This is a genomic window from Kribbella sp. NPDC004536 (genome assembly GCF_042873835.1).
GTDB lineage: Bacteria > Actinomycetota > Actinomycetes > Propionibacteriales > Kribbellaceae > Kribbella.
Genome location: NZ_JBIALY010000001.1, coordinates 1,961,411 through 2,014,603, shown reverse-complemented (window position 1 = coordinate 2,014,603; position 53,193 = coordinate 1,961,411). Strand labels below are relative to the sequence as shown.

At 68.5% G+C, this 53,193-nt stretch carries 63 protein-coding genes and 1 riboswitch (1 of these 64 running past the window's edge); of the genes, 33 read left to right on the top strand and 30 right to left on the bottom strand.

Translation table 11 applies throughout. From position 1 onward, the window contains the following. The first annotated feature begins 74 nt into the window (after positions 1-74). The 3 genes from ACFYRU_RS09985 to ACFYRU_RS09975 all read left to right on the top strand — a co-directional run bounded on the left by ACFYRU_RS09985 (position 75) and on the right by ACFYRU_RS09975 (position 2,088). Positions 75-1,220 (top strand): trans-sulfuration enzyme family protein, encoded by a 1,146-nt coding sequence (locus tag ACFYRU_RS09985; RefSeq protein ID WP_387655427.1) that lies wholly within the window; start codon positions 75-77, stop codon positions 1,218-1,220. A 103-nt stretch (positions 1,221-1,323) separates the two neighbouring features. Continuing rightward, positions 1,324-1,677: a helix-turn-helix domain-containing protein gene (locus ACFYRU_RS09980; protein ID WP_387655424.1), complete on the top strand. Its 354-nt coding sequence runs from the start codon at positions 1,324-1,326 to the stop codon at positions 1,675-1,677. Positions 1,678-1,686: 9 nt separating this feature from the next. Beyond that, positions 1,687-2,088, top strand: coding sequence for a GNAT family N-acetyltransferase (locus ACFYRU_RS09975; RefSeq protein WP_387655423.1), 402 nt, complete (start codon positions 1,687-1,689; stop codon positions 2,086-2,088). Here ACFYRU_RS09975 and ACFYRU_RS09970 read toward each other — a convergent pair. After that, positions 2,075-2,941, bottom strand: a complete 867-nt coding sequence (locus ACFYRU_RS09970; RefSeq protein WP_387655420.1) for a hypothetical protein — start codon at positions 2,939-2,941, stop codon at positions 2,075-2,077. The two genes, ACFYRU_RS09975 and ACFYRU_RS09970, sit on opposite strands and share 14 nt — an antisense overlap. Before the next feature lie 91 nt (positions 2,942-3,032). On the opposite strand from ACFYRU_RS09970, the gene ACFYRU_RS09965 reads away from it, so the two are divergent. Together ACFYRU_RS09965 and ACFYRU_RS09960 are read left to right on the top strand one after the other, a co-directional pair. Beyond that, positions 3,033-4,235 carry an MFS transporter gene (locus tag ACFYRU_RS09965; RefSeq protein WP_387658072.1) on the top strand — a complete coding sequence of 401 codons (1,203 nt, stop codon included), beginning with the start codon at positions 3,033-3,035 and terminating at the stop codon, positions 4,233-4,235. 35 nt (positions 4,236-4,270) lie between these two features. Then, complete coding sequence (locus ACFYRU_RS09960; protein ID WP_387655417.1) at positions 4,271-5,176, top strand: DMT family transporter; 906 nt, start codon at positions 4,271-4,273, stop codon at positions 5,174-5,176. Here ACFYRU_RS09960 and ACFYRU_RS09955 read toward each other — a convergent pair. Then, positions 5,113-5,790 carry a TetR/AcrR family transcriptional regulator gene (locus ACFYRU_RS09955; RefSeq protein ID WP_387655414.1) on the bottom strand — a complete coding sequence of 226 codons (678 nt, stop codon included), beginning with the start codon at positions 5,788-5,790 and terminating at the stop codon, positions 5,113-5,115. The two genes, ACFYRU_RS09960 and ACFYRU_RS09955, sit on opposite strands and share 64 nt — an antisense overlap. A 47-nt stretch (positions 5,791-5,837) precedes the next feature. Here ACFYRU_RS09955 and ACFYRU_RS09950 point away from each other — a divergent pair, with 47 nt between their 5' ends. After that, positions 5,838-6,749 carry an SDR family oxidoreductase gene (locus ACFYRU_RS09950; protein ID WP_387655412.1) on the top strand — a complete coding sequence of 304 codons (912 nt, stop codon included), beginning with the start codon at positions 5,838-5,840 and terminating at the stop codon, positions 6,747-6,749. Here ACFYRU_RS09950 and ACFYRU_RS09945 read toward each other — a convergent pair. Continuing rightward, complete coding sequence (locus ACFYRU_RS09945) at positions 6,746-7,684, bottom strand: MBL fold metallo-hydrolase (RefSeq protein ID WP_387658070.1); 939 nt, start codon at positions 7,682-7,684, stop codon at positions 6,746-6,748. The two genes, ACFYRU_RS09950 and ACFYRU_RS09945, sit on opposite strands and share 4 nt — an antisense overlap. A 188-nt stretch (positions 7,685-7,872) precedes the next feature. Continuing rightward, complete coding sequence (locus ACFYRU_RS09940) at positions 7,873-8,469, bottom strand: LysE/ArgO family amino acid transporter (RefSeq protein ID WP_387655409.1); 597 nt, start codon at positions 8,467-8,469, stop codon at positions 7,873-7,875. A 73-nt stretch (positions 8,470-8,542) separates the two neighbouring features. Between ACFYRU_RS09940 and ACFYRU_RS09935 the strand changes: the two genes are divergently transcribed. Beyond that, entirely contained in the window at positions 8,543-9,454 is a 912-nt protein-coding gene (locus tag ACFYRU_RS09935) for a LysR family transcriptional regulator ArgP (protein WP_387655406.1), read from the top strand. On the opposite strand, the gene ACFYRU_RS09930 is transcribed toward ACFYRU_RS09935, so the two are convergent. Continuing rightward, on the bottom strand, positions 9,381-10,586 hold the full coding sequence (locus tag ACFYRU_RS09930) for an FAD-dependent monooxygenase (RefSeq protein WP_387655403.1): 1,206 nt from the start codon (positions 10,584-10,586) through the stop codon (positions 9,381-9,383). The two genes, ACFYRU_RS09935 and ACFYRU_RS09930, sit on opposite strands and share 74 nt — an antisense overlap. Before the next feature lie 100 nt (positions 10,587-10,686). Between ACFYRU_RS09930 and ACFYRU_RS09925 the strand changes: the two genes are divergently transcribed. Beyond that, positions 10,687-11,292, top strand: coding sequence for a TetR/AcrR family transcriptional regulator (locus ACFYRU_RS09925; protein ID WP_387655400.1), 606 nt, complete (start codon positions 10,687-10,689; stop codon positions 11,290-11,292). Here the strand turns inward: ACFYRU_RS09925 and ACFYRU_RS09920 are convergent. Next, on the bottom strand, positions 11,276-12,142 hold the full coding sequence (locus ACFYRU_RS09920) for a hypothetical protein (protein WP_387655398.1): 867 nt from the start codon (positions 12,140-12,142) through the stop codon (positions 11,276-11,278). The genes ACFYRU_RS09925 and ACFYRU_RS09920 overlap by 17 nt on opposite strands. Then, on the bottom strand, positions 12,139-12,645 hold the full coding sequence (locus ACFYRU_RS09915; RefSeq protein ID WP_387655395.1) for a GNAT family N-acetyltransferase: 507 nt from the start codon (positions 12,643-12,645) through the stop codon (positions 12,139-12,141). The genes ACFYRU_RS09920 and ACFYRU_RS09915 overlap by 4 nt, the downstream gene beginning before the upstream one ends. A gap of 64 nt (positions 12,646-12,709) precedes the next feature. Between ACFYRU_RS09915 and ACFYRU_RS09910 the strand changes: the two genes are divergently transcribed. Further along, positions 12,710-13,813, top strand: a complete 1,104-nt coding sequence (locus ACFYRU_RS09910; protein ID WP_387655393.1) for a calcium:proton antiporter — start codon at positions 12,710-12,712, stop codon at positions 13,811-13,813. Here the strand turns inward: ACFYRU_RS09910 and ACFYRU_RS09905 are convergent. From ACFYRU_RS09905 to ACFYRU_RS09895, 3 genes are all read right to left on the bottom strand, one after another. Further along, positions 13,788-15,212, bottom strand: coding sequence for an ankyrin repeat domain-containing protein (locus ACFYRU_RS09905; RefSeq protein WP_387655390.1), 1,425 nt, complete (start codon positions 15,210-15,212; stop codon positions 13,788-13,790). The genes ACFYRU_RS09910 and ACFYRU_RS09905 overlap by 26 nt on opposite strands. A gap of 143 nt (positions 15,213-15,355) precedes the next feature. Beyond that, on the bottom strand, positions 15,356-15,715 hold the full coding sequence (locus ACFYRU_RS09900; protein WP_387655388.1) for a YybH family protein: 360 nt from the start codon (positions 15,713-15,715) through the stop codon (positions 15,356-15,358). Then, positions 15,712-16,749, bottom strand: a complete 1,038-nt coding sequence (locus ACFYRU_RS09895) for an amidohydrolase family protein (protein WP_387655385.1) — start codon at positions 16,747-16,749, stop codon at positions 15,712-15,714. The genes ACFYRU_RS09900 and ACFYRU_RS09895 overlap by 4 nt, the downstream gene beginning before the upstream one ends. Positions 16,750-16,856: 107 nt before the next feature. Here ACFYRU_RS09895 and ACFYRU_RS09890 point away from each other — a divergent pair, with 107 nt between their 5' ends. From ACFYRU_RS09890 to ACFYRU_RS09880, 3 genes are read left to right on the top strand one after another with little or no spacing between them, the layout of a single operon-like run. Then, the gene (locus tag ACFYRU_RS09890; protein WP_387655383.1) at positions 16,857-17,291 is read left to right on the top strand and encodes a hypothetical protein; all 435 of its coding nucleotides are present in this window, start codon (positions 16,857-16,859) and stop codon (positions 17,289-17,291) included. A gap of 2 nt (positions 17,292-17,293) precedes the next feature. Then, positions 17,294-17,716, top strand: a complete 423-nt coding sequence (locus ACFYRU_RS09885) for a thiol-disulfide oxidoreductase DCC family protein (protein WP_387655380.1) — start codon at positions 17,294-17,296, stop codon at positions 17,714-17,716. Continuing rightward, positions 17,676-18,344 (top strand): TetR family transcriptional regulator, encoded by a 669-nt coding sequence (locus ACFYRU_RS09880; RefSeq protein WP_387655377.1) that lies wholly within the window; start codon positions 17,676-17,678, stop codon positions 18,342-18,344. Before ACFYRU_RS09885 ends, ACFYRU_RS09880 begins: the two co-directional genes overlap by 41 nt. A gap of 3 nt (positions 18,345-18,347) precedes the next feature. On the opposite strand, the gene ACFYRU_RS09875 is transcribed toward ACFYRU_RS09880, so the two are convergent. Next, on the bottom strand, positions 18,348-18,857 hold the full coding sequence (locus ACFYRU_RS09875; RefSeq protein ID WP_387655374.1) for a DinB family protein: 510 nt from the start codon (positions 18,855-18,857) through the stop codon (positions 18,348-18,350). Positions 18,858-19,177: 320 nt separating this feature from the next. Here ACFYRU_RS09875 and ACFYRU_RS09870 point away from each other — a divergent pair, with 320 nt between their 5' ends. From ACFYRU_RS09870 to ACFYRU_RS09855, 4 genes are read left to right on the top strand one after another with little or no spacing between them, the layout of a single operon-like run. Beyond that, on the top strand, positions 19,178-20,626 hold the full coding sequence (locus ACFYRU_RS09870) for a DEAD/DEAH box helicase (protein WP_387655372.1): 1,449 nt from the start codon (positions 19,178-19,180) through the stop codon (positions 20,624-20,626). Between the two features lie 17 nt (positions 20,627-20,643). Beyond that, on the top strand, positions 20,644-21,558 hold the full coding sequence (locus ACFYRU_RS09865; RefSeq protein WP_387655370.1) for a phosphotriesterase: 915 nt from the start codon (positions 20,644-20,646) through the stop codon (positions 21,556-21,558). Positions 21,559-21,573: 15 nt separating this feature from the next. Continuing rightward, complete coding sequence (locus ACFYRU_RS09860) at positions 21,574-21,939, top strand: DUF1304 domain-containing protein (protein ID WP_387655367.1); 366 nt, start codon at positions 21,574-21,576, stop codon at positions 21,937-21,939. Between the two features lie 38 nt (positions 21,940-21,977). Then, entirely contained in the window at positions 21,978-23,342 is a 1,365-nt protein-coding gene (locus ACFYRU_RS09855; protein WP_387655365.1) for an MFS transporter, read from the top strand. Here ACFYRU_RS09855 and ACFYRU_RS09850 read toward each other — a convergent pair. Continuing rightward, a complete protein-coding gene (locus ACFYRU_RS09850) occupies positions 23,339-23,923 on the bottom strand; it encodes a LysE family translocator (RefSeq protein ID WP_387655362.1) in 585 nt (194 codons plus the stop codon). The two genes, ACFYRU_RS09855 and ACFYRU_RS09850, sit on opposite strands and share 4 nt — an antisense overlap. A 372-nt stretch (positions 23,924-24,295) precedes the next feature. Then, positions 24,296-24,362: riboswitch (cobalamin riboswitch) on the top strand. Positions 24,363-24,418: 56 nt separating this feature from the next. On the opposite strand from ACFYRU_RS09850, the gene ACFYRU_RS09845 reads away from it, so the two are divergent. Genes ACFYRU_RS09845 through ACFYRU_RS09820 form a run of 6 tightly spaced genes read left to right on the top strand, consistent with a single transcriptional unit; the run spans position 24,419 to position 27,874 of the window. Then, positions 24,419-24,616 carry a CbtB domain-containing protein gene (locus ACFYRU_RS09845; RefSeq protein ID WP_387655359.1) on the top strand — a complete coding sequence of 66 codons (198 nt, stop codon included), beginning with the start codon at positions 24,419-24,421 and terminating at the stop codon, positions 24,614-24,616. A gap of 5 nt (positions 24,617-24,621) precedes the next feature. Then, positions 24,622-25,344 (top strand): CbtA family protein, encoded by a 723-nt coding sequence (locus tag ACFYRU_RS09840; RefSeq protein ID WP_387655357.1) that lies wholly within the window; start codon positions 24,622-24,624, stop codon positions 25,342-25,344. Beyond that, entirely contained in the window at positions 25,341-25,904 is a 564-nt protein-coding gene (locus ACFYRU_RS09835) for a histidine phosphatase family protein (RefSeq protein ID WP_387655354.1), read from the top strand. Before ACFYRU_RS09840 ends, ACFYRU_RS09835 begins: the two co-directional genes overlap by 4 nt. A gap of 58 nt (positions 25,905-25,962) precedes the next feature. Then, positions 25,963-27,060, top strand: a complete 1,098-nt coding sequence (locus tag ACFYRU_RS09830; RefSeq protein WP_387655351.1) for an alpha/beta hydrolase — start codon at positions 25,963-25,965, stop codon at positions 27,058-27,060. Then, positions 27,060-27,431, top strand: coding sequence for a hypothetical protein (locus ACFYRU_RS09825; RefSeq protein WP_387655350.1), 372 nt, complete (start codon positions 27,060-27,062; stop codon positions 27,429-27,431). The genes ACFYRU_RS09830 and ACFYRU_RS09825 overlap by 1 nt, the downstream gene beginning before the upstream one ends. 56 nt (positions 27,432-27,487) lie before the next feature. After that, positions 27,488-27,874 carry a hypothetical protein gene (locus ACFYRU_RS09820; protein ID WP_387655347.1) on the top strand — a complete coding sequence of 129 codons (387 nt, stop codon included), beginning with the start codon at positions 27,488-27,490 and terminating at the stop codon, positions 27,872-27,874. Here the strand turns inward: ACFYRU_RS09820 and ACFYRU_RS09815 are convergent. The 4 genes from ACFYRU_RS09815 to ACFYRU_RS09800 are packed head-to-tail and all read right to left on the bottom strand — an operon-like array spanning position 27,871 to position 30,447. After that, complete coding sequence (locus ACFYRU_RS09815) at positions 27,871-28,248, bottom strand: VOC family protein (RefSeq protein ID WP_387655345.1); 378 nt, start codon at positions 28,246-28,248, stop codon at positions 27,871-27,873. The two genes, ACFYRU_RS09820 and ACFYRU_RS09815, sit on opposite strands and share 4 nt — an antisense overlap. Before the next feature lie 9 nt (positions 28,249-28,257). Beyond that, positions 28,258-28,857 carry a class I SAM-dependent methyltransferase gene (locus ACFYRU_RS09810; RefSeq protein WP_387655342.1) on the bottom strand — a complete coding sequence of 200 codons (600 nt, stop codon included), beginning with the start codon at positions 28,855-28,857 and terminating at the stop codon, positions 28,258-28,260. A gap of 36 nt (positions 28,858-28,893) precedes the next feature. Then, a complete protein-coding gene (locus tag ACFYRU_RS09805) occupies positions 28,894-29,742 on the bottom strand; it encodes a fumarylacetoacetate hydrolase family protein (protein WP_387655339.1) in 849 nt (282 codons plus the stop codon). Positions 29,743-29,751: 9 nt separating this feature from the next. After that, positions 29,752-30,447: a GntR family transcriptional regulator gene (locus ACFYRU_RS09800; protein WP_387655336.1), complete on the bottom strand. Its 696-nt coding sequence runs from the start codon at positions 30,445-30,447 to the stop codon at positions 29,752-29,754. Between the two features lie 111 nt (positions 30,448-30,558). Between ACFYRU_RS09800 and ACFYRU_RS09795 the strand changes: the two genes are divergently transcribed. From ACFYRU_RS09795 to ACFYRU_RS09785, 3 genes are read left to right on the top strand one after another with little or no spacing between them, the layout of a single operon-like run. Continuing rightward, the gene (locus tag ACFYRU_RS09795) at positions 30,559-31,644 is read left to right on the top strand and encodes a mandelate racemase/muconate lactonizing enzyme family protein (protein WP_387655333.1); all 1,086 of its coding nucleotides are present in this window, start codon (positions 30,559-30,561) and stop codon (positions 31,642-31,644) included. A 13-nt stretch (positions 31,645-31,657) separates the two neighbouring features. After that, positions 31,658-32,506, top strand: coding sequence for an amidohydrolase family protein (locus ACFYRU_RS09790; protein ID WP_387655331.1), 849 nt, complete (start codon positions 31,658-31,660; stop codon positions 32,504-32,506). Continuing rightward, complete coding sequence (locus ACFYRU_RS09785; RefSeq protein WP_387655328.1) at positions 32,503-32,769, top strand: hypothetical protein; 267 nt, start codon at positions 32,503-32,505, stop codon at positions 32,767-32,769. The genes ACFYRU_RS09790 and ACFYRU_RS09785 overlap by 4 nt, the downstream gene beginning before the upstream one ends. Positions 32,770-32,794: 25 nt before the next feature. Here the strand turns inward: ACFYRU_RS09785 and ACFYRU_RS09780 are convergent, their stop codons facing one another. Genes ACFYRU_RS09780 through ACFYRU_RS09760 form a run of 5 tightly spaced genes read right to left on the bottom strand, consistent with a single transcriptional unit; the run spans position 32,795 to position 37,677 of the window. Beyond that, positions 32,795-33,985 carry a Fic family protein gene (locus tag ACFYRU_RS09780; RefSeq protein WP_387655327.1) on the bottom strand — a complete coding sequence of 397 codons (1,191 nt, stop codon included), beginning with the start codon at positions 33,983-33,985 and terminating at the stop codon, positions 32,795-32,797. A gap of 43 nt (positions 33,986-34,028) precedes the next feature. Continuing rightward, entirely contained in the window at positions 34,029-35,072 is a 1,044-nt protein-coding gene (locus ACFYRU_RS09775) for a DNA polymerase IV (protein WP_387655324.1), read from the bottom strand. Between the two features lie 18 nt (positions 35,073-35,090). Then, a complete protein-coding gene (locus tag ACFYRU_RS09770) occupies positions 35,091-35,876 on the bottom strand; it encodes an ABC transporter permease (RefSeq protein ID WP_387655322.1) in 786 nt (261 codons plus the stop codon). Further along, positions 35,873-36,685, bottom strand: a complete 813-nt coding sequence (locus ACFYRU_RS09765; RefSeq protein ID WP_387655319.1) for an ABC transporter permease — start codon at positions 36,683-36,685, stop codon at positions 35,873-35,875. Before ACFYRU_RS09765 ends, ACFYRU_RS09770 begins: the two co-directional genes overlap by 4 nt. Beyond that, entirely contained in the window at positions 36,682-37,677 is a 996-nt protein-coding gene (locus ACFYRU_RS09760; RefSeq protein WP_387655316.1) for an ATP-binding cassette domain-containing protein, read from the bottom strand. Before ACFYRU_RS09760 ends, ACFYRU_RS09765 begins: the two co-directional genes overlap by 4 nt. Before the next feature lie 304 nt (positions 37,678-37,981). Here ACFYRU_RS09760 and ACFYRU_RS09755 point away from each other — a divergent pair, with 304 nt between their 5' ends. Together ACFYRU_RS09755 and ACFYRU_RS09750 are read left to right on the top strand one after the other, a co-directional pair. After that, positions 37,982-38,821 (top strand): alpha/beta fold hydrolase, encoded by an 840-nt coding sequence (locus tag ACFYRU_RS09755; protein ID WP_387655314.1) that lies wholly within the window; start codon positions 37,982-37,984, stop codon positions 38,819-38,821. Then, a complete protein-coding gene (locus ACFYRU_RS09750; RefSeq protein ID WP_387655311.1) occupies positions 38,822-39,244 on the top strand; it encodes a PaaI family thioesterase in 423 nt (140 codons plus the stop codon). It abuts the gene before it with no gap. Here ACFYRU_RS09750 and ACFYRU_RS09745 read toward each other — a convergent pair. After that, on the bottom strand, positions 39,237-41,138 hold the full coding sequence (locus tag ACFYRU_RS09745; protein ID WP_387655308.1) for a penicillin-binding transpeptidase domain-containing protein: 1,902 nt from the start codon (positions 41,136-41,138) through the stop codon (positions 39,237-39,239). The genes ACFYRU_RS09750 and ACFYRU_RS09745 overlap by 8 nt on opposite strands. Before the next feature lie 222 nt (positions 41,139-41,360). On the opposite strand from ACFYRU_RS09745, the gene ACFYRU_RS09740 reads away from it, so the two are divergent. After that, complete coding sequence (locus ACFYRU_RS09740; protein WP_387655306.1) at positions 41,361-41,690, top strand: L-rhamnose mutarotase; 330 nt, start codon at positions 41,361-41,363, stop codon at positions 41,688-41,690. Here ACFYRU_RS09740 and ACFYRU_RS09735 read toward each other — a convergent pair. The 5 genes from ACFYRU_RS09735 to ACFYRU_RS09715 form a co-directional block, all read right to left on the bottom strand. Then, complete coding sequence (locus tag ACFYRU_RS09735; RefSeq protein WP_387655304.1) at positions 41,687-42,379, bottom strand: pirin family protein; 693 nt, start codon at positions 42,377-42,379, stop codon at positions 41,687-41,689. The two genes, ACFYRU_RS09740 and ACFYRU_RS09735, sit on opposite strands and share 4 nt — an antisense overlap. Positions 42,380-42,384: 5 nt before the next feature. Beyond that, positions 42,385-42,891, bottom strand: a complete 507-nt coding sequence (locus tag ACFYRU_RS09730) for a DinB family protein (RefSeq protein ID WP_387655303.1) — start codon at positions 42,889-42,891, stop codon at positions 42,385-42,387. Positions 42,892-42,967: 76 nt separating this feature from the next. Then, the gene (locus ACFYRU_RS09725; RefSeq protein WP_387655300.1) at positions 42,968-44,371 is read right to left on the bottom strand and encodes a S1C family serine protease; all 1,404 of its coding nucleotides are present in this window, start codon (positions 44,369-44,371) and stop codon (positions 42,968-42,970) included. Between the two features lie 113 nt (positions 44,372-44,484). Continuing rightward, positions 44,485-46,086 (bottom strand): sensor histidine kinase, encoded by a 1,602-nt coding sequence (locus ACFYRU_RS09720; protein ID WP_387655297.1) that lies wholly within the window; start codon positions 46,084-46,086, stop codon positions 44,485-44,487. Then, positions 46,083-46,775: a response regulator transcription factor gene (locus ACFYRU_RS09715; RefSeq protein ID WP_325036129.1), complete on the bottom strand. Its 693-nt coding sequence runs from the start codon at positions 46,773-46,775 to the stop codon at positions 46,083-46,085. The genes ACFYRU_RS09720 and ACFYRU_RS09715 overlap by 4 nt, the downstream gene beginning before the upstream one ends. Before the next feature lie 103 nt (positions 46,776-46,878). Between ACFYRU_RS09715 and ACFYRU_RS09710 the strand changes: the two genes are divergently transcribed. Beyond that, a complete protein-coding gene (locus tag ACFYRU_RS09710; RefSeq protein ID WP_387655294.1) occupies positions 46,879-47,874 on the top strand; it encodes an acetamidase/formamidase family protein in 996 nt (331 codons plus the stop codon). On the opposite strand, the gene ACFYRU_RS09705 is transcribed toward ACFYRU_RS09710, so the two are convergent. Continuing rightward, entirely contained in the window at positions 47,852-48,736 is an 885-nt protein-coding gene (locus ACFYRU_RS09705; protein WP_387655291.1) for a DMT family transporter, read from the bottom strand. The genes ACFYRU_RS09710 and ACFYRU_RS09705 overlap by 23 nt on opposite strands. 63 nt (positions 48,737-48,799) lie before the next feature. On the opposite strand from ACFYRU_RS09705, the gene ACFYRU_RS09700 reads away from it, so the two are divergent. Both ACFYRU_RS09700 and ACFYRU_RS09695 read left to right on the top strand, forming a co-directional pair. Next, complete coding sequence (locus tag ACFYRU_RS09700; protein ID WP_387655288.1) at positions 48,800-49,261, top strand: Lrp/AsnC family transcriptional regulator; 462 nt, start codon at positions 48,800-48,802, stop codon at positions 49,259-49,261. A 178-nt stretch (positions 49,262-49,439) separates the two neighbouring features. Next, entirely contained in the window at positions 49,440-50,639 is a 1,200-nt protein-coding gene (locus ACFYRU_RS09695) for a pyrophosphate--fructose-6-phosphate 1-phosphotransferase (protein ID WP_387655286.1), read from the top strand. Here the strand turns inward: ACFYRU_RS09695 and ACFYRU_RS09690 are convergent. Both ACFYRU_RS09690 and ACFYRU_RS09685 read right to left on the bottom strand, forming a co-directional pair. Then, entirely contained in the window at positions 50,608-51,060 is a 453-nt protein-coding gene (locus tag ACFYRU_RS09690) for a low molecular weight protein-tyrosine-phosphatase (protein WP_387655283.1), read from the bottom strand. The two genes, ACFYRU_RS09695 and ACFYRU_RS09690, sit on opposite strands and share 32 nt — an antisense overlap. Beyond that, positions 51,060-51,446, bottom strand: coding sequence for a phage holin family protein (locus ACFYRU_RS09685; protein ID WP_387655281.1), 387 nt, complete (start codon positions 51,444-51,446; stop codon positions 51,060-51,062). Before ACFYRU_RS09685 ends, ACFYRU_RS09690 begins: the two co-directional genes overlap by 1 nt. 114 nt (positions 51,447-51,560) lie before the next feature. Between ACFYRU_RS09685 and ACFYRU_RS09680 the strand changes: the two genes are divergently transcribed. Both ACFYRU_RS09680 and ACFYRU_RS09675 read left to right on the top strand, forming a co-directional pair. Further along, positions 51,561-52,664 (top strand): DUF4185 domain-containing protein, encoded by a 1,104-nt coding sequence (locus ACFYRU_RS09680; RefSeq protein WP_387655279.1) that lies wholly within the window; start codon positions 51,561-51,563, stop codon positions 52,662-52,664. After that, a protein-coding gene (locus tag ACFYRU_RS09675) for a FadR/GntR family transcriptional regulator (RefSeq protein ID WP_387655276.1) crosses the window boundary here: on the top strand, positions 52,661-53,193 show its 5' portion. The gene runs 175 nt beyond the window's last position; the window shows 533 of its 708 coding nt (coding positions 1-533); the start codon lies at positions 52,661-52,663; its stop codon lies beyond the right edge, outside the window. Before ACFYRU_RS09680 ends, ACFYRU_RS09675 begins: the two co-directional genes overlap by 4 nt.

The window sequence follows — 53,193 nt, the reverse complement described above, 5'->3', positions numbered from 1 at the left end:
GAATTTTCTTCGGAACTCTTGTGCCGATCTCGCAGAAGATTCACAGTCACCTCAGTTATCCACAGGAGGCTGCGATGCTCGACACCCGTGCTGTGCACGCCGGACGCGACGACCTGGCCGCGCTCGGCGTCCACGTCCCGCCGATCGACCTGTCCACCACCTATCCGCTGCCCGACATCGACACCGGCGGAGCGTCGTACGACGAACTCGCCCAGGGGCGCGGCCCCGACGGCGGGAGCCTCGTCTACCAGCGCCTGTGGAACCCGAACGTGGCCCGCTTCGAGGACGCGCTCGCCGAGCTCGAGCAGACCGACGGCGCGGTCGCCTTCGGTTCGGGCATGGCCGCGCTCACCGCCTGCCTGCTCGCCACCGTCGCCGCGGGCCGTCCGCATGTGGTCGCCGTACGGCCGCTGTACGGCGGGACGGACCACCTGTTGTCCACAGGCCTCCTGGGGACAACCGTGACGTACGTCGAACCGGCCGAGATCTCCGGAGCGATCCGCCCGGACACCGGCCTGGTGGTCGTCGAGACCCCGGCCAACCCGACCGTCGACCTGGTCGACCTCCGGTACGTCGCGAACGCAGCGCGCGACGTACCGGTCCTGGTGGACAACACGTTCGCCACGCCCGTCCTGCAACAGCCGGCTCGGCACGGGGCGAGCCTGGTGTTGCACTCGGCAACCAAGTACCTCGGCGGTCACGGTGACGTCATGGGAGGCGTCGTCGCGGCCGGCGTGGAGTGGATCGGCCGGCTCCGGCAGATCCGCGCAGTGACCGGTGGCCTGCTGCACCCACTGGCGGCGTACGAACTGCACAGGGGACTGCAGACGCTGCCAGTGCGAGTACGGGCGCAGCAGGCGACCGCGATCAAGGTCGCGGACTGGCTGTCCGCACAGCCGTCCGTCGAGCGGGTCTACTACCCGGGCCTGAGCGACCCGCAGGGCCTGATCGGGCGCCAGCAATCCGGTCCAGGAGCCGTCCTCGCCTTCACCCTGACGGGCGGATTCGAGGCCGCGTCCCGGGTGGCGCGGCGGTTGCGGCTGATCACCCACGCGGTCTCGCTCGGCGGTGTCGACACGTTGATCCAGCACCCGGCCGCCCTCACCCACCGGCTGGTCGCGTCGGACGCGAAGCCCTCGGACGGACTGCTCCGGCTGAGCCTCGGCCTCGAGGACCCCGAGGACCTGACGACCGACCTCCGGAACGCGCTCGGCAGCTGATTCTTCTCAGAGCAGAACGTCTGCTCAGGGCAGATCCGGTCCGGCGGACCTGCGCCGGATGGCACACTCGGTACAGGAGATCCGGAGGCGAGGAGGGCCAGTCGTGTTGCTACGCCAGGTGATCGGAAGCGTTTTCCGCCGGCTACGGCGCGAGCGGGGCATCACCCTGCGTGAGCTCGCCGAGCTGGCCCAGGTGTCGGTGCCGTACCTGTCCGAGATCGAACGCGGCCGCAAGGAACCCTCGTCGGAGATCCTCGCCGCGATCTGCCGCGCCCTCGACCTCCAGCTGACCGACCTGCTGGCCGAGGTCCAGTTCGACCTGACCACCGCGGTCCGGTCGACCCTGCCCGTGCACCTGCAGACCGCGGCGATCCGGGTCGAGCAGCGTACCCAGCCGATCCCGTCCGGACCGCGGGCCTTCACTAATTCCCCGACTGCCTACGCGTTGGTCGCCTAGCCTGTCCGGGTGACCGAGCTGAAGTACGTCGTCCGGTTCCCGGTCGACGATCGTGAGTTGTCCTTCCTGCACGCGGCGGCGTTCGAGAGCGAGCCGGAGGTATATGCCTGGGCGGAGCGGTTGGAGCGGTGGGCGCTGACCTGGGTCGGTGCTTTTAGCAACGACCAGCTGGTCGGGTTCGTGCAGGTCTGCTGGGACGGCGGTGGGCACGCGTTCGTGCTGGACACCGCCGTGCACCCCGATCACGGCCGGCACGGCGTCGGCAAGCAATTGGTAATGATTGCTGCGGACGAAGCTCGGGCCGCCGGGTGCGAGTGGTTGCATGTGGACTTCGAGCCGCACCTCGCCGCGTTCTACCTCGACGCGTGCGGGTTCCGCCCGACCGACGCCGGGTTGCTCAAGCTCCGGTAGCGGTGAGGAACTCCGTCGAGATGCAGGAGGTCAGGCAGCGTTCCTTCGCGTCGCCGAGGAGGTCCGCGGTCCAAGTGGTGAACCCGCCGTCACCGATGCCGTTGCCGATGCCGAGCGCCGTACCGGCGTAGTACGTCGCGCTCTTCGTCCGCTCGGTGTCCTCCGTGAACGGTACGGCGAGCGCCGGGCGGACCGTGTCTTCGATCCGATCCCGTAGCGCGGTCTCCTTGAACGCGGTGAAGGTCAGCCCGGCCTTCTCGCCCAGTACGGCGTGCCAGAAGCTCAGGTGGTCGATCAGCAGTTCGGCCTCGGTCCGGCACGATCCGGTGTCGCGTGCGCTCGACACCAGTACGAACAGCTCGAAGTGGGCCGAGAACCCCGGCGTGTCGAACTGCTGCGCGCGGACGACCCGCTGACAAGTCGCCAGGTGTACGCGGTCCTGCCCGGCACGGCGTCGTACGGCGGCCTCGATCGCCAGCTCGTTGGTGGGGTCGCTGGCCACCTCCGTACCGCGGATCGTGCTGACGATCTGGTGCTGGTTGATCGGCGCGACCGCGGAGCATGTCCCCAGCGGCGCGAGCGGTGACAGCTGGACGCCGGCGAACTTCTCCGGCAGCAGCTCCCACAGCCGCTGCTGGGTCTTCACCAGCTCCCGCGGGTCGACAGCCGACGGCCGGACGAAGCGGTCCTGCTGCCAGCGCTGCAGCAGCCGCGGCGGCGTCACCTTGGCGGCGCGTTCGCGGCTCACGTCCAGCAGGACGGACTGCAGCTCGGACTGGCTCAGTCCGTTCACCAGGGCGTCCCGGCTGCCGTCCGGCAGCTTCGCCCAGAACCGTTCGCTGACGTCTCCCATCGCTCTACTCTGGCGGATAATCCGTCGGCGACGCGCCCCATTTAGCGGTATCGTCCAAGCCATGACCTTCCTTTGACGTGCTGATCGAACGCTGTCGGCCCGGATCGTCGCGGTCAACGCGCTCCACGACTTCATCCCGCTGTATCCGCTGTACCAGCTGCTGTTCAAGGACCACGGGCTCTCGCCTGCGCAGATCTCCCTGCTGTTCGTGATCTGGTCCGCGACCGGGTTCGTCCTCGAGGTACCGTCCGGCGCCTGGGCAGACTCGTACTCACGGCGCAAGCTGCTGGTCCTCGGCGCCTTGATCAGCGGACTCGGGTACGCCGCCTGGATCACGCTGCCGTCGTTCGCCGGGTTCGCCTTGGGTTTCGTCCTGTGGGGCGCCTCGTCGGCGTTGATCTCGGGTACGTACGAGGCGTTCGTGTACGACGAACTCGCTGCGCGGGGTCGCGCCGAGCACTATCCGACGCTGCTGGGACGCGCCCGATCCGCCGCCTTCGTGACGAACCTGGCGGCAACCGTTGTCGCGGCGCCGCTGTTCGAGCTCGGTGGTTACACCCTTGCCGGAGTGGTGAGCGTTCTGAGCTGTGTCGTCGAGGCCTTCGTCGCGTGGACGTTGCCCGAATCCAGACCGGTGGAGAACGCGCGCGAGTCGGCCGAGCCCGGCGCCAAGGCGGCGTTCGCGAACTACCTCCACATGCTGCGTACCGGCGTGTCCGAGGTGTTGACGAGTCGCGTCGTACGGCGGGCTGTGCTGCTGGTTGCGCTACTCGGTGGCTTCCTGGCGTTCGACGAGTACTTCCCGCTGCTCGCCCGCGAAACCGGTGCGGCGACGGGTGTGATCCCGCTGCTGATCGCGGGAACCGTTGCCGCGCAGGCGATCGGCGGCGCGCTCGCCGGACCTGCCTACAGGTTGCCCGCGGCAACGTTCGCCGGTGGGTTGGCGGTCACGGCGGTGTTGATCGCGTCGGGTGCGCTGAGCGGCTCCGCGTGGGGCTTCCTGCCGATCGCGGTCGGGTACGGCGTACTGCAGCTCGTCATCGTGGTGTCGGAATCGCGGCTGCAGGACGCGATCACCGGTCCGGCGCGAGCCACCGTGACCTCGGTTTCCGGGTTGTTCGCGGAGGTTTCGGCGATCGCCGTGTACGCCGGGTTCGCGGTCGGGTCGGTGTGGTTCACGATGTCGATCCTCGTTGCCGCCTTGACGATCCCGGTGCTGCTGACCGCGTTCGTCGTACCTGCGGCACTGCCGGCGCCGCGTAGTTCGGCGGCGGCCGAAGCGTCCGAGTCCTAACCTCACATCATGAGCGACGAAAGCGTTTCACGTACATGAGGAAACAGGGCGCGCTCGCAGCCGGCGCGGCTGCGGTGACGGTGGTGCTGTGGGCGTCGGCGTTCGTCGCGATCCGGCACGTCGGCCAGGGGATGTCGGCCGGCGCGCTGTCGCTCGGCCGGCTGATGGTCGGCAGTGTCGTACTCGGGATCTTCGTGTTCACCCGGCCGCGGCGCTGGCCTGCTCGGGCGGACTGGAAGTTGCTGCTGGCGTGCGGGTTGCTGTGGTTCGGCGTGTACAACCTGGCGCTGAACGAGGCCGAGCGGCATCTCGACGCGGGAACGACGGCGATGCTGGTGAACGTTGGTCCGTTGCTGATCGCCTTGCTGGCCGGGCTGTTCCTGCGGGAAGGGTTCCCGCGCCAGCTGGTGATCGGGAGTTTGGTCGCCTTCGGCGGGGTGGTCGTGATCGGCTTGTCCTCGTCCCACGGCGGGACCGAGGTATGGGGCGTCGTGCTGTGCCTGATCGCGGCAGCGGCGTACGCGATCGGTGTCGTGTCACAGAAGCCGTTGCTCGGCCGGCTGCCCGCGTTGGAGGTCACCTGGCTGTCGTGCGTGATCGGCGCGATCGCTTGTTTGCCGTTCGGACCCGCCCTGGTGCGGGAGGTGCGACCGTCGAACGTCTGGTGGATCGTCTTCCTCGGCGCGTTCCCGACAGCGATCGCCTTTACTACTTGGGCCTACGCGTTGGCCCGGACGACCGCGGGACGGATGGGCGCGACGACGTACCTGGTTCCGCCGCTGGCGATCGCGCTCGGGTGGCTGCTGCTCGGTGAGAGCCCGGCGCCGCTCGCGTTCGGTGGCGGGGCGTTGTGCCTGGTCGGGGTCGCGATCTCGCGTTATCGCGCGAAGCCGGCGACCAAGGTGGACAGACCCGACTCGAAGCCGCTGTCGAAGTCGTAAGCGAGACCCTCCGGACCCAGTTCGTTGACGATCCGGGTCAGGGTCGGGGCTTTGTCCTCGGGGAGCGCGCGGACCTGGGCGAGGAGGTCAGGCGCAAGCTCGAACGTCTCGGCGCGTACGGACGTCTCGCCGAGGCTGAAGCCGTGGATGAAGTCGATCAGCGTGTTCGCGGCCTCGAAGATCTGGCGTGGTGCCAGGCCGGCGCGGTCGAGGGCGCGGTAGAACGGCTCCATCGTGACCACGACGACGTTCGACACCGCGGACGGGTCGGAGAGGATCTGGAGTGCGAGGTTCGGGTGCGCGCGCAGACCGTTCCGGTAGGCGCGGGCCGCGTCCTTCAGTTGCTCGTCCCAGGGCACGGCCTCGCCCGGGTCGGGTAGCTCGAGTTCGGCGAAGACCAGTTCGGCGAGGCCGGCCAGTACGGCGGCCTTGTTCGGCAGGTGGTGATACAGCGACATCGGGTTGACCTTCAACGTCGCGGCCAGCCGGCGCATCGTCAGCGCGTCGATGCCCTCGTCGTCGACGATCCGCAGTGCGGCCGTCAGGATCGCCTCCCGGCTCAGCCGCTCCTCCCCCGCCCGCGGTCGCCCGGACCGGTTGCCGACGTTAACCATACGCCGTATGGTACATAATCGTACATCGTATGGATAAGGAGCATGACATGCAGTCGTTGGCGGGGAAAGTGGCCTTGGTCGCCGGGGCGACCCGGGCGGCCGGACGTGGGATCGCGGTCGAGCTCGGCGCGGCCGGCGCGACGGTGTACGTGACCGGGCGCAGTACGCGGACGCAGCGCTCGGAGATGGACCGCCCGGAGACGATCGAGGACACCGCCGATCTCGTCGACCAGGCCGGCGGGCACGGGATCGCCGTACCCGTGGATCACCTGGATCCCGCGCAGGTCCAAGCGCTCGTCGAGCGGATCGAACGCGAACAAGGCGCGCTGCACATCCTGGTGAACGACATCTGGGGACAGCACGGCGAACCCGAATGGGACAAGACCGTTTGGGAGAGCGACGTCGACGCCGGCCTGCGACTGCTGCAGCTGGGCGTCAACACCCACGCCATCACCGCGCACCACGCCCTGCCGTTGCTGATCAAGTCACCTGGTGGGCTGGTCGTCGAGATGACCGACGGCACCAACGAGTACAACGCGCAGAACTATCGCGTCTCGTTCTTCTACGACGTGGCGAAGGGTGCGGTGAGCCGGATCGCGTTCGCGCTGGCGCACGAGCTGGACAAGTACGACGCAACCGCCGTACTCCTCTCTCCGGGGTGGTTGCGTTCGGAGGCGATGCTCGAAGGGTTCGGGGTCCGCGAGGACAACTGGCAGGACGCCACTTCACAGGTCCCACACTTCGCGATCTCGGAGAGCCCGTCGTACGTCGGCCGCGCGGTCGCTGCGCTCGCAGCCGACCCCGACGTCCGCCGGTGGAACGGCAAGTCCACATCGAGTGGTGAGCTCGCGCAGGTCTACAACTTCACCGACCTCGACGGCAGCCGCCCGGACGCGTGGCGGTACATCGTGGAGGTAGAACAACCAGGCAAACCGGCCGACACCACTGGTTACCGCTAAAGCTTGTGAGGAGGGCAGACGGTATTGCCGGGACCCACTGAGGCGCTCGGTTGGCCGGTGGAGGAGAGCGGTGGGTGGGGGTGAGCGGCGGCTATCGGGATGCCCAAGCCGGCGGCCAGGGCCAGGAGCTCGCGGCGTGAGGTCGTTGCTGTTGCGGGGTCTTGTTCGTAGACGTAGGTGAGGTCCGGGCGGCGGGCCTGGGCCGGATGTACGAGGACGTCGCCGCCGAGGATCGCGCGGTCCGTGATCACCGACTGGTGGCCTGGTGTGTGGCCTGGGGTCGGGAGGAGCCGCATGCCGTGGAGTGTCGTCTCTCCCGTCACCACGCGCAGCTGGCCGGCCTGTTTGATCGGGTCGATGAGCTGCGCGTACGCCGTCCTGCCGCGGGCCTGCTCGAGTTCGTCGTGCTGCAGGACGTACTCCGCCTGCGGAAACAACGGCCGCGCTCCGTCTGACACCCACCCGATGTGATCCAGATGCACATGCGTCAACACGACCGCGTCAACATCCGCGACCTCCACCCCCACCCGCTCCAACAACCCAGGCAACCGCCCCGCAACCCCCAACCACTCAGCCGCACCCCCACCCGCAGGCCCGATCCCCGCATCCACCAACACCACCCGCGACCCGTCCACCACCAGATAACTATGAAAATGCAGCAACCACCCCTCCCCCAACACATTCCCCGGCACCACCCGCCCAGTCCACTCAGCATCCCCCACCCCCCACCCAACCAACGCCTCCCCCACACTCTCCGGAAACACAGCCACCGCATCACACAAAACAGTCACATCCACGGCCAACACTCCTCCCACCCCAACGGCACGCTGTCTGGACCCGAGGCGCCGGCGGTACGGGTACCAGTAACCGCTCAGTCGGTAGTAGCCGATCACGCTCAGCAGTTCGGCGGCTGCGGCGGGATCGTCGACGACCATGCCTCTGCTCTTCAGCAGTTCGACCTGGGCGTCGAAGGACAGATGTGGCTTGAGGTAGGAAGGCACTGAACTCCCCCGAAAAAAAGACGACCAGCCCGTGCCCGGAAGGGGCAGAGGGGCTGGTCTTGCTACTGACAGTGTATCGGGGTTTGGGAATCGGCGGTCGGTGTCTTGCGTGCCTGTGGATATCAGGTGAGGAGCATCCAGGTGGCGAGGGTGGTCATTAGGAGGGCTATGGCGGTGTCCAGGTATTGCCAGGAGCGGGGGCGGGCGAAGGTGGGGGTTAGTTTGCGGGAGAAGAAGCCTAGGGAGAAGAACCAGGTGAAGCTGGCGGTTACCGCGCCCAGGCCGTAGAGCCAGCGGCCGTTGGTGCCTCGTTGGTTGGCCAGGGAGCCTAGGAGGACGACGGTGTCCAGGTAGACGTGCGGGTTGAGGTACGTGAAGCCCAGGCAGGCCAGGACGACACTGCGTAGGGCGGCGGGGGTGTTGCTGGTGGGGGTGATGGCGCTGGGGTTGAAGGCTCGTTTCGCGGCCAGGAAGGCGTACGCGTAGAGGAACGCGGCGCCGCCGTACTTCGCGATGTCCAAGGCAACCTGGCTACGGGTGAGGAGGGCGCCGAGGCCGAGGATGCCGCCGGAGATGAGGAGTGCGTCGGAGAGGGCGCAGGTGAGCACTACCGGGAGTACGTGTTCGCGGCGGAGGCCTTGGCGGAGGACGAAGGCGTTCTGGGCGCCGATCGCGACGATCAGTGACAGTGCCGTGGCGAATCCGGCGAGGTAGGGCATGTGCCGACGGTAGGCAGTACAGGCACCTTCAAACCAGCTAAAGATTCTGAAGGGGCATTAGAATCGCTTCATCATGCAGTTCGACTCGGTGCAGCTCGAGACGTTCGTGGCAGTCCTCGACGAGGGCAGTTTCGACGCGGCCGCGCGGCGGCTGAGCGTCACGCCGTCCGCGGTCAGCCAACGGATCAAGGCGTTGGAGAGTCGTCTTGGTCAGGTCGTGGTGATGCGCGGCAAGCCGGCCCGGGCGACCGCGGCGGGGGAGGCGCTGCTCCGGCTGGCGCGCCAGGTCGCACTGCTGGAGGTCGAGGCGATCGCTGCCGTCCGCGGTACGGTCGACGCGCAACGGATCCCGATCGCGGTGAACGCGGACTCGCTGAACAACTGGTTCCTGCCCGCGATGCTCGACCTGTCGCGGACCCACGACGCGCGGTTTCTGATCCACCAGGAGGACGAGGAGCACTCCGCGGAGTACCTGCGCAACGGTACGGTCCTCGCCGCGGTAACGGCCGATCCGCGCCCGGTGCAGGGCTGCCGCGTCGTACCGCTGGGCAAGATGCGGTACCTCCCGCTGGCCACCCCGGAGTACGCCGAGCGCTGGCTGACCGGGAAACCGTTGCCGGAGGCCCTCGCCGAGGCGCCGATGGTGACCTTCAACGAGAAGGACGTCCTGCAGCACCGCCTGGTCCGCAAGGTCACGCGCCGCAAGCTGGATCCGCCGTCGCACGCGATCCCGGCGTCGGCACCCTTCCACGAGGCGGTCCGGATCGGGCTCGGCTGGGGGATGATCGAGGACGAGCTGGCCGGACCCGAGCTGGCCGCCGGCCGCCTGGTCAACGTTGCCCCAGGCAAGTACATTGACGTGCCGCTGTACTGGCAGCACTGGAAACTCGAGTCCGGCATCCTCGACGCGCTCACGGCCGCCGTACTCCGGGCCGCTGCGGCCGGTCTTCGTAGGCCGGCAGGTCGATCGCGTTCCCGACCTTGAGCGACATGTCCCGGATCATGTTCCGCCACGGCAGGTACGGCATCATCCGGAAGGTCAGGTTCCGCAGCCGCATGAACCATCGGGTCGCCGGGATGAACCACATCGCGCCGTCCACAGCCTGCTTCTGACAGGCGGCCACGAAGTCCTTCATCCGTACGTCGTACTGCGCGAACGCCCGCATGTGGTCGCGGCCGGCCGCTTGCAGCTCGCCCGCGAGTACGTAGGCGCCGACGATCGCGAGGCTCGTACCCATCCCGGACAGCGGCGAGGCGCAGTACCCGGCGTCGCCGCACAGCGAGACGCGGCCGCGGGAGTAGCTGTCGAGCTTGATCTGGCTGATCGAGTCGAAGTAGAAGTCCGGCGCGGTCCGCATTCCTTCGAGCAGCGTCGGTACTTCCCATCCCAGGCCTTTGAACTGCTCCTCGACGATCGCCTTCTGCGCCGGCACGTTCCGCCGGTCGTAGGTGAGATCGGCTGACGCGAAGTAGAACAGCGCCTTTGCCTCGGTGTTGTTCCGCGCGCTGTACGTGCCGACGGTCTTGCCCGGTACGTTCAGGATCTGACCGGTGTGGTCGAGGCCGAGGTGGTTCTCGACGGTGCAGACGGAGGCGTAGTACCCGAGGTTGTGCACGTACGACGACTCCGGGCCGAACGCGAGCCGCCGTACGTTCGAGTGCAGCCCGTCGGCGCCGACGACCAGGTCGAAGCGCCGCGTCGTACCGCTCTCGAACACCACGTCGACGCCCGCGTCGTCCTGGGTCAGCTCGGTGATCGTGTCGTCGAAGATGTACTCGGTGGTGTCGCGGGTCAGGTCGTACAGGATGTCGACGAGGTCGCCGCGGAGGATCTCCAGTTCGCCGCTGAACGCCTCGACCGAGGTGGTCGCCGCGACCTTGCCGGACTCCTTCACGTACGTCATCGCGCCCATCCGGGTGGCGCGCTCCTGGACCGCGGACAGGATGCCCATCCGCTCCAGCACGGTCATCGACGCGCCGCGGAAGTCGACCGCGTACCCGCCCGGTCGCGGGGCGGGCGCCCGCTCGACGACGGTCGGCTCGTACCCGTACCGCTGCAGCCAGTAGGCCAGCGCCGGTCCTGCGACGCTCGCACCCGAAATCAGCACTGTGGTCATCGTGAACTCCTCCGGAAGGTGGTTGATGCGATGACTGTACGATGGTCTTAGACGTTTGTGCAAGACATTCGTATGAGACGAGTGTGCTAGGGTTGTCGGTATGGGTAATCGCGAGGCGCTGGTCGAGGGCGCGAAGGCGTGTCTGCTGGAGAAGGGATACAGCCGGACGACGGCGCGCGACATCGCGACCGCGGCCGGCGTGAGCCTGGCGGCGATCGGCTATCACTTCGGCTCGAAGGACGCCCTCCTGAACGAGGCACTCCGAGCACTACTCACCGACGAATGGGCAACCGAAGTAGCCGCCGCGGCAGCCCCCGGGGTGGGGAGGACTGCTGGTGCGGAGCGGACGGCGGGGGAGCGGTTTGTGGCGACTTGGGGGCAGATTGCCGGGAGTTTGGAGAGTCCGCGGATGCGGACGTTGTGGGCGGCGCAGTTCGAGGTGCTGAGTCTTGGCGGGAGCATGCCGGAGTTGGTGGCCGACCTGGCGAAGATGCAGGAGGAGGCCCGGGAAGGGCTGGCGCACCTGTTTGGTGGAGTGGGGCCGGACGCGACGCCCGAGGAAGTTCAGGCGACCGGTACGTTGCTCCAGGCGATGCTGCTGGGCGTGGTCGCCCAAAGCATGTTCGACCCCGACACGGCGCCGACCGGCGAGCAGCTCGCGCATTCGCTCCGCGCGCTCGCCGACCGGATCAGTCCCAGCGCATAGCCATCGGGTTGTCCGCCGGGATCAGCCCCTGACTCATCAGTACGGCACTCAGCGGACGAACCAGCTCGTGCAACTCGGCAGTCGCGGATTCGCCGAACGCACGCCACCCCTGATCGGCCAACGCATCGGTCGTGTCCTCGACCTGCTGCCGAAGCGCACGCCCAGCCTCGGTCAGCGCACCGGCAGCGTCGAGCAGCCCACGACCACGAAGATCATCCGACGCGGCAGCCCACTCGTCGTCGCTCCACCGCCGATTGAGCTGGAAGACCTCCTTCGCCGGCCCACCCGCCGCAGAGATCGTCACCAACGCCTGACACGGACTGAGTCCAGCAGCAACCAACGCCGCGACATGCCCGTCACCCCGAGACTCCCGCAGGATCGTCGTAGCCTGCCAGAGCACCAGATGTGGTTCCGTTGGCCAGTCCAACGCTGCGTTCGCCGCCGCGATCGGTCGCCCGGCGACCGGAGCCAGCTCCGCCGCCCGCCGGGCAAGCTCAGCCGCGCGGCCGAACACGCCGCTAGACCATACGGTTTGGTATGGCGGCGTGCCGGACAGCCGTCGGACGGCGTCGTCGACAGCCCCGAGGCGCGCGTCGAGGAGCTGTGCCGGCGTGGCGTACGTCCAGGCGTCCGGCACCGAGCGCGCGACCATCGCCGGGTGGAAGTTGTAGAACACCGCGGCGACAATCTCCGGCCCCACCGCACCCAGCGGCGCGGCCCGACACCCGAAGTAGCTCATCCAGCCACCCTTGAGCCCGAGCGCATCAGTCGCCCGCCGGGTCTCCGGCGCAAAGTACGTGATCGCATGGAACGGCTCCAACGCCTTCCACATCCGGCGCGCACGGTTCATGTCAGTGGACGGTACATCACATGTAAGCCGACGTAGCCGAGGTTTGGGTGTTCGAAGGCTTCCGGGACGGTGCCGGCGATGCGGAAGCCGAGGGACTGCCAGAGGTGTACGGCCGGTTCGTTCGTCTCGACCACCGCGTTGAACTGGATCGAGCGGAACCCGGACCGCGTGGCCCAGGCGATCATGTCAGCGCACAGTGCCCGCCCGACTCCGCGCCCGCGGGCCGCGCCGTTGACCATGAAGCTCGCGCTGGCCACATGCTTACCAGGGCCGGGCCGGTTCGGGTACATGTTGGCGCTGCCGAGAACGGTGCCGTCGGCATCGACCGCGACCGTTGTCCGTGCCAACGGTGAGCTGGACGGCGACATCCACAGCGCCCGCGCCTGCTCCTCGGTGAGCTCAGGATCGTAGGTGTACGTCTCGCGCGCGACGACGATCTCGTGGAAGAACGGCCAGATAGCCGGCCAGTCGTCGGCGGTGGCTTCGCGGATCTCGACAGTCATGATGGGAGAAGCATCACCCGTCGTTCGTGGGAAGCCAAGTGGATTGCGGATAGGGTTGTTGGGGATGAGTAGATCCGTGATCCAAGGGTTGCCGCGCTGGACGCTGGCCGTGCCTGTGCTTGCCTTTCTCGATCTGGTGTTGTCGTGGCATCGCGACCTCGGCACGGTGTTGTTGCTCCTGGTGTGTGTCGGACTCGGCGCGGCGGTGTTCGCTGCTGTCCATCACGCCGAGGTCGTCGCGCACAAGGTCGGAGAGCCGTTCGGTACGTTGATCCTGGCGCTCGCGGTGACGGTGATCGAGGTCGCGCTGATCGTCACGCTGATGGCGTCCGGCGGCGACAAGGCGGCCTCCTTGGCGCGGGACACCGTGTTCGCCGCGGTGATGATCACCTGCAACGGCATCCTCGGCCTGGCGCTGGTCGTCGGCTCGGTCCGGCACCGCGTGCAGGGCTTCCGGGTGCAGGCGTCGTACTCCGCTCTCTCGGTGATGACTGCGCTGGTCACGCTCAGCTTGGTGCTGCCGACGTTCACCACGAGCGTGCCGGGGCCGCAGTTCAGCGCGGCGCAGCTCGCCTTCGCCGGGGTCACGTCGCTGGTCATGTACGGCGTGTTCGTGTTCATCCAGACGATCCGGCACCGCGACTACTTCCTCCCGGTCAGCCCGGACGGCGACGTCGACGAGGACGAGGACCACCACGCCGACGCGCCGAGTACGGCGACCGCGCTGCTCAGCCTCGGGCTGCTGTTCGTCTGCCTGGTCTCAGTGGTCGGACTCGCGAAGACCGTCTCGCCGAACCTCGAACACGCCGTCCAGTCGGCCGGCCTGCCGCTGTCCGTGGTCGGCGTCGTGATCGCGATGCTCGTGTTGCTGCCGGAGACGATTGCCGCCGTCCGCGCGGCACTGCGGAATCGTCTCCAGACCAGCGTCAACCTCGCGCTCGGCTCAGCGCTGGCCAGTATCGGCCTGACCATCCCCGCGATCGCGATCGCCTCGATCTGGCTGAGCGGTCCGCTCGTCCTCGGGCTCGGCGGCAAGGAGATGGTGCTGTTCGCGCTGACGGTCGTCACCGGCATGTTCACGCTGTCGACCGGTCGTGCGACCCTGCTGCAGGGCGCCGTTCACCTGTCGGTGTTCAGCGCGTTCATCTTCCTCGCGGTAAGTCCTTGAGGTAGTCGGCCACCGCGTCCTGGTGGTTGTGTTCGGCCCAGCCGAGTGCGGTCCCGTTGTAGTTCGGATCACGAAGCTCCGGGTCGGCGCCGAGCTCGACGAGTTTCCGTACGGTCTCCAGGTGGCCGTTGAGTGCGGCGCGGTGGATCGGTGCGGAGCCGCCGTACAGCCGGTTCAGGTCCCAACCGAGCCGCTGCAGCGGTTCCATCGCGACAGTGCGGCCGATCTCCGCGGCTCGTACCGGAAGATGCCGGTTGCGCGCGACCGCACGGGCCGCGAGTCCGGCGTCGACAGCGGGCAGCTCACCGCGCATGGCTGCGGCGTACACCTCGTGAATCTCGTCCAGCGGCGCGGCACCACGCGCGCGGAGCAGTTCGGCGATTTCCGTATGACCCTCGACGGCTGCCAGTTCGTACGCGCGTTCGCCGGCGAACCCCGGGTGCCGGGTGCCGGTGCCTTCCGGATCGGTGCCTTGGGCAAGTACCAGTTCGACGCGGTGGAGCAGCCCGGCCATCGATGCGAAGACGAGCTCGTCCTCGAGCAGTTGCCGCGGCGTCGGGTGTGCGGTCGTCATCCGCTCGTGCCACGGTCCACCGTCACCGCGGCCGAGCCCGTACTCCAGCAGCAGTTCCAGATGTACGTCGTCGTACGGCGGCGGGCAACCAGGACCGCAGTTGTACATGGTCTGGCTGTCGTTCGGGTCGGCGCCCGCGTCCAGCAGCAGTCGCGCCAACGGGACGCGGTCACGGTGCGGCGGCTGATCGCCCTCGCCGCGCCCGAACACCCCGGTCAGAGCGGTGAACGGCGACGGCAGGCCCTGCCAGAGGTAGCCCGCGTTCGGGTCGGCGCCGTGCTCGATGAGCCGGCGCGCGATCTCGAGCTGGTTCGGTGCGTCGAGGCGACTGTAGGTGAGGTAGAGCAGCGGCTCCCATTGGTACGGTCCGCCTTCGGCACTCGCCTGCGCGTAGTCGATGTCCGGGTCGCCGGCCACCACCTGCGTGTAGATGTTGCTCCGGGCAACGTCCGGGAATCGTTCCAGGAGTGCGCGGGCGGACCGTTGCCGGGCCGGATCGTCGTCGCCGTAGTGCAGGGTCGCGAGCCGGAGGAACTCGTCGGCGCGTTGCTCCGGGGTGTCGAGCGGTCCGCCGACGGACTGCCGGTTCGGCGACCGGCTGTACCGGCCGACCAGCTCCAGGTGCCGCACGATCCGCGCCCAACTGGGGAATCCGTAGCTGCGGGCGATCACGAGTTGCGCATCCGCGAGCGTCTGCACGAGATGGAACTCGTCGGCCAGCGCGACGGCCGCGGTGTCACCGGCGCGTACGCCCTTGAGCAGGGTTTTCGCCTGGCCACGCAGGTGATCGAGATCAGGGTCGTTCGGAAGGTTCCGGGTCGGCATCGCCGACCTCCTCTCTACGAGCCTGCTGTCCGCGTCGTCAGGCGAGAAAGGAGGTCAATCCGTACTCGAACAAAAAGCAACTCAGGTGGGCTGAGCCCTTCCCGCGGACCGGCGGCACCCTGAGCGCCTACGCCGAGCGTAGCTCACCGCGGCTTCTCCATCCACCACTCGGTGAACTCATGCGCCCGGTCCTTGTCCATCCGGATCACCCACAGATTGCTGAACTCGCCCGGCGGATTCGTCAGGTACGTCGTCCAGCCGCGGACGAACGCCACGCCGTCACCGAAGCCCAGTACCTCGTACTCGAAGGTCGTCTCGCCCGGTGCGTCGGCGATTTCCAGCCAGGCATCGACGATCGCCTCCTGCCCGACCACCGGCGGCTCGTCCGGGCGTCGGTACCAGGCCGCGTCGGCGGTCCACAACGCCGCGATGTCCTTCGGGTCGTTGCTCTCCCACGCCTTCCGGTACTTCTGCACCCAGCGATCGAGGTCCTTCTCCTTCACGCGATCCGCCGGTGGTTGAGGACGACCGCGGCGGGCTGCGCCAGTACGCCGGGGTGCTCGCGCGGGTCCGCGTCGTACGTGACGAGGTTGCCCGCGCCGCTCAAGCCGAGGTACTCCTGCGCGCCGGTCGACGCAGCGGTGATCGCCTGCTCCACGGACAGCCCGTGCTGCACGAGCATGTCGATCTCACCGGCGACCGTGCCGACCACGTCGGAGCCGGTCAGTACGTGCACGCCGTACCGCTCGGCCAGCGGGAGGACCGACGCCAGGTACGCGGACCGCTCCTCGCGACGGGCCTTGCGTTCGGGAGTCTCGTCCGGACTCGGGCTGACCGAGGCGGACAGCGTCGGCGTCCACGCACCGCCGCGCGCACCGAGGACCTCCAGGTCCTGCTCGGTCAGCGCCGTACCGTGTTCGACCGAGTCGATGCCCGCCTGGATCAGGCCGGTCACGTGGTCGGTGTTCACATGCGCCGCGACGCGGGCGTTCCGGGCGTGCGCGAGCTCTACCATCGCGGCGACCAGTTCCAGGTCGTACGTCGGGCTGATCTTGCTGCCGCGGATCGGGCCGTCCGGGCCGACCTCCGGGAAGTCGCCGACGAGCTTGAGCCAGGTCGCGCCGTCGGCGATCTCGGCCTCGACCGCGGCCAGGAGTTCCTCCGGCGCAACCGGTTCGTACGCCCGCGGGAAGTACGCACCGACCGGCGCGAGGAACCGGCCCGCGGCGAGGACGAGCGGGCGCCCGTCGTCGGCGTCGCGGGCCAGCCGGAGCGTGACGTCGCGGTTGCCGCCGACGTCCCGGAGCGCGCTGACACCCGCGCCGGCCAACTCGGCGAGTCGCTCGGCCGCGAAGTCCTCGCCGCGCAGGACCGGACCGTCCGGCGTCGCGTCGAACGTCAGGTGGCAGTGCGAGTCGACCAGGCCGGGTACGGCGTACCGGCCGGGCAGCGCCTCGCCGGTCGCGTCCGCGCCGAAGGTCAGGCGGGCGGTGTCCCCGGCGGGGAGGACGGTTCCTTCGAAGACCCAGGTCGTCATGCCTCCATCGTGCCCCAGATCACGTCCAGGCTGACTTGAACATGTTCAAAACCTCGGCGTAGCGTCAGCGACGACAAAGAGTTGAACGTGTTCAAGATGTGGGGTGGATGATGGACATGACAGTCACGACGTACCTGCTCTACCTGCTGATCGCGGTGCCGCTGACGATCTGGGTGGCCCGGACGCTGAGCCGGTACGGGCGGGTCTTCCTGGTCGACGTGTTCCACGGGAACGAGGACATCGCCGACGCGGTGAACAAGCTGCTGGTGGTCGGGTTCTACCTGCTCAACCTCGGGTTCGTCACGCTGTTCCTGCGCAGCGGGACGCCGGTCGAGAACGCCAGCGGGATCTTCGAGCAGCTCAGCGTGAAGCTCGGGATCGTGATGCTGGTGCTCGGGGTCGTACACCTGACGAACGTGTGGATCTTCAACAAGATCCGCAACCGGAGCAAGCTCGACACGATGACCCGCCCGCCGGTGCCGCCGAACGACAACGTGGCGCCGATGACGATCGCCGAGCACGCCGCCAGGTACGGGTACTGACGGTGCATGAACTGACAGTGCTGTACGACGCCGAGTGCCCGCTGTGCCGCCGGTTCAAGAACTGGCTGGCCGGACAGCGGCCGGCGCCGGACGGGTACGGCGGGGTGGTGCGGCTGGTGTTCGTCGCGGCGGGGTCGGCGCACGCGCGGGCGCGCTACCCCGCGCTCGACCACGCGGCGACGTTGCGCGAGATCACCGTGGTCGCGGACGACGGGTCCGTGTACGTCGGCGACCGGGCGTGGATCGTCTGCCTGTGGGCCACGGGGGAGCACAGGCATACCGCCGTACGGCTCGCGAGCCCGGCGATGCGCCCGGTCGCGCGGGCGATGGTGCAGGCAGCGGCTGGCCTGCGGCGGCGAAGTGGAGGTGATTACGCTGACGGGTGTGACGGACGGTGCGACCGCGAAGGGCGAACAGACGCGTGAGTTGATCCTGACGACCGCGCTGCGGTTGTTCCGCGAGCAGGGGTACGGGAAGACCACGATGCGCGCGATCGCCACCGAGGCGGGCGTCTCGGTCGGGAACGCGTACTACTACTACGGTTCCAAGGATCACCTGATGCAGGCGTACTACGACCTGCTGCAGGACCAGCACCGCGAGGCGGTCGAGTCCGTACTCGCCACCGAGACGGCGTTCGTGCCGCGGATGGTCGGCGTACTGCGCGCCTGGCTGGACGTGTCCGCGCCGTACCACGAGTTCGCCGGAACGTTCTTCAAGACGGCGGCCGATCCTCGGAGTCCGCTCTCGCCCTTCAGCGAGGAATCCCGGCCGGCGCGGGACGCGAGCGTGGAGATCTTCCGCCGGGTCGTCGACGGCTCCGACCTGAAACTGCCCGCGGAGCTCCGGTCCGAACTACCCGAGCTGCTCTGGTTGCTGCAGATGGGGATCGTGTTGTTCTGGGTCCACGACCAGTCCGAGGGCGTACGGCGTACTCGTACGTTGATCGACCGGGCCGTACCGCTCGTCGACCGGCTGCTCCGGCTGACCCGGATCCCCGGTGTCCGCGGGGTCACCAACGACATCGTCGGCCTGATCCGCTCGATCAAGCCGTAGGACCTACTCGCCGGTCGAGCCGTCGACGCGTTCGCGGAGGAGGTCGGCGTGGCCGTTGTGGCGCGCGTACTCCTCGATCATGTGGAGGTAGAGGTAGCGGACCGAGTACGGCGCGTCATACCTCGGGCGGATGAAGGTGCTGTCGAGGGAATGGCTCGCGGCGAGTTCGTCCGAGAGCCGCACGATCTCGCGGTAGTCGGCGACGTCCTGCGCGGCCTGTTCCGGCGTGACCAGGTCGAAGTCGCCGTCGGGGTGCTCGGCGGTCCAGTACTTCGGCGGCGAGTCGTGGCCGGCCAGCGCGCGGTGGAACCAGTACTTCTCGACCTCGCTCAGATGCCGGACCAGGCCGATCAGCGACATGCTGGACGGATCGACGGCGCGCTGGACGAGTTGCTCGTCGGTGAGATTCGACACTTTCCACAGGAGTGTTCCGCGGTGGTAGTCGAGAAAGCCCTGCAGCAGCGTGCGTTCGTCGGCATCGGTGGGCGGGTCGACCCGGAACTGTTCCGTCACAGGGAGAACTGTAGGAGGAATATCGGGCGAGTTGATCCGGTTGGTGTCGTAAACTGGTCCCGACGGCCCGCCCAGTTCTGCCTCGGGCCGGTGCGCGCAACTACCTTGCGCCAGCAGTCGACCACCACGCGCCGCGGCCCCACCGGCCGCGCCGGGCAGGACGACCCCCGATCTTTTGGAGTACTTCTATGGCGGCCCGCCGCCCCACGCACAATCAACCCACGTCCCAGCACCGCAAACCCGCAACCGATGCGCCGTCCTCCGGCCCGGCGCGCCCGCGCCGCCGGCGCCGGCGTACCTCCCCGGTCCCTGAAGTTGCTGTGAGCAACGATCTGGAGACCCTCGGCGACGACGTCGTCGAAACAGTTGCCGACGACAACCGTACGTTCGCGGACCTCGGCGTCCCCGCCGCGCTGGTCACCGCGCTGGCCGCGGCCGGCGTGACCACGCCGTTCCCGATCCAGGCGGCCACGTTGCCGGATTCCCTGGCCGGCAAGGACGTTCTCGGCCGCGGCCGCACCGGTTCCGGTAAGACGTACGCATTCGTGCTGCCCGTGCTCGCGCGGCTCGCCGCGTCCGGTACGAAGCGCCGGCCGAACCACCCGCGGGCGCTGATCCTCGCCCCGACGCGGGAGCTCGCGACCCAGATCCAGGCGTCGATCGCGCCGCTCGCCGACCAGCTCGGCCTGCGTTCGATGACGATCTTCGGCGGTGTCGGTCACGGCCCGCAGATCACCGGCCTGCGGAAGGGCGCCGACATCGTCGTCGCCTGCCCGGGCCGCATCGAGGACCACGTCCAGGCCGGGCACGCGAAGCTCGGCGCCGTCGAGATCACCGTGCTCGACGAGGCCGACCACATGGCCGACCTCGGCTTCCTTCCGGCCGTCCGCCGGATTCTCGAGCAGACGCCTGCCAACGCGCAGCGGTTGCTGTTCTCGGCGACGCTGGACGCCGGCGTGGACGTTCTCGTCCGCCGGTTCATGACCGATCCGATCACGCACAGCGTGGACTCGGCGCGTTCGCCGGTCGCGCGGATGACGCACCACGTTCTGCACGTCAAGTCGGACGCGCGGCTTCCGGTGCTGGTCGACCTGACCGCGGCGCCGGGTCGTTCGCTCGTGTTCACGCGGACGAAGTACGGCGCCAAGGCTCTGACGAAGAAGCTGATCGCCCAGGGCGTGCCCGCTGTCGAGTTGCACGGCAATCTGTCGCAGGGCGCGCGCACGCGGAACCTGGAGGCGTTCTCGGACGGTACGGCGCGGACGCTGGTCGCAACGGACATCGCGGCGCGCGGTATCCACGTCGACGGCGTCACGCTGGTGATCCACGCGGACCCGCCGGTCGAGCACAAGGCGTACCTGCACCGCTCCGGGCGGACGGCGCGCGCCGGCGCCGAGGGCACAGTGGTCACGCTGATGACCGACGACCAGGTCCGCGACGTCCGCGACCTGACCCGCAAGGCGGGCATCGCGCCCACCATCACCAAGCTCGACGCCAAGCACCCGCTGCTCACGGAACTGGCTCCCGGGGACCGCACCTACGTCGCCCCACCCACCAAGCAGGATCCGCCACAACAGTCGCCGGGCAGGCGCTCCTCGACCCGCACCAAGGCAGGTACGCGCTCTGAAGGCGCGCGGGCTGAAGGTGGCCGGGCCCAAGGTGTTCGCGCCGAGGGGAGCCGGGCTGAGGGTGCACGGTCCGCCGGACCGAGCCGCCGCCCGTCGCGGCGCCGCGGCCGCCGCCGCCCCACAGGCCAGCAGGCCGCCTGACCCGCCGAGAGGTACTGATGCGGATCCGTACGGTGCTGAACGATCTGGTGCCGAGTGCGCTCGGGGTGACCGACTCGCACGATCACCTGTTCTTCCGGTCTGCGGCGCTGCCGCCGGAGCAGGCGCTCGACGACGAGGCGGGTGCGGTCGCCGAGGTACGGGCGTTTGCGGACGCCGGCGGACAGGCGATCGTGCAGTGGACACCGCACGGGCTGAACCGGCGCGCCGACCTGCTGCCCGGCATCTCGACCAGCACCGGGGTCGCGATCGTCGCGGCGACCGGCCTGCACCGGCGCGAGCACTACCAGGACGGGTACGTCGACAAGATCCACGGTGAGCTCGCGGAGATCTTCGTCCGCGAGCTGACCACCGGGATCGGCGACACCCAGGTCCGCGCCGGCCTGATCAAGGTCTCGGGCGGGTTCCACGTCCTCGACGCGCACGCCGAGCACGTGCTGCGCGCCGCGGCCGAGGCCCATCACGCCACGAACGCGCCGATCGCCGTCCACCACGAACTCGGCTCGGCCGCCGACGCCGTCCTCGACCTGCTCGTGGACAAACTCGACGTACACCCGGCCGCCGTCGTCCTCGGTCACCTGAACCGTTTTCCGGACCACCGCGCGCACCTCGAGCTGGCCCGGCGGGGCGCGTGGCTGGCGTTCGACGGACCGTCGCGGGCCAACAACGCGACCGACCCGCGGCTGATGGACTGCCTCGCTGCCCTCGTCGACGCCGGGTACGGCGACCGCCTGCTGCTCGGCGGCGACACCACGACCGCTCGCGCCCGCGCGTCGACCGGCGAGGGACCGGGCCTGCCGTACCTGCTCACCCACCTGCGCCCGCGGATCACGCGGTACTTCGGTTCGGAAATTGCCGACAACGTGTTCCGGAACAACCCCGCGCGCGCCTTCGCCACCGATTGGCGGGCGTAGCGGTACGTTCCCCGCATGAGCGTGATCGCGCAGATCTTTGTTGTCATCGCGGGGCTGTTTCACCTGGCCGTGTTCGCCATGGAGAGCCTGCTGTTCCGCAAGCCGAGCACGTACCGGCGGTTCCTGGTGAAGGAAACCGATGTCGAGGCGTCCCGGCCGTGGGCGTTCAACCAGGGGTTCTACAACCTGTTCCTGGCGATCGGTGCGTTCGGCGGCCTGATCTGGGGCGGTGACAAGGGCCACGCGATCGCGTTGTTCGCGTGCGCGTGCATGGCCGGCGCGGGTGTCGTACTGCTCGCCTCCGACCGCCGGATGCTCCGCGCAGCCGCCGCCCAGGCCGTCCCGCCGATCCTCGCACTCGTGCTCGCCGCGGTTCTCTAGTTGACTTAAAGTGCACTTGAGGACGGATCGTTCTCGGCATGACCACAACGCTTGCCGAGCCGGCGACCTCGACCGACGACGGCGTCCTCTCGCCGCGATACCGTGCCCTGACGATCGGCATGGTCGCGCTGATCACGCTGGTCGCATTCGAGTCGCTCGCCGTCGCGACCGCGATGCCGACAGTCGCGCAGGCGCTCGACGGGCTCAGCCTGTACGCGCTCGCGTTCGGCGGACCGCTCGCGTCCGGGGTCGTGGCGATGGTTGTCTCCGGCACCTGGAGTGACCTGAAAGGCCCGACCCGCCCGCTCTGGCACGGTACGGCGTGGTTCCTGGCGGGGCTGTTGATCGCCGGGTTCGCGCCGTCGATGGAGGTGCTGGTCGTCGGGCGCATCATCCAAGGGTTCGGGTCCGGGCTGCTGACGGTTGCGCTGTACGTCATCGTCGGGCACCTGTACCCGGCTCGGCTGCGGCCGCGGATCTTCGCCGCGTTCGCGACAGGGTGGGTGGTGCCATCGTTGGTCGGTCCCGCGATCGCCGGGTTGATCGTGGAGCACGCGAGCTGGCGGTTCGTGTTCCTGGCCGTGCCGGTGCTCGCGGTACCGGCCGCGCTGGTGATGCGGCCGGGGCTGGCGCAGGGGAGCGGGTACGACGCACGTCCGGGCAAGCTGTGGGACAAGCGGGCGATGTGGGCGGTGGCGGCCGCGGTTGGTGTCGGCCTGTTGCACTACGGCGGGCAGCAGCGTGGGGTCGTACAGATCGTGCTGCTGGCGGTCGGGTTGGCCGGGGTGATCGCGTTCGGGCCGCGATTGTTGCCGAAGGGAACGTTCGCGTTCGGGCGCGGGCTGCCGTCGGTGGTCGCGTTGCGCGGGCTGGTCGCGGCGTCCGGGTTCGGCGCGGAGGTGTTCCTGCCGCTGATGCTGACCCGCGAGCGCGGGTTGTCGCCGGCGCTGGCCGGGCTGGTGCTGACCGTCAGCGCATTGAGTTGGTCGGCGGCGTCGTGGTACCGCGGCCGGCCGAACCAGCCGTTCGCGCATGGTGTGTTCCTGCAGGCCGGGATGATCCTGATCGTGCTGGGTATCGCGACGGCCACGCTCACGCTGAACCAGCACGTACCGGTCCTCGTCGGGATCATCGGGTGGAGCCTGACCGGGCTCGGGATGGGTACCGTCTTCCCGACGTTGTCGGTGCTGGTGCTGGAGTACTCCGAGCGGGACGAACAGGGTGCGAACAGCTCTGCGGCGCAGCTCAGCGACTCGTTGTCCACGGCAACCGTACTGGCGATCGGCGGGTCCTTGTTCGCCGCGATGGAGCCGCACTCGGCGGTCACGGCGTACGTGGTGGCGTTCGGCTTCCCGGCCGTACTCGCGCTGCTCGGTGTGCAGGCGGCGCGTCGTACCGCCTAGTCCTTGGTGCCGGTGACGGCGATGCTGGCGCCGAGGCCGATGATCATCAGCCCGCCGGTACCGCCGACCATCTCCAGGCGCCGCGGGGAGCGCGCGAACCACTCGCGCGCTGTACCCGCCACGAACGCCCAGACGCTGTCCGAGCAGAGCGCGATCAGAATGAAGATCAGCCCGAGCACCAGGATCTGCGCCCACGCCGGGCTGGACGCGCTCTTGTCCACGAACTGCGGCAGCACGGCCGCGAAGAACACCGCGGTCTTCGCGTTCGTCACGCCGACCAGGAAACCCTGCCGGATGGTACGCCGCGTGGTGCTCGGCCGCGCGGTGCCGCGCATCGCCTCGGCCAGCGACTTCCGCGTACGGAACGCCTGCACACCGAGATAGATCAGGTACGCCGCGCCCGCGAGCTTCACCACGGTCAGCGCGATCGCGCTGGCCGCGATCAACGTACCGAGCCCGAGCGAGACCGCACCGAGCAGAACCGCCGCACCCACCGTGTTCCCCACCATCGTCAACACAGCTTCACGCCGCCCGACCGCCAGCGCCCGCCCCACAATGAACAACACGCTGGGCCCCGGCACGACAATGATGATGAACGCAGTAATCCCAAACGCAACCAGATGATGACCAGACGGCATACCCACCAGAGTAGATGCGACGCCGTCGCGCCGTCAGCCCTCATCCACCGACTGGACCGGAGCCCCCCGCACCAGACACGGGGGGGCTCGCCCCGCGAGCCGGCCGGCTGGCGGGTTGTTTCACGGCTGGCGCGCTGCAACCCACCAGACCCGCAACAACCCGCCACCCGCCGCGGAACGACCAGGCTGCTGGGGACCTTGGCACGCGGGGCTGACCCGTTTGGCGGGTGGGATTGGTCACCGGTATGGCGGGGTGCGTTGACCGGGGTTTGGGTGGGGAACTACGGTTCGGGGGTCAACCTGCGGTGCCATGAGGGAAGCCGGTGGGAGTCCGGCGCGGCCGCGCCACTGTGATCGAGCTTCGGCTCGTAAGTCAGGACGCTCGGGTACTGCAGCCTTTCGAAGGGGACGCGCACTTCCCCAGGAGGTTCAGTTCAGATGGCAGCTCCTGCCCGCTCCGTCGCCGTACCGGCGATCTCTCCGAAGCTTCTCGCCGCCGCGCTGCTCAGCGTCGGCCTGCTGCTCCTGCTCGCGTATCTGGTCGGGTTCGATCAGGGCGCCGTGTCCCGCTCGGGCATGTACCTGCACGAGCTGATGCACGACGGCCGGCACCTGCTCGGCGTCCCCTGCCACTAGCGATCATGCGCACCTTCGGATCGCTCCTGGTGCGCGGACTGATCGTCGGACTCTTCGCCGGCCTGCTGGCCGGAACTTTCGCCTACGTGATGGGCGAGCCGCGTGTCGACGCGGCGATCTCGATCGAAGAAGCCGGCGCCGCGCACTCACATGATCATGAAGAACAACCGCTGGTCAGCCGTGAAGGCCAGAAGGCGGGTTTGTTCCTCGCGACCAGCCTGTACGGCGTGGCGCTCGGCGGACTGTTCGCCGTCGCGTTCACGCTGCTGCGCCGCAAGCTCCGTACCGAGAACGACGCGCACGCCGCGCTCGGGCTCGCCGCGGCCGGCTTTGTCGGCATCGTGCTGGTCCCGTTCTTCAAGTACCCACCGAATCCACCCGCGGTCGGCGACCCGGACACGATCACGAGGCGCACGGTCACGTACCTGCTGACCCTGGTGATCGGCCTGCTCGCCGTCTGGGCCGGTGTCGCGCTGTCGCGGTGGGCCGAGCGGTACGGCGAGGTCGCCAGGCTCGCGGGTGGCGTTGCCGGGGTCGTCGCGACAGTGGTCGCCGCGTACCTGATCCTGCCGCGGATCAACGAGGTTCCGGAGACGTTCCCCGCTACGCTGCTGTGGCAGTTCAGGTTCGCCTCGCTCGGTACGCAGGCGACGCTGTGGCTCCTGCTCGGTTTCGGGTACGCAGTCGCGGTGGACCGCCGGCCGGCCAGAGAAAAGGTGACAGTTTGACGGGGCTGACCCTGGTCGCGCACGCCTTGACGCCCGCACTGCGCGGACTCGTCCTCGGCGGGGACGCCGAGCCGGATCCGGCGAGCGTCGAGGCGGCACGCGAGCTGAAGTTCACGGCCGACGCGGTGTACGCCGGTCCCGAGCGGGCCGCCGTACGGACAGCCGCTGCCCTGGGGCTCGAAGACCCGGCGGTCGAGCCCGCCCTGAGGGACCGTGAGTACGGCGAATGGACCGGCCGCGGCCTCGAAGAGCTGCTCGAAGAGGACCCCCAACGGGTGTCGGCGTGGCTCGAGCGGCCGCACACCGCGACCCCTGGCGGCGAGACCGAGAACGACGTACTCACCCGCGTCGCCGACTGGCTCGGCGACCTGGTCGAGCGGCACGACGAACGTACGTCCGTAGTCGCGGTCGTGCATCCCGCCGTGGTCCGGGCGGTCGTGCTGTACGCCGTGGACGCACCGGCGGAGTCGCTGCGCCACGTCAAGGTACGGCCGCTCGCCTCGGTGCACCTGTCACACCACTCCGGCAACTGGTCTCTGGCCTTCGGATCCATCTCCTGACAAACTGCGGTAGGCCCGGTCTCACGCCCAGGTGACCGGCTGTCACGGGGAGTCGCGGATGATCGTGTCCGAACAGTTGGCTGCACGGTTCCGCGCGAACCACGAGATACTCGTCGCTGCCCGTGACCGGCTGCAGGCTGCGGTCGATTCCGGTACGGCCGACGCCGACCAGGTGACGCGGCTCGCCACCGTGAAGGAGCTGCTCGAACCGGTCACGTCCACCGAGGTGGATGCCGACGGCAAGGTCATTGAGGTGCAGCGGCCGCGGCAGTTCCTCAAGGTCGACCCGGAGGGCCGGGGCCGCGCCGTCGAGGTCCTCGGCGATCTCGAGCACGCGAAGAACGTCGCCGTACTGGTGCCTGGGATGGGGAACAGCCTCGACACGTTCCGCGGGCAGTCCGACCGCGGCGGCCTGATCCGCGACGAGGCCGGCGCGAACGACACGGCCGTCGTGGTGTGGCTCGACTACGACTCGCCGCAGGGGTTCGTGCAGGCGGCCAGCAAGAAGGCGGCGATCGAGGGCGGGCCGCGGCTCGCGGAGTGCCTGAACGAGATCGACGACCTGAAGGACGAGAACGCCGACGTCACTGTGGTCGCGCACTCGTACGGTACTGACGTCGCGGGCCAGGCAGTGCTCAAGAGCGGTGCGCGTCCGAAGCGGCTGGTGATGACCGGGTCGCCGGGGATCGCGAAGCACATCGACGAGGCCGCGGACTTCGTACAGCCGCCGACCCGCCTGTTCACCGAGCGCGCGCCCGGCGACTACGTGGCGTACTCCGAGTGGCACGGTCCGGACCCGGCGAACTTCCCGGACGCGATCCGGATGGCGACCGCCGATCCGCGCGGCGACGATCCGGTCTCGGTGCACTGGCACAACGAGTACTACCGCCCGAACAGCGAGGCGCTGCGTAACATCGGGCGGGTGGTCGCGGGGCACCTGGAGGACATCACGACGACGGACACCGGGCGCGGGGCGGAGACCGAGCTGGCGTGGGGCGTACCGCTGAACGCCGCGGCACATGTCGCCTCGGTGGCGTACAACGGAGTCAGCGCCGCGTTCGACGGGGTCGCCGCGCTGAACGGTGCGTCGAAGCCGGTGGACCTCACGAAGGCGAGCCGAAGTACCCGTGACAGTCGATCGGGGGTGGAGCGGTGATGAACGAGGACCGAGAGTTCCTGCGGAGCGAGCTGGTGGCGGTGGCCGAGGCCGTCGTACCCGATCAGCGGCCGGTCGTCACGCACGACCCCGGCCCGGTGAATCCCGGCGTACTGTTCGACGGTCGCGGTACGGCCACCGTCTCCCGCGTCACCGTCCAGACCGGCAATCCCAAGGCGCCGGACCCAGCTGTCGAGGTCGAGGCGGCGGCCGACGCGTTCCGCGCCCGCGGATGGACAGCGGACGTATTACCTCCCGAGAACGGTCACTATCGGGTCGCCGCGCGTCGGGACGGGTACGACGTCGCCGTCCACGCCTGGGCGACCGACTGGCGGATAACGCTCACCGGCGAGACCCCGGTCGTTTCCTGACCACGGATGTACGGCGTGTCCTCGCGAGGCTTGGCCGTACGGTGTATCACGGAAGCGTGACCTTGACCGAAGCTCGCAACCACCTCCGCTCGGAACTCCTGGCGGTGGCGGCCGTCGTCGTACCCGGCCAGACGCCGGCGGTGACCCAGGACCCCGGCCCTGTCGATCAGGGCGCCCTGTCGGACGACCGCGGCCCGGAGTCCGTCTGCACGATCACCGTCGAGACCGGCGATCCGACCAGCACCCCGGACCCCGAGGCACAGCTCGGCTTCGCCGCCGAGACGCTCGAGTCCCGCGGCTGGAAGGTCACGATCGCCGAGCCGACCGGCGACCGCCACGAACTCACCGCCCGCCGCCACGGCTACGACCTCACCGTCACTGCCCGAACCACCGACTGGCACCTGACCTTCACCGGCCAGACCCCGTACGTCGACGACCTCTAACTGTTCGCCGCGCGTTCGGATTCGCTGCGGAGGACGCAGAACTCGTTGCCTTCGGGGTCCTGCATGACGACCCAGCCTTTGCCGTCGGGGTCGCGGTGGTCGCGGGCGATGGTGGCGCCGAGGGTGAGCAGCCACTCGACCTCCTCGTCGCGGGTGGTGTTCGGGACCAGGTCGAGGTGGGCGCGGTTCTTCACCACCTTCTCGTCGTTGTTCTGCTCGAACAGGACGGTGATGCCGTCTGCCGGCACCGAGGCGTACGGGTCGCCCGGGGCGTCGTCGTCGGGGCGCTCGGCCTTCAGCACCTGGAGCCAGAAGCCGGCGATTTCGTAAGGGTCGTGGGCATCGAATGTCACCGTCCGCACGCGAGAAGTCATGCGCAGACCCTACTTCTGGAAGAGCAATCGGTCCTCGGGAATTTCGCTCACCTGGTACGGCGTGAGGCCGGCTGCGACGGCGAGCTCGGTCAACGCCGGCCCGGTCCAGCGGTGGACGTAGATGTTCATCGGGTGGCCGCCGTACCCGGAGGTCTTATGGGTCGACTGCTCGCCGACGTGGAACCCCAGCAGCACGAACCCGCCCGGCGCGAGCACCCGGTGGAACTCGGCGAGCGCCTGCGGTACGACCTCGCGCGGCAGGTGGATGATCGACCACCAGGACACCACGGCCGACGCCGAGCCGTCCGGAAGGTCGAGCGCGGTCATCGAGCCGACCCGGAAGTCGAGGCTCGGGTGGTCGCGGCGCGCGACCTCGATCATCCCCGGCGAAAGGTCGATCCCGATCACTGGCAGATCCCGCTCGGCGAGCGACCCGGTGGTCCGGCCCGGTCCGCAGCCGACATCGAGTACGGGCCGCCCGCTGCCGGCGACGAGCTTGGCGAGCAGGTCGAACGCCTCGACCTCCCAGTCGGCGGCGTCCACGATCATCGACGCGTACGAGGCGGCGACGTTGTCGTACGAGGTGCTGATGTCGTCGAGGTAGTCCACCCGGCCGACCCTAGAGCCGGCCGGGGACAGTTTTCGTCAGGCCTTGCCCAGGGACTGCTGCTGCCGGCCGAGGCCCTCGATCTCGAGCTCCATCGTGTCGCCCGGCGACAGGTACGGGAACCGGCCGGACAGCGCGACGCCTTCCGGCGTACCGGTGTTCACGATGTCGCCCGGGCTGAGCACCATGTACTGCGAGAGGTCGCGGATCAGCGCCGCCACCGAGAAGATCATGTCCCGCGTGTTCGAGTCCTGCCGCGGCTCACCGTTCACCCAGGAGCGCAGGTTCAGGTTCGTGGGGTCGACCTCGTCGGCCGGAACCAGCGCCGGACCGAGCGGGTTGAACGTCTCGCAGCACTTGCCCTTCGACCACTGGCCGCCGGACACCTCGAGCTGGAAGGTGCGCTCGGAGACGTCGTTCGAGACCGTGTACGCCGCGACGCAGGCGAGCGCGTCCTCGTCGGTCTCGATGTACCGCGCCTGCTTGCCGATCACGACCGCGAGCTCGACCTCCCAGTCGGTCTTCACCGAGCCGCGCGGGACGAGTACGTCGTCATCCGGGCCGACGACCGTGTTCGGGTGCTTGAAGAACACGATCGGCTGCTTCGGCGGCTCGGAGCCGCCCTCGGCCGCGTGTGCGGCGTAGTTCATCCCGATGCAGACCACCGCGCCGGGGCGCGCGATCGGCGCACCGATCCGCAGTCCTTCGACATCGGCTGCCGGCAGCTCGCCGGCGTCGAGGGCAGCTCGGGTGCGGGCGATGCCGTCGGCGGCGAGGAAGGCACCGTCGATGTCGGCGGTCAGCGGGGTCAGGTCGTGAACGGTGCCGTCGGCGGCGCGCACGTACGGGCGCTCCTCGCCGACTGCGCCGAGGCGGAGCAGTTCCACAGATGTCTCCTAGGACTGGTCGAACATGGGCCGTAGCCGGGCGCGCGAGGACTCGATGTGCGACCGCATCGCCGCGGCCGCCTCCTCCGGGTTGCCCTTGCGGACGGCGGTCACCACTGTCTTGTGCTCTCGCAACGCCTTCGTCGCGATGCCGCCACCGTAGTACAGCCGGAACAGGTGCAGGTGGCAGTGTGTCCGCTGGAAGGACAGTCGGGCGGTCTCGTTACCGGATAGCTCCAGCACCAGGTCGTGGAAGCGCTGGTCGTGCGCGGCCATCGCCCGGTAGCTCTCGTACGACGGACGATCCGGTACGTCGGTGTAGCTGAGCATCTCGGCCTTGAGCCGGGCCAGTTCGTCGTCACCGGCGCGCTCCGCGGCACGGCCGGCGGCCCACGGCTCGATGTGCAGCCGGTACTCGAACAGGTCCTCGAACTCGGCCAGTGTCAGCCGCGACGACACCCGGTACCCGCGCAGGGGCTCCTTGATCACCAGGCCGTCGGACTCCAGCCGGGCCAGCGACTCCCGGATCGGGGTCTGGGAAATGCCCAGCTCGCGGGTCAGCGCATCGATGTTCAACCGGGTCCCCGGCTCGACGACGCTGTCCATGATCAGGCCCTTGACCGTCTCGTAGACATCGTCGCTCAGCACCTGCCGCTGCGGCAGCCGGGCCAGCTGGCCCGCCAGGCCCACATGCGCATCGGTCACGGTCACTCCTCCCGGGAAGCCATCATTCTGCCGCACACTTGACGGCTCCAGTGTGAGGCGGGAACATCGGCTTCGCAATATCCTATAGGATCTCGGGAGGAAAGTGTGAGCATGGCGATCGTCCGGGCCGAGGCGTACCTGGTCGACCTCGAGGTCGAGACCGTCCGGACCGACGCCGTGCAGGCGTTCCTCAAACAGGAAACCGTGTTCGTCCAGCTGACGACGGCGGACGGACTGACCGGCATCGGGTACTCGTACACGATCGGCACCGGCGGCACCGCCGTACTCGCGCTGCTCCGCGACCACCTGCTGCCGCGGCTGACCGGTGCGGACGCGCGCAACGTCGAGGCCCTGTGGTCGGACCTGTTCTGGTCCACGCACGCGACGACCGTCGGCGCGATCACCTCGCTGGCGCTGGCGGCCGTCGACACCGCGCTCTGGGATCTGCGGTGCTTGCGGGCGGGCGAGCCGTTGTGGCGGCTGGCCGGCGGGTACCGGCAACAGGTCCCGTTGTACGACACCGAGGGCGGTTGGTTGCACCTGACAACCGACGAGTTAGTGGCCGGCGCGCTCTCGTCGCAGAAGGCCGGCTGGCCGGGCGTGAAACTCAAGGTCGGGAAACCGCGCGTGCACGAGGACCTGGAGCGGTTGCGCGCGGTACGGGACGCGGTCGGCCCGGCGATGGACATCATGGTCGACGCGAACCAGTCGATGACGTACCCGGAGGCGCGCCGGCGGGCGGCGGCGTTCGAGGCAGTGGACCTGTCCTGGTTCGAGGAGCCGTTGCCGGCCGACGACCTGACCGGGCACGTCCGGCTGGCGGAGTCGACGTCGATCCCGATCGCGGTCGGCGAATCGCTGTACTCGGTCTCGCAGTTCCGCGAGTACGTCGCGGCCGGCGGCGCCGGGATCGTCCAGGTCGACGTGGCCCGGATCGGCGGCATCACCCCGTGGCTGAAGGTTGCGCACCTCGCGGAGACGTTCAACCTCGACGTCTGCCCGCACTTCCTGATGGAGTTGCACGTCAGCCTCACTGCCGCCGTACCGAACGGGCGGTACGTCGAACACATCCCGCAACTCCGGGCGATCACGTCGTCGGAGATGGAGATCGTCGACGGGCACGCGGTCGCGCCGGACGTACCCGGTCTCGGGATCGACTGGAACCAGGACGCCATCGACGACCGCCGGGTCGGATGAGAGGGTACGGCGCATGAGCAGAGTCGACGCACATCACCACGTCTGGGACCTGAGCGTTCGCGAGCAGTCGTGGATGGTCGGGCCGGAGCTCGACCCGATCCGGCGGAACTTCTCGCTGGAAGACCTGGCGCCGCTGGCCACGGCCGCCGACGTCACCGCGACGGTCCTCGTACAGACCGTCGGCCTGGTCGAAGAGACCGTCGAGTTCCTGGAGGCTGCCGCGAGCAACGATCTGGTCGCCGGGGTGGTCGGCTGGGTCGACCTCACGGCTCCCGACGTCGCCGACGCGCTGGCGGCGCTCCAGGCTCGCGCGGACGGCTCGTACCTGAAGGCGATCCGCCACCAGGTCCACGACGAGCCTGACAACGACTGGCTGCTCCGCCCCGACGTACAACGCGGCCTGGCCGCTGTCGCTGACGCCGGTCTCGCGTACGACTTGCTGACGAAGACACCCCACCTGCCCGCGGCAATCCAGACCGCGCGCAACCTGCCCCAGCTGACCTTCGTCGTCGACCACATCTCCAAGCCGGTGATCGGCGAGCCCCTGGACCCCTGGGCCACCCACCTCCGCGACCTGGCCGCCCTCCCCAACGTCACCTGCAAACTCTCCGGCATGGTCACCGAAGCCAACTGGACCACCTGGACCCCCAAGGACCTCCAGCCCTACGCCGACACAGTCCTGGAAGCCTTCGGCCCGACCCGAGTCATGTTCGGCTCCGACTGGCCCGTCTGCCTCCTGGCCGCCACCTACGCCGAAGTAGTAGAAACCGCCGAAACCCTCACGGCAACCCTGACCCCCGCCGACCAGGAATCCGTCTTCACCACCACAGCCACCCGTACCTATAACCTGAGCTCCCCATGAACGAAGAAATCACCGCCGTAGTAGGCCTCGAGCTGTACTCCTTCGACGGCCGCATCCTGGAAATCTTCGGCCCGTACCCCAAGCGCTACCACGTCGCCCACCTGCGCCTGAACCTCAGCGACCCGGACCGCAAAGGCAACCGCAAACTCCAACTGGACACCCCCGGCGTCCGCAGCACCACCACCATCACCGCCAAGCAATGGGCCAGCTCCCCCAACCTCCCCACCCTCCTCCAAGCCGTCCACACAGCCACCAACCAGTAGATGCACGCTGTGCTTGGCTGACCGTTCAGCTGCGGCGGCCGGAGCGGGTGGCGAAGTTGTCGAGGGCGGTGATGACGTCTCGGGCGATCCAGGCGCGGTCGCGTTTGCCGGTGGAGATCTGTTTCAGGATCGAGGCCTCGACGAGTTGGTCGACTGCTCGTCGGGCAGCCGGCTGCGAGACGGCCAGGTGCTCCTGGACATGCGCGACCGTGACCGCCGGCTGGCTGAGCAGGTAGGGGAGCAGGCGTCGCGCGGCGGAGCCCCTCCGCGACGGGAGGGTTCGCTCCCAGTCGGCGTAGATCACAGTGAGGTCCGTGACCAGGTCGCGGCCGTTGCCGACGGCCGCGAACGAGGCGCGGCTGAACTGCGTGATGATCGGTGCGGGATCGCCTTCTCGGTAAGCGCCGAGCGCCGCGAAGTACGCATCCGTGTCAGTGAGCAGGCCGGCGGAGACCGGCACGGTGAGGCGCCTGGTAACGCCGGATCGGCGCAGCATCGCGTGGACCAGCGTCCGGCCGGTGCGACCGTTCCCGTCGTTGAACGGGTGGATCGTCTCGAACTGTGCGTGTGCGAGCGAAAGGTGGGTGAGCACCGGAACGTCGGTTCGCTTGCAGAACTCGACGAGATCGCCCATCAACTCCGGAACACGCTCGGCCCGAGGCGGCACGAACGTCGCCGTATGCGGTGTCGGGCCGCCGCCGATCCAGACCTGACCGTCGCGGAACTGCCCTGGACGCGCATGGTTCTGGTCGTGCATCAAGGCACGATGAGCAGCGAGGATCGAGTCGGTGCTCAGGTCGTCGGCGAGGTCGACCGCCTTCTGCATGGCCTCGACGTTCGCGGCGACCAGCCGGGCGTTCTGGCCTGAGGAAGCGTTCAGGGTGGCGATCGCCAAGGCCTTGGCGCCGGCCGTCACACCTTCGATCTGCGAGGACGACGCCGACTCGGTGCGCAGCAGTACGACGGCCAGTGGTGCCAGTTCGCCGTCGGCTCGCGGCAGCGACGACGCCAGTTCGGCGTCGAACCGGGAGATCTCGATCAGCGCGTCCTCGGCCTCGGCAGCAATCTCGGACGGGATGTCGAAGCCCAGTCCGGCGATCTTCGGAGGGATCGACGCCAGGTACGAGCCTCGCGACCCGGCCCGCTCGCGACGGGACATGGGTCCGTCGGACCCGGCCCACTCGCACCGCTCCCAGCCGACCGAAAGTTCTCGCATGCGACCCACTGTATAACTTTCTTTGAATAAAGTTATATAAGGCTCAGGTCGGGGGGACGAATTCGACGCGGACGCCGATCAGGCGGATGGGGCGGCGGAGGTCGAATTTGTCGAGGAGGGTGAGGGCGGTGGTCGCGATGACCTCGGGGTCTTGGGTGGGTTCGGGGAGTTTGCGGCTTTTGATGGGGGTGTAGAAGGTGGTGAAGCGGAGCTTTACCCAGACGCGTTGGATGGTGCGGCCGTCGGCTACTACCTCGTTGGTTACCTCGATGGCTATGCGGCGGAGTTCGCGTTCGATGTCTGGGCGTTCGGCGAGGTCTGTGTCGAACGTTTCCTCGTGGCTGCGGGAGACGGGTTCGCGGGGGACGTCGGTGACCTGGGTGTCGCCGAGTCCGCGGCCGAGGGCGGCGTACCAGGTGCCCATCTTGGGGCCGAAGCGTTTCTGCAGGGCGTCGACGTCGGCCGCAGCGAGGTCGGCGACGGTGACGATGCCGAGTTCGTTGAGGTTCTTCTCCATCCGACTGCCGATACCCCAGAGGTCCCGGACCGGGCGATGGTCCATCACGGAACGCCAGTTCGCCGCCGTCAGGCGGTAGCTGCCGGTGCGTTCGTCGGCGGCCTTCGCGAAGTTGGTGGCGAGTTTGGCGCGGGTCTTGTTGTCGCCGATGCCGACACAGCAGGTCAGTCCCGTACGGTCGACGACCGCAGCCCGCAACTCGGAGGCCAGCGCCTCCGGGTCCTCGGTTTCGGCGCCGACGAAGCACTCGTCCCAGCCCCATACCTCGACCACCACGGGGAACGTCCGCAGCGTGTCCATCACCTCGGCCGACGCCGCCTCGTACGCGGCCGGGTCCGACGGCAGGAACACCGCGTCGGGACACTTCTTGTACGCCGCCCGCACCGGCATGCCGGAATGTACGCCGTACGCGCGCGCCTCGTACGACGCGGTCGCGACCACCTGCCGGGGCCGGGACGGATCACCGGATCCCCCGACCACGACAGGCAGCCCGCGCAGTTCAGGCCGGCGCCGGATCTCGACGGCCGCGATGAACTGATCCATGTCCACGTGCAGGACCCACCAGCTCATACGTCACAGGTAACCACATCAGCTCGACGCGCTGGCGTACGTGAGCAGCCCGCGCCGCCAGACGAACCGCACCAGCAGTAGCGCGACCGCCGCCAGCCCGACCCCGATCGCGACCGTCGACCACCCGAGATCGCCGGCCAGCGCCCGGATCGGGAACGTCGTCGCGAACGCCACCGGGAACGCGAACGTGAGGAACGTCCGCACGGCCACCGGGAAGAACACCAGCGGGTACCGCCCTGCCTCGACCAGGCTCAGGAACACGAACCCGATCGGGTTCACCGACTGCAGCCAGAACGCCAGGAACGCCATCGCCGACCACACGCACGTCAGCAGCACCAACCCGCAGCAGACCAGCACCAAGGCCTGCACAACCTGCCCCGGCCCGAAGCTGATCCGAGCCTGCACGAGCCCGATCACGAGTACGACGATGCCGCTTGCAACGTTCGTCAGCTCCGCGACGTTGATCCACCGGAACGTCAGGTAGAACTGGCTCGACACCGGCCGCAGCAGGACGCTGTCCAGCTCGCCCTCGGTCAGGTACGTCGTCATCCGGTTCAGGTTCGGCGCGATGAACGTCGCGATCAGCCCGGTGACGATCTGGAACACCCCGACCAGCGCGATCACCTCCGCCCGCGACCATCCGTGTACCTCGGACGTGAACCCGAACAGCAGCAGCGTCGGTACGATCCCCAGCCTGAGCTGCACCAGCCCGACGAGCAACGTGGTCAGGAAGTGCGCCCGGAAATGGGTCTCCCGTACGACGGCCTGCAGGAAGAAGCGCCGCCACAACCTCACGTACCTCATGCGCCCACCGCCGAGTACGCCCGGATCCCGGCCGCCCACACCGCGCGGGCGAGCACGGCGAACACCACGACGTACCCGAGCTGGAAGCCCAACCCCGCCACGATCGAGGGCCCGGTCAACTGCCCCGCAACGATCTCCACCGGGAACGACACCGTGTACCGGAACGGCTGATGGTCGACGAACCCGCGCGACCACGACGGCATCAGCGCCAGCGGTACGACCGCACCGGACAGCACGCTCGCGATGATCACGCGCGCCTGCACCAGCGCGCTGACGTCGTCCATCCAGAACGCCAGCGACGCGATCAGGATGTCGATCGCGAACACCAGTACCGCCCCGAGCACGATGCTGACCGCGAACAGCGCCCACCGCCCCGGCGCGGCCGGAATGCGCATCGAGTCGCGGAAGATCCACCAGACGATCCCGATCATCGGGACCAACGCGAACAGCTTGAGGAACTTCTCCGACAGGTTGTTCGCGACGAACTTCGTCAGCAGCGACGCCGGCCGCACCATCCAGCTGGACAGCTTCCCGAGCCGGATGTCCTGCGCGAGGAACCCGGCCATCCACGACGACGTCGCCATCGTGACGAAGCCGAGCAGGACGAAGTACGTCGTGACGTACTGCTCGTCGACCGGCAGCCGGGCCCCGCTCGCGAGCGCGGTCCGCCAGATCAGCAGCGAGATGATCGGCATGCAGATGTTCGACACCATGAAGATCACCCAGGCTGCGCGGTACACGGACTGCTGCGCGATGTCGGCCGCCGTCATCCGCCGGACGACGCGGAGGTTCCGCCTGAGCGTGCTCATCCGCGCTGCAGGAACAGGTCGCGCAGGATGTCCTCGATGTCGGCGTCCGCGACGTCGAGGTCGACGAGCGGGCCGAGCCGCGTCAGCTGCTCCATCACCAGCCCCGCCTGGTCCCGATCCGCTTCGAGTGTGATCGTCTGGCCGGACGTCTCGACCGCCGTCACACCCTCCAACTGGGAGGCGTCGACAGGACTCGCGTACGTCGCCCGCACCAGCTTGCGCGGTCGCGCCGTACGGACCAGCTCGTCCAGGCCGCCGTCGAACTGGAGCCGGCCGTGGTCGATGATCATCACCCGCGAGCAGAGTGCCTCGATGTCGTCCATGTCGTGGCTGGTGATCAGGATCGTGGTACCGCGCAGCCGGTTGACGTCGGCGAGGAACGAGCGCACGCGGGCCTTCGCGACCACGTCCAGCCCGATCGTCGGCTCGTCCAGGAACAGGATCTCCGGGCCGTGGACGAGCGCCGCCATCAGCTCGAGCTTCATCCGCTCACCGAGCGAGGTCTTGCGGACCTGCACGTTCAGCAGGTGTCCGACGTCGAGGAGATCGGCCAGTTCGCCGACGTTGCGGTCGAACTCCGCGGTCGACAGGCCGTACATGTCCTTGTGCAGCAGGAGGCTCTCCATCGCCGGAACGTCCCACCAGAGCATGGTCTTCTGACCCATCACGAGCGCGATCCGGCGCAGGTACTCGTGCTTGCGGGCCGATGGTGTGTGGCCGAGGACCTGCAGGTCGCCGGAGGTGGTGTAGAGCAGGCCGGAGAGCATCTTCAGCGTGGTCGTCTTGCCGGCGCCGTTCGGGCCGAGCAGTCCGACGACCTCGCCGCGGTCGACCGAGAACGAGATCCGGTCGACCGCGAGCCGGGTCTCGTACTTGCGCCGTACCAGGCTTTTCAGCGCCCCGCCGAGGCCGGCGCGCTGCTGGTGGAAGGTGTAGGTCTTGGTCAGATCATGTGCCGCAATGACAGGCGGAAGGGCGTGAACGGACGTCACGGGAGCAACACCGCTTTCGAAGGAGTCGATTGACTGCAGGACCGGGCAGCGCCACCGCGCAAACGCGCAGAGCGCAGGACTCCACTTCGCCGAACAGGTTCGGCCGGGGGACTCCGAGGTCCGTCCCGGCTGCGCGATCCGCTCCGATCGCGAGGCTTACTAACCCATGTCCAGGCGACGTGTCGACATCGCTCCCTGTGGTCCTTTCGATGCGGCTACCGGAAATCACCGTACGGGGTGACGGAAAGCGTCGTCCAGCCAGTTTCCACTCGTAGATATGCATCTCATATAATATGGTTCTCATATGAATGAGATCAGGCTGTCGTCCGGAACCCTGCAGTACGTCGACAGTGGCACCGGCGGACCCACCGTCGTACTGCTGCACGGACTGCTGATGGATGCGTCGCTCTGGGACGGCGTGATCGCCGACCTCGCAGCCGACCATCGATGCATCGCCCCGACCTTGCCGTTCGGGGCGCACCAGCAGCCGCTGGACCCCGGTGCCGACCTGTCCCTGCCCGGGATCGCCAGGCTGGTCGTCGAGTTCCTCGACCGGCTCGAGCTGGAGGACGTCGTACTGGTCGGGAACGACACCGGCGGCGCGCTTGTGCAACTTTTCCTGCGCGACGGCTCGAAGCGAGTGGCTCGGGCGGTACTGGCGTCGTGCGAGGCGTTCGACAACCTGCCACCTGGTCTCACCGGGAAGACGCTCGCGCTGTCGGGCAAGCTGTCGCCTGGGCTGTTCGGTGCGTTCATGCAGCAGTTGCGGATCCGCGCCGTCCGCCGGTCGCCGCTCGCTTTCGGGACGCTGACGAAGCGCGGCGACGCGGTCGCTGCCCGGTGGATCAAGCCGGTTCTCGAGCGAGCCGAGATCCGCGCTGAGACCGTACGGATGCTGCGGGCGGTGTTCGCGGACCGCGGGCTGCTCGAGGAGACCGCGCCGCAACTCGCGCGCTTCGAGCAGCCGGCTCTCGTGGTCTGGGCCGCCGACGATCGCGTGATGCCCGTTGCGCACGGCCGCCGGCTCGCCGAGCTTCTGCCACAATCGCGGTTCGAGCTGATCGAGGACAGCTACACGCCGATGCCGCTGGATCAGCCGGAGCGGTTCGCCCAGCTGATCCGGCAGTTCGCATATCGTGCCTAGGTGGTCGACTTGACGTTGGCGGTGGCTCAGGAGTTGTTGGCGGCGCAGCCGTTCAGTGTGTTGCTAGGGGCGCGGGTGACGGCGTTCGGGGATGGTGGGGCGACGTTGGAGCTCGACATCCGTCCGGATCTCCTGCAGCAGAACGGGTTTCTGCACGGGGGAGTGTTGAGTTACGCGGCCGACAATGCGCTGACGTTCGCGGGCGGTACGGCGCTGGGGCCGAGTGTGCTGACCGGTGGGTTCACGATCAACTACCTCCACCCGGCGCAGGGCAACGTACTACGGGCCGTCGCCACAGTCGCACACGCAACGTCCCGTCAGGCCACCTGCACCTGTGAACTACGGACGGTAGACGGCGACACCGAAACCCTATGCGCCTTAGCCCAGGGCACGGTGATCGCCGTCAGACCGTCAGCTACTTGAAGCTGGAGAGGAAGGTCTTCAGGAGGGGGCCGGCTGTGTGTGAACCGGATTCGCCGCCCTCGACGATGACCGCGAACGCGACGTCGCCGCGGTAGCCGGCCATCCATGCGTTCGTGGTGACCTTGCCGCCGACAACGACCTCGGCCGTACCGGTCTTCGCAGCCACCGCGCCGTTGCCCGCCAGGACCTTCGCCGTACCACCGGTCACCGTCGTCCGCATGAACGTCCGCAGCGCCGCGACAGTTGCCGCGGGCAACGGAGATGCCGCCGCGCCGGCCGCGTCCTTGCCTGGTACCAGCACGGGCTTCATCGCCGTACCGTGATCCACCGTCGCCGCGACCAGCGAGATCGCCAGCGGGCTGGCGGTGACAGTACCCTGACCGATCATCGACGCGGCCTCCTCGACGTCGTCCTTCGGCGCCGGCACCTGACCGCCGTACGCGGACAGCGACAGCCCGAGGTCGCGCCCGATGCCGAACATCGCCGCCGCCTTGGTCATCCCGTCCTTCGGCAGCCTCGCGTGCTGCGAGATGAACGCGGTGTTGCAGGACTTGTTGAACGCCATCTGCATCGTGCCGTTGCCGTACGCCGCCAGCGCGTCGTAGTTCTTGAACGTCTTGCCGAACACGTTGATCGTGTCGGTGCACGGCAGCGGTGTCGCGGGGGTCAGTCCACTGCCGAGCAGTGCCGCCGAGGTGACGATCTTGAACGTCGAACCCGGCGCGTACCTGCCCTGGAAAGCGCGGTTGTAGCTCGTCGGCTCCGGACCGTTCGCCGCGGCGAGGATCTGACCGGTAGAGGCCTGTACGGCGACCAGCGACGCGGGCAGCTTGCTCGCCGCCAGCGCGGCCTCGGCGGCCTTCTGCATGTTGGTGTCGAGGGTCGTCTTCACCGGCTGGCCGGCGGTGCCCTTCTGTGTGAAGACCGTCTTGATCGTCAGCTTGGTCTTGCCGTCCCGCAGCGTGACCGTGCCGCCCGGCGTACCGGCGAGCTGCTGCTGGAACGCGTACTGCAAACCAGTCGTGCCGACCTGGTCCTGCGCCGACGCCGTCGGGCCGGCGTTCTTCAGCGTGTCCGCGGTCGCGGTCTTCATGGTGCCGAGGAGCGACTTCGCGAACGTCGCGGTCGGCGGCAGCGACTGCGTACCGCCCATCGTCAGTACGCCCGGCAACGCCTGCATCTTCGGCCGCAGCGCCTCCCACTCCTCGGCGCGGATCGTGATCGCGTCGACGAACTGCCCGGCCGGTGCCGCCTTCGCCCGTGCGGCCAGCTTCGCACCGTCGACCTGCAGGTACTTCGTGAACGCCGCGTAGGTCGCGGCGGTCGCCTTGGTACCGGACGCGACGCCGACGATCACGACCTGCCGGTTGGCGGTCAGCGCGACGCCGTTGCGGTCCAGGATCGAGGCCCGGGCCGGCAGCGCGCGAACCCGCTTCAGGTAGTTGTTGTCGCCGAGCCCCGGGTAGATCGTGTCGCCGGAAGCCTTGATCTTCCAGGTGTCACCGGTCTTCACGGCGGTCGCCGTACTGGTCCACTTCATCGTGCCGATACCGCGCAACTGTGCCTCGACCGCGAGGTCCTGGGTGCAGTTGCTGCCGTCGGAGCACTTCGGGTTGTCCTGCGGGGTGACCGTGACGGTGCTCGCGACCAGCGCGGTGTCGACGTCGTCCAGGCGCTTCGCGAACACGGTCGGGTTGTCGGTGAGCGCCCCGGCCGCGTCGGGCTTGCCGTTCGGCGCCCAGGCAGCCACCCAGGCGTCGGCGAACTGCTTGATGACCGCGCCGGACGCCTTCTGCTCGTCGTTCCCGGACTTTCCGCCGCCGGACTTGCTGTCCGAACAACCAGCGGTGATCAGCAGACTACTCAGGCAGACGATCGCAGTGGTTCGCTTCACGTTCCCAACTCTCGCACGACGACGGATGGACACGGGGGCACGGGCTTCGGCGTGTGGCTACCTCTCGGAAGCTACTCAACCTACCCAAGTACGACGCCCGGACCCGCTCGGGAGTTGGCCGCAGAGGCTGCGTGAATCGGAGGCAAGACGTCGGGTGAATTGGTCTGCCGCAATCTGGAACCGCGTTCCACGCCCGCCGTCGGCGGCGTATTCTGCTCGGTTGTGACCCGCCTTGCGCTGCACAGCCGCCTGATCCCCGGGACCGAAGAGGCCTACGAGTCCGAGCACGCCCGCGTCTGGCCGGAACTGATCGCGGTGATGCGTACCGCCGGGATCAGCGACTGGTCGATCTGGCGCAGCGGCCGGGACCTGTTCCACCTGGTCGAGGCCGACGACTTCGAGGCCGCGGTCGCGTACCTGCGCGACAACCCGACCGACCAGCGCTGGCAACAACACATGAGCCAGTTCGTCGAAGGCTTCGCCCAAAACCCCGAAGGCATCGCCGGCCAGTCCCTACGCCACGTCTGGACGATGAGCGAGCAGACCGACTAGTACATCTCCCAAACGAGCACCTCGGCACCACCGGGTCCGGCTGTGAGTACTCCGCCGGCGTCGGTCAGCCGTACGGCGTCCGCTTGACCGAGGTCGGCACCGTCGAGGGTGGCAGTACCGGTCGCGACGAACAGATGTACGTACGGCGCTGCCGGCAGCGTGATCGCACCACCCGGAGCCAGTCGCGCGACGGACATCCCGGCTGACGGCTGGTTGATCCGGATCGCGGTCGACGTCGCGTGCTTCTCGAGACCGGACGCCACCGGGACAAGCTCTCCCGTGGACAGGTCGAGGTCGGCTTGTTCGTACGACGGGGGCAGGTCGAACCGGTCTGGGCGGACCCACATCTGTACGTAGTGCACCGGGTCGGCGCCGTCGTTCCATTCCGAGTGCCGGATGCCGGATCCGGCCGACATCCGCTGGGCCAGCCCCGGATGCACGGAGCCGCTGTTGCCCTGCGAATCCCGGTGCGCCAGCGCCCCCTGCAGCACCCACGTCACGATCTCCAGGTCCTGATGCGGATGCGTCCCGAACCCCATGCCCGGGGCAACGGTCTCGTCGTTGTGCGCCACCAGGAACCCGAACCCGACGTTCGCCGGATCGTAGTGCTCCCCGAACGAGAACGAATGCCGCGAGTCCAACCACTCACTCGCCGTCCGGAACCGCGCGTCCGCCCGATGGATCTCCACAAGCTCTAGTAATACCCGGTCTCACCGTCGAGCAGTTCGCGCATGGTGTCCAGGTGTCCGAGGTGCCGTCCGGTCTCCTCGACCAGATGGATCAGGATCCAGCGCAGCGACGGCTGGAACTCCGGGTCCTTCGCGACGTCGTCCAGGGCGTGGGCCGCAGTGATCTCGTTCGATTGCGCCCACTGCGCGTCGTACTCGTCCAGGAGTTGCCCCAGCGGTACGCCGTCCACCAGCCAGTCGGAGCTCTTCGGATCCTCGCGGAAGGCCGGATTGCTCTCCTGGGGCTCGCCCAGGAAGATCACGTTGAGCCAGAGGTGCTCGTCCCAGCGCAGATGCGACACCAGCCCGGCCGGCGTCATCAACGGCGACGTCGGAAACACGGCGCGGTGCTCGTCTGCCTCCGCGAGCCCCTCCAACTTCCGGCGTACCAGCGCCCGCTGCAGGTCCAGCCACCCCACCAACTGCACGCGCTCGTCCGCCGTCAGCGGCGGCCGCTTCTCGTAGAAGTTCATGCCGGGACCGTAACCAAGAAACGGACTGCGCCGCTCGGTGGGCGGCGCAGTCCGGTCTATGGGGTGAGACGCTCGGTCAGCCGGTTGGGTTCCCGTTGTCGGAGCCGAGGGTGGCGGTGATGGTCTGTTGCTTGCCGTTGCGGGTGATGCTGAGCTTGACCTGATCGCCCGGGCGGTGCGAGCGGACTGCGGCGACCAACGCGTCCCCTGACGCGATCGCCTTGCCGTCCACAGCGGTGACCACATCACCAGACTGCAGACCGGCCTTGTCCGCCGCACCGCCGGACGTGACCTCGCCGAGGCGTGCTCCGTTCGTGAGCCCGTCGGAGGACTGCGCGTCACCGACCGTCACACCGAGCCGCGCATGCGTGGCCTTGCCCTTGGCCACCAGCTCGTCGATGATCGGTTTGGCCTGGTCGATCGGGATCGCGAAGCCCAGGCCGATGTTCCCGCCCTCGGATTGTCCCGATCCGCCGGCGGTCTTGATCGCGCTGTTGATACCGACCACCTGGCCGGCGAGGTCGATCAGGGCGCCGCCGGAGTTACCCGGGTTGATCGCGGCGTCCGTCTGGATAGCTGGAAATACCGTCGTACTGTCCTGCTGCTCGTCGCCGGACGTCACCGGGCGGTTCAGCGCCGAGACGATCCCGCTGGTCACGGTCGCCTCCAGGCCGAACGGCGAACCGATCGCGACCACGCCCTGCCCGACCGCGAGCTTGCCGCTCTGGCCGAGGGTGGCCGGTGTCAGGTTGGTCGCGTCCGCGTGGATGACCGCGAGGTCGGTGAGCGGGTCGGTGCCCTTGACCGTGGCCGGTACCGTACGGCCGTCGTTCAGTACGACACTCAGCGTCGCGCCCTGCCCCGCGCCGGAGACCACGTGGTTGTTCGTGACGATCAGGCCGTCCTTGCTGATCACGATGCCCGACCCGGTCGCTTGCCCCTGGCTGGTCGCGACCGCGATCTTCACCACGCTCGGCAGGACCTTCGCGGCTGCGCTCTGCACCGACCCGTCGGGCGCCGACGCAGGAGCGGCCTGGTTGCCGTTCAGCGGCGCGGTCACCGACGGGGTGTTCGTACTGTGGTCGTTGCTGGCCGAGTACACGGCCGCGCCACCGACGCCGCCTGCCGTACCGACCAGCAGCGCAGTGAGCGCCACCGCGGCCAGTCCCAGGCGGCGCTTCGGCTTCGGAGCGGTTGCAGTGGTCTGCTGTGGTCCAAGTGGCCAGTTCGGGGCTGGAGACGCCCCCTGATGCGTCCCCGGCGCCCCGAACTGTGGGTAAGTGCCCCCGCCTGCGGGGTACTGGCCCGGCCGCTGCCCCTGCGGCCCCGAGTCCAGCCGCGGCTGCCCGCCTTGCGGCGCGTACTGCTGCTGCTGATGCTGCCCGTACACCGGCAGCTGCTGCGTCCGCTCCGGCCCTTGCGGTCCCTGTGCATTCTGGCCGGGTTGCGGCTGCGGCTGCTGCGGCTGGTTCTCGGTCATGGCCTGTACTTTGTCGGCCGCACCTGAAAGGCGCCTGAAGATCCCCTCGGAGCAGCCGAAGAACTCCGTGAAGATCCTCTGAAGGACCTGTCAGGTCGCTGTCAGCGCTGGTGTCAGCGAGTCTGCGTCGCGGCGTGGGGGAGCCACAGGGTGAACTGCGCGCCGGCGCCTGGGGCGTTGCGGGCGTAGATCATGCCGCCGTGCTGCTCTGCCGCGTGCTTGACGATGGCCAGGCCAAGACCTGAGCCCGGCCGGCTGCGGGCTTCGCTGGAGCGGTAGAAGCGGTCGAACACGTGGGGCAGGTCCGCCTCGGCGATGCCGGGACCGGAGTCGGTCACCGTCAGTACGCCGTCCTGCAGGCGTACGGTGACGTGGCCGACGGGCTGTCCGTCGGCGCGCTGCTCCGCGCCCTCCGGGACGCTGTACTTCGCAGCGTTGTCGAGCAGGTTCATCACCGCTCGTCCGAGCAGGCGCTCGTCACCCCAGACCGGGAACGGCGTCAGCTGCACGTGCCACTCCAGCCCGGGCGCGCGTCGCCGTACCTTGATGACCGCGTCCTCGACCACGTTGGACAGCTCGATCAGCTCCGCGTTGCGCACCTGGGGTGTGTCGCGGGCCAGCTCGGTCAGGTCGCCGATCAGCTGGGTCAACTCGTCCATCTGGGCGCGTACGTCGTCGAGCAGCTGCTGCCGGTCCTCCGGGCGGAGGCCGCCCCGCTTGTCCGCCTGGGCGAGCAGGTCGAGGTTGGTCCGGACGCTGGTGAGCGGCGTACGCAGCTCGTGTCCCGCGTCGCCGACGAGCCGGCGCTGCCGGTCCCGCGACTGCGCGAGCGCACCGAGCATCGCGTTGAACGCGACCGCCAGCCGGGAGATCTCGTCCGTACCGCCGACCGGGATCGGCTTCAGGTCCTCGGTCGCGGCCACATGCTCGGCCGCCCCGGTCAACCGCGCCAACGGCCGCAACCCGGATCGCGCCACCGCGTTCCCGGCGAGCGCGGCCCCGATCACCCCGATCAGCCCAAACGCCCACAACACGATCCCGAGGTTGTGCAACGTCTGATCGATAGGCCCCAACGACTGCGCAACCACCAAGGCGCCTGGCTGGAGGAAGTCGGAGTTGCTTTCGCACTGATCACTCCAGCCGACCGGACAGAACCGAGCTGGTACAGCGACCACCCGGAAATGGGATCCGCCGTTGCGCACACCGACGGTCCGCAGGCTCACCACGCTGTCCTGGGAGCGGGCTACTTGGAGCTCATCGGTGCCCATCGGCGGCAGCGGACTGTTTGTCGGCGCAAACGACTGCCCGTTCGCGGCGAGCACCGCGACCCTGATATCGCTCAGGCCGAGGGCGTCGGCGGACGCCTTCTGCAGGTTGGTGAGGTTGGTCAGGACGCCCTTCTGCGAGGCCTGGATCGCGCGCTGGGACAAGCTGTTGTCGAGGTTTTGGTACATCTGTTGGCGTACGGTGACGTACGCCGCGATGCTGACGATCGCCACCGCGAGTCCGACGGCGACCGCCGCGAGCAGCGTCACGCGGGCGTGCAGGCTCAGCTTGTGGAGGGTCTCGTTCCACCAGTTCTGGGTCCGGGCAGCCGTCGCCGCCACGCGGCTGCCGTTGCCGTTGGCAACAGGCTGCGCCGGTGGGGGTGATTGTTGCGGTCGCGGCGGCTCACCGGTGTACGACGGGAACTCCTGCGGGTGTTGCTGGCTCACGGTGGGGTGTCTCTCAGCACGTAGCCGATGCCGCGAACGGTGTGGATCAGCCGCGGCAGACCGTTCACCTCAGTCTTGCGGCGCAGGTACCCGATGTAGACCTCGAGCGAGTTGGCGGTGGTGGGGAAGTCGTACCCCCAGACCGCATCCAGGATGACCGCGCGCTCGAGGACCCGGCGCGGGTTGCGGATCAGCAGCTCGAGCAGCGAGAACTCGGTACGCGTCAACTGGATCGCGACGTCGCCGCGGTGAACCTCGTGCGCGTCGACGTCGACCACGAGATCGCCGTACTGGAGCACCTCGCCGCGCTGGCCACCCTCACCGGGGGCCGTGCTCCGGCGCAGCAGCGCGCGCAGCCGGGCGAGCAGTTCCTCGAGCGCGAACGGCTTGGTCAGGTAGTCGTCGCCGCCGGCGTCCAGGCCGTCCACCCGGTCCGCGACCGCGTCGCGCGCGGTCAGCACCAGGATCGGCACATTGTTGCCCGCGGCCCGCAACGCCTTGGTGGTCTCGAGACCGTCCAGGCGCGGCATCATCACGTCCATCACCACGACGTCCGGCTCGACGTTGCCGATCACCGCGAGCGCCTCGGCGCCGTCGGACGCGGTTACCACCTCGAAGTCGTTGAACTCCAGCGAACGGCGCAGCGAGTCCCGGACCGCCCGGTCGTCGTCCACCACCAGTACCCGCATCTGTAGTCCCCGCTCCGCTAGAAGTTCCGCCACGAGAGTAAGTCGCTTCTGTGAGAATCCCCTGAGAACCCGCTGATCGTCCAATTCACATAACTTGTCAGGCGTGGACATCATCGAATTCACCCCTGAGCCCGCTGACTTCGCCTGGACGTTTGGTGGGAGGCCGCCGGTGCGGCGGGTCAGGCCGGGTACTGCGTTGCGCCTGTGGACGGAGGATGCGTTCGCGGGGAGTCTGCGCAGTACGACGGACCTCGCGAGCGCGTCGCTGAACATGCCGTTCGTGAACCCGCAGACCGGTCCGTTCTACGTCGAGGGTGCCGAGCCCGGGGACACCCTGGTACTGCACTTCGTCGAACTGACGCCCGCGCGGAGCTGGGGCGCTTCCGCGACCATCCCGTTCTTCGGCGGTCTGACCAGCACGGACCGGACCGCGACGCTGCAGGACCCGCTCCCGGAGCGGACCTGGATCTACGAGGTGGACACCGCCCGTCAGACCGTCGGCTTCCAGGCGCAGGGCAGTGAGCTGGAGGTAGCGCTGCCACTGGAGCCCATGCTCGGCACAGTCGGTGTAGCGCCCGCCGCAGGCGAGGTCCGGTCCGCGCTGGTCCCGGACACGTTCGGCGGGAACATGGACACGCCTGAGATGCGCGCCGGCACCACCTGCTACCTACGGGTGAACGTAGAGGGCGCTCTGTTCTCCGTAGGTGACGGCCACTACCGCCAGGGCGAGGGCGAGTCCTGCGGCACGGCCGTAGAGGGCGCTATGAACGTCGTACTCGTAGTCGAGCTCTTGAAGACCCCCGGCCCGGTCTGGCCTCGGCTGGAGTCCGACGAGTACCTGTCCGTGGTCGGCTCGAGCCGTCCGCTCGAAGACGCGTGGCGGGCGGGCCAGGTGGACATGGTGCATTGGCTGGGTGACCTGTACGGCCTGGACAAGCTGGACGCGTACCAGCTGCTCAGCCAGGTCAGTGAGGTCCCACTGGCCAACGTGGTCGACGCCAACTACAGCGTGGTCACCAAGATCCCGAAGCGCCTGCTCCCACAGGTCACGGCGTACGACGGCATCCACCAGCAGCTCAGGCAGATCTCCTTGAGATAGCCACGCCCGCCAGGCACAGCGCTCCGCCGCCGAGCGCCAGCAGTGTAGGAGTCTCACCAAGAAGCAGCCAGGCCAACAGGATCGCCACGACCGGTACGGCGTACACGGTGATGCCCATGCGACCAGCACTGGTACGGCGGAGTGCAAAGGCCCACGTGGTGAACCCCAGGGCGGTGGGGAACGCGGCCAGGTACACGATCCACCAGATGGTCGCTGCGTCGGCCGCCCGAACGTCACTGATCAGTGCGGGCGTGAACGGGAGGCAGACGACCGCACCGATCGTGCAGGCGAGCCACGTGACCTCTGCGGCCGGCAGACGGCTCAAGAGCGGCTTCTGAGTGACCACGCCGACGGCGTACGAGATCGCGGCGACCACGCACAGTACGACGCCCCACGTCTCGGCCCGGCCGTTCGAGGTCGACGTACCGATCACGACGATGCCCGCGAACGCGACCAGTCCGCCGAGGATCAGTTGCCGCGGGAACCCTTCGCCCAGACCGATCCCGGCGAGTACGGCGATCAGCAGCGGGGCGATGTGGACGAGCATGGCGGCCGTACCGGCGTCGAGGCGGCGCTCGGCCTCGTTCAGCGCGAGGTTGTAGACACCGAACCACAGCACGCCACAGGCGATCAACGGCAGCCAGTCCCGTCCCTTGGGCCAGTGGCGGCGCGGTCGCTTGAGCAGGAGTGCGCCGAGGAGGATGCTGCCCAGCCCGAGTCGCGCCAGCGAGAGGGCGCCGGCGGAGATCTCGGTGCCGACGTGCCGGATGGCGACGAACGACGAGGCCCACAGGACGACGGTGATCGCGGCGGCGCCGGCCGCCAGTCCGCGCCGGGCCGGGGCTTCGGTTGAGGTTGTCACGCCTACTACGGTAGGAACAGATGTCGCGCAGATCTATGGCAGTTCGGAGCCCAGGAGGCCATTTTGCTTACCGAAACGAGAAGTCAGCTGCTGGATGAGCTCAATACCCGGATTCTCGAGGAGCTCGCCGCGGACCCCCGGCTGCGGACCACCGAGCTGGCCCGGCGGCTCGGGGTGTCGACGCCGACGGTCCGGGAGCGGGTCGCGCGGCTGGAGGAGTCCGGCGTGATCCGCGGGTACCGTCTCGACGTCGACCCGGCCGCGCTCGGCCGGCCGGTCGCGGCCTGGGTCCGGCTGCGGCCCGGGCCGAACCAGATCCCGAAGATCGTCGCGCTCGCCGAACGCACCCCGGAGGTCGTCGAGTGCCACCGGATCTCCGGCGAGGACTGCTTCCTGATCCGCGTCCAGGTCGCCGAGATCGCCGCCTTGGAAACCGTCCTCGACAACTTCCAGGCCCACGGCCAGACCACGAGCTCGTTCGTCGTCTCGACCCCGGTCCCGCCCCGATCGGTCCCGCTGGGGTAGTGGCGGACCGCCAGGCCATCACAATCGCACCGCACCCGACCGCGCCCGCGTAGTTCACCTTGGAGCTGGCGATTGTGATGGCGTGGGCGTCCGCAAGCTGGGACCGACCACTCCCAGCAGTGGTCCACCTCACTAGTCTGGTGGCGATTTCAGAGACATTCCGGAAGGACCGAGGACCATGGCTGTCCGTAGAGTTGCCCTGCTCACTGCCGGCGGGCTCGCGCCCTGCCTGTCGTCCGCCGTCGGCGGGCTGATTGAGCGCTACACCGAAGTGGCGCCCGACGTGGAGATCATCGCGTACCTGAACGGATACCACGGGCTGCTCAGCGGCCGGTTCCTGACCGTCACCCCCGAGGTGCGGGAGAAGGCGGCGCTGCTGCACAAGTTCGGCGGCAGCCCGATCGGCAACAGCCGGGTGAAGCTCACCAACACCGCCGACCTGGTCAAGCGCGGTCTGATCGCGGACGGGCAGAACGCACTGCAGGTCGCGGCCGAGCGGCTGGTCGCGGACGGTGTCGACGTACTGCACACGATCGGTGGTGACGACACCAACACCACGGCGGCCGACCTCGCGGCGTACCTGCACGAGCACGACTACAACCTGACCGTGGTCGGCCTGCCGAAGACCATCGACAACGACGTGGTCCCGATCCGGCAGAGCCTGGGCGCCTGGACCGCGGCCGAGCAGGGCGCGCTGTTCGCGCGGAACATCATCGCCGAGCACAGCTCGAACCCGCGGATGCTGATCGTCCACGAGGTGATGGGCCGGAACTGCGGCTGGCTGACCGCCGCCACCGCGCAGGCGTACCAGCAGTGGGTCGACGAGCAGGAGTGGAACCCGGGCATCGGCCTGGACAAGGCCGGCTGGTCGGTGCACGCCGTGTACGTGCCGGAGGCAACGATCGACCTGGACGCCGAGGCGGAGCGCTTGCGCAAGGTGATGGACGAGGAGGACTGCGTCAACATCTTCCTGTCCGAGGGCGCCGGGGTGTCGTCGATCGTCGCGGAGCTGGAAGCCCGCGGCGAGGAGGTCGGCCGGGACCCGTTCGGGCACGTCAAGCTGGACACCATCAACCCGGGCGCCTGGTTCGCGAAGCAGTTCGCGGAGCGGATCGGCGCGGAGAAGACGATGGTGCAGAAGAGCGGGTACTTCTCCCGTTCGGCAGCGGCCAACGACCGCGACCTCGCGCTGATCAAGGAGTGCACCGACTACGCCGTGGACGCGGCGCTGCGCGGTGAGTCCGGCGTGGTCGGCCACGACGAGGATCGCGGCGACGAGCTGCGCGCGATCGAGTTCCCGCGGATCGCCGGCGGCAAGGAGTTCGACGCCGGCGTGGAGTGGTTCGTCAGCCTGAAGTCGGAGATCGGTCAGGCCTGAGGTTCTCGTCGCGGAGGCGGTCGACCCAGGCGTCGGCCGCCTTCTCGATCTGGGCGAGGACCTCGTCGAAGCCGTCGTCCTCGCCGTAGTACGGATCCGGTACGTCGTCGCGCGCGAACAGTTGCGCCGCGGCGCCGTACCGATGGAGCGTCTCGAGGTGACCGGAGTCCATCGCGAGCACCAGGTCCCGGTCCCAGGACCGCTGGTACTGCTGGGCGCGATGCGACCTCCCGTCGTACCCGCGGCGCCGGAGCGCTGCCGCCGCGCGCGGGTCCATCCGGTCGCCGACATGCCAGCCGCCGGTCCCTGAGCTGCTGACGTCGACGCCGTCGACACCGGCTTCGGCGAGCTTGGCCCGCAGTACGACCTCGCCCATCGGCGAGCGGCAGATGTTCCCGGTGCAGACGATCTCGACGCGCACTAGTGGACTTCGGCCTTCTCCGGCAGGACCGCGTTGATGATCATCCCGACGACACTGATGATCAGCGCGCCCCACAGTGCGGACCAGAAGCCTGCGACGTGGAACTGGACGTCGAGCTTGCCGGTGATCCAGGACGTCAGCAGCAGCATCGCGGCGTTGATGACGAACGTCAGCAGACCCAGCGTGAGGATCAGCAGCGGGAAGGACAGCACCTTCACCACCGGCTTCACGATCGCGTTCACGACCCCGAAGATCGCGGCGACGATCAGCAGCGTGAGCACCCGCTTGCCGGTGGTCGCGCCCTGCAGCGTGATACCGCCGACGAGCCAGGCCGCCACTCCGAGCGCGACGGCGTTCGCCAGCAACCTGATGATCAAGTTCTTCATGCCGTCGATCTTCCCACCCACGCGGTAGCACCACTCTCCCTGCACACCCCGTACACACCCTGATCCGACCCTGGGTCTTGACATCGAAAATGACCAAGTGATCTGATCATTTTCATGTCACGTCCCCTGGTCGCGGTTGTTGCGTTGTCCCTCACGTCAGCGAGCCTCGCTGTCCCCGCCGCGGCAGCTCCCTCGAGCTGCAGCGCCGTCACGACGAACTGGACGGCTCGGACCACGCCGCACGCCGCGCCCGAGAGTCTGCTGAACGCCTACAGCGACACCGGCAAGGGCTGGACGGGTGCCGACAGCACGTACTCCGTCGCGCTCCCGGGCGGCCGTACGGCGTGGATCTTCTCGGACACGTTCCTCGGGCCGGTCAACCCGGACGGCAGCCGCCCGACGACAGCGCCGTTCGTCAACAACTCGTTCGTCGTCCAGCACGGCACCGACCTGAGGACAGTCACCGGCGGTACGGCTACCAACCCGACCGCGCTCGTCCCGCCACCGTCCGACGGCTGGTACTGGTTCGGTGCCGCGCAGACGAGCCATGCCGGCCAGGACCTCGACGTGGTCGCACTGCGTTTCCAGAAGACCGGCACGGGTCAGTGGGACTGGAAGTGGGCCAGCAACTACCTGGCCCGCTTCGACACCAAGACGTTCAAGCTCAAGTCGCTGACGCCGATCCCGTCTGCTGCGAACGTGCAGTGGTCCGGCTGGCTGCTGCGCGACCAGGGGTACACGTACATCTACGGTGTGGAGGACCTGGGCGCCTCGAAGTACCAGCACGTCGCCCGCGTCCGCGGCGACGACCTGACCGCGAAGCCCTGGGAGTACTGGACCGGCACCGGCTGGTCGCCTGACGAGACCGCGTCGACCCGTGTACTCGAGGGTGTCGCCAACGAGCACAGCGTGACCCGCTGGGGTGACGGCTACCTACTGGTCACGCACAACACGAAGGAACTCTTCAGCAAGAGCGTTCTCGGGTACTTCTCCTGCTCACCGACAGGCCCTTGGGTGAAGCCGGTCGAGCTGTACCAGACCCCCGAGACCGGCGGGAACATCATCACGTACAACTCGCACGAGCACCCGGAGCTGCGGCAAGGTACGTCGCTGCTGGTGAGCTACAACGTCAACAGCCTGGTCAGCGACGACCTGTACGGCGACGTCAGCATCTACCGTCCGCGCTTCCTCTCGGTCACCCTGGCGGCGACCAAGTGAGCGCGTCGGGAGGCGTCGTACGGCGGAGTCTGCTGGACGACCTGGCGACGTCGATGCTCACGCTGATCGAGGAGCGCAAGCTGGCGCCGGGCGATCAGTTCGAGGCCGTACGGTCGCTCGCAGAGCGGTTCAAGGTCGCCGTACCGACCGTCCGCGAGGCCCTGCGCCGGCTGGAGGCTACCGGGGCTGTGGAGCTCCGGCACGGCTCTGGTGTGTACGTCGGTCCTAACGTCGGCCGTCTCGTGCTGGCGAACCCCCTGGCGCTCGCGCCGACCCCTGACCGGTTGGTGGAGCTGCTGCAAGCACGTGCACTGATAGAGCCGCCTGTTGCGGCCCTGGCTGCCAGGACTCGTGCTGAGGCTGCGCTGGAGCAGATGGCGAAGGACTTGGAGGCCGCGGCCGAGCTGATTGCCTCTGGCGACCACGCGCAGCTGGCCGAGGTGAACATGGACTTCCACCGCTCACTCGCCCAGGCATCCGGCAACGCGACCCTGGCCGAGGTGGTGGAGTCCGTGACGGTCGTGAACGC

Excerpts from the sequence above, each read along its gene's own strand:
- ACFYRU_RS09815 (WP_387655345.1), bottom strand. The coding sequence starts at position 28,248 with ATGACTTCTCGCGTGCGGACGGTGACATTCGATGCCCACGACCCTTAC.
- ACFYRU_RS09865 (WP_387655370.1), top strand. The coding sequence starts at position 20,644 with ATGCGGATCCGTACGGTGCTGAACGATCTGGTGCCGAGTGCGCTCGGG.
- ACFYRU_RS09945 (WP_387658070.1), bottom strand. The coding sequence starts at position 7,684 with ATGGTCGTCGACGATCCCGCCGCAGCCGCCGAACTGCTGAGCGTGATC.
- ACFYRU_RS09915 (WP_387655395.1), bottom strand. The coding sequence starts at position 12,645 with ATGACTGTCGAGATCCGCGAAGCCACCGCCGACGACTGGCCGGCTATC.
- ACFYRU_RS09950 (WP_387655412.1), top strand. The coding sequence starts at position 5,838 with ATGCAGTCGTTGGCGGGGAAAGTGGCCTTGGTCGCCGGGGCGACCCGG.
- ACFYRU_RS09905 (WP_387655390.1), bottom strand. The coding sequence starts at position 15,212 with ATGCCGACCCGGAACCTTCCGAACGACCCTGATCTCGATCACCTGCGT.
- ACFYRU_RS09860 (WP_387655367.1), top strand. The coding sequence starts at position 21,574 with ATGAGCGTGATCGCGCAGATCTTTGTTGTCATCGCGGGGCTGTTTCAC.
- ACFYRU_RS09895 (WP_387655385.1), bottom strand. The coding sequence starts at position 16,749 with ATGACGACCTGGGTCTTCGAAGGAACCGTCCTCCCCGCCGGGGACACC.
- ACFYRU_RS09845 (WP_387655359.1), top strand. The coding sequence starts at position 24,419 with ATGGCAGCTCCTGCCCGCTCCGTCGCCGTACCGGCGATCTCTCCGAAG.
- ACFYRU_RS09795 (WP_387655333.1), top strand. The coding sequence starts at position 30,559 with ATGGCGATCGTCCGGGCCGAGGCGTACCTGGTCGACCTCGAGGTCGAG.
- ACFYRU_RS09680 (WP_387655279.1), top strand. The coding sequence starts at position 51,561 with ATGTCACGTCCCCTGGTCGCGGTTGTTGCGTTGTCCCTCACGTCAGCG.
- ACFYRU_RS09790 (WP_387655331.1), top strand. The coding sequence starts at position 31,658 with ATGAGCAGAGTCGACGCACATCACCACGTCTGGGACCTGAGCGTTCGC.
- ACFYRU_RS09765 (WP_387655319.1), bottom strand. The coding sequence starts at position 36,685 with ATGAGCACGCTCAGGCGGAACCTCCGCGTCGTCCGGCGGATGACGGCG.
- ACFYRU_RS09970 (WP_387655420.1), bottom strand. The coding sequence starts at position 2,941 with ATGGGAGACGTCAGCGAACGGTTCTGGGCGAAGCTGCCGGACGGCAGC.
- ACFYRU_RS09785 (WP_387655328.1), top strand. The coding sequence starts at position 32,503 with ATGAACGAAGAAATCACCGCCGTAGTAGGCCTCGAGCTGTACTCCTTC.
- ACFYRU_RS09755 (WP_387655314.1), top strand. The coding sequence starts at position 37,982 with ATGAATGAGATCAGGCTGTCGTCCGGAACCCTGCAGTACGTCGACAGT.
- ACFYRU_RS09890 (WP_387655383.1), top strand. The coding sequence starts at position 16,857 with ATGATGGACATGACAGTCACGACGTACCTGCTCTACCTGCTGATCGCG.
- ACFYRU_RS09985 (WP_387655427.1), top strand. The coding sequence starts at position 75 with ATGCTCGACACCCGTGCTGTGCACGCCGGACGCGACGACCTGGCCGCG.
- ACFYRU_RS09960 (WP_387655417.1), top strand. The coding sequence starts at position 4,271 with ATGAGGAAACAGGGCGCGCTCGCAGCCGGCGCGGCTGCGGTGACGGTG.
- ACFYRU_RS09775 (WP_387655324.1), bottom strand. The coding sequence starts at position 35,072 with ATGAGCTGGTGGGTCCTGCACGTGGACATGGATCAGTTCATCGCGGCC.
- ACFYRU_RS09685 (WP_387655281.1), bottom strand. The coding sequence starts at position 51,446 with ATGAAGAACTTGATCATCAGGTTGCTGGCGAACGCCGTCGCGCTCGGA.
- ACFYRU_RS09825 (WP_387655350.1), top strand. The coding sequence starts at position 27,060 with ATGAACGAGGACCGAGAGTTCCTGCGGAGCGAGCTGGTGGCGGTGGCC.
- ACFYRU_RS09770 (WP_387655322.1), bottom strand. The coding sequence starts at position 35,876 with ATGAGGTACGTGAGGTTGTGGCGGCGCTTCTTCCTGCAGGCCGTCGTA.
- ACFYRU_RS09780 (WP_387655327.1), bottom strand. The coding sequence starts at position 33,985 with ATGCGAGAACTTTCGGTCGGCTGGGAGCGGTGCGAGTGGGCCGGGTCC.
- ACFYRU_RS09920 (WP_387655398.1), bottom strand. The coding sequence starts at position 12,142 with ATGAACCGTGCGCGCCGGATGTGGAAGGCGTTGGAGCCGTTCCATGCG.
- ACFYRU_RS09935 (WP_387655406.1), top strand. The coding sequence starts at position 8,543 with ATGCAGTTCGACTCGGTGCAGCTCGAGACGTTCGTGGCAGTCCTCGAC.
- ACFYRU_RS09695 (WP_387655286.1), top strand. The coding sequence starts at position 49,440 with ATGGCTGTCCGTAGAGTTGCCCTGCTCACTGCCGGCGGGCTCGCGCCC.
- ACFYRU_RS09725 (WP_387655300.1), bottom strand. The coding sequence starts at position 44,371 with ATGACCGAGAACCAGCCGCAGCAGCCGCAGCCGCAACCCGGCCAGAAT.
- ACFYRU_RS09730 (WP_387655303.1), bottom strand. The coding sequence starts at position 42,891 with ATGAACTTCTACGAGAAGCGGCCGCCGCTGACGGCGGACGAGCGCGTG.
- ACFYRU_RS09925 (WP_387655400.1), top strand. The coding sequence starts at position 10,687 with ATGGGTAATCGCGAGGCGCTGGTCGAGGGCGCGAAGGCGTGTCTGCTG.
- ACFYRU_RS09940 (WP_387655409.1), bottom strand. The coding sequence starts at position 8,469 with ATGCCCTACCTCGCCGGATTCGCCACGGCACTGTCACTGATCGTCGCG.
- ACFYRU_RS09855 (WP_387655365.1), top strand. The coding sequence starts at position 21,978 with ATGACCACAACGCTTGCCGAGCCGGCGACCTCGACCGACGACGGCGTC.
- ACFYRU_RS09955 (WP_387655414.1), bottom strand. The coding sequence starts at position 5,790 with ATGGTTAACGTCGGCAACCGGTCCGGGCGACCGCGGGCGGGGGAGGAG.
- ACFYRU_RS09715 (WP_325036129.1), bottom strand. The coding sequence starts at position 46,775 with ATGCGGGTACTGGTGGTGGACGACGACCGGGCGGTCCGGGACTCGCTG.
- ACFYRU_RS09840 (WP_387655357.1), top strand. The coding sequence starts at position 24,622 with ATGCGCACCTTCGGATCGCTCCTGGTGCGCGGACTGATCGTCGGACTC.
- ACFYRU_RS09910 (WP_387655393.1), top strand. The coding sequence starts at position 12,710 with ATGAGTAGATCCGTGATCCAAGGGTTGCCGCGCTGGACGCTGGCCGTG.
- ACFYRU_RS09930 (WP_387655403.1), bottom strand. The coding sequence starts at position 10,586 with ATGACCACAGTGCTGATTTCGGGTGCGAGCGTCGCAGGACCGGCGCTG.
- ACFYRU_RS09830 (WP_387655351.1), top strand. The coding sequence starts at position 25,963 with ATGATCGTGTCCGAACAGTTGGCTGCACGGTTCCGCGCGAACCACGAG.